Origin of the sequence: Nocardioides sp., assembly GCF_036267815.1 — a bacterium.
Lineage (GTDB): Bacteria > Actinomycetota > Actinomycetes > Propionibacteriales > Nocardioidaceae > Nocardioides.
On sequence record NZ_DATAVI010000089.1, the window covers coordinates 1 to 55,910 of the forward strand.

Consider the following 55,910-nt stretch of genomic DNA (forward strand, 5'->3'; position numbering starts at 1 on the left):
CTGCACCGGTCCGTCGTCTGGCACTGCACCTCCGACGCCGAGGTGGACGACGTGCGCACGATCATGGGTCTCCGATCCGACGTGATCGTGCGGCCCAACGACACCCTGTTCACTCCCGCTGCGGAGGTGTCCGCGGTCTCCGCCCCACCACGACTGCTCTTCTTCGGCCGACTGGCGCCTATCAAGGGTCTGGACCTGCTGCTGGAGGCGCTGCGAGAGGTGCAGAAGCCGCTGACGCTCGACATCTACGGTCCGGAAGAGGACGCGGCGTACACCGAGCGATGCCGCTCGCTGAGCCAAGCGACGTCGCCGGAGGTGGAGGTGCGCTTTCTCGGGCCTCTCCCTCATGAGCGGGTGGCCGCAACGGTCCGCGGCTATGACCTCATGGTCGCGCCCACGGCCAGCGAGAACTTCGGCCAGTCCATCGCCGAAGGCCTGTCTGTCGGAGTGCCGGTGATGGTCTCCGACGTCACCCCGTGGACGACGGTCGTCCAACCCGGGGCCGGGATCCTGGTGCCGGAGCGGACGGCCGAATCCTGGGCTGCCTCACTCAACGACTACCTGGACCGCTCGACCAACGCGCGGGCTGAGCTGAAGGAAGGAGCACTCGCCGGGTTCCGGGACTGGCTCGGTCACCGAGCGACGGGCGGTGTGCTGTCCGATCTCGAAGCGCGGGTGGAAGCCAGACAACGCTCCTGACGCGAGTCACTCCGGAAGGTCAGAGCCGCTCGACCTTGCCGGCGAGCCGGTTCCTCGTGTCGAGCACGTAGGCATCGGCAGACTCGAGGAGTGAGTAGTCAAAGGCATCGTGGTCGGTGAGGACCAGGATCGCGTCCGCGTCACCCACCTCGGCGGCTGTCAGCTCGACGCGGGTGATCTCCTCGGGAAGACGGTGGTCCTCAACGAAGGGCTCGACGGCGTGCACCTCTGCGCCTTCGGCCAACAGGAGCTGTGCCACCCGCACGGCGGGTGACTCGCGGGGGTCACCGGTGTTCTTCTTGTAGGAGAGACCGAGCACGAGCACTCTGCTCCCGTTCAGTGAGCGCCGACGGGCATTGAGGCCGGCCATGACCCGGCGGACCACGTAGTCGGGCATGTGGTCGTTGATGTCGTTGGCGAGCTCGACGAACCTGAAGTTCTGCCCCAGCGTGCGCCGAACCTGCCACGAGAGGTACGACGGGTCGACCGGGAGACAATGACCCCCCACGCCGGGACCTGGAGTGAACTTCATGAACCCGAACGGCTTGGTGCCCGCGGCGTCGATCGCCTCCCAGATGTCGATCCCCAAAGACTCTGCGAACACGGCAAGCTCGTTGACCAGGGCGATGTTGACGTGGCGGAAGGTGTTCTCGATCAGCTTCGTGAGCTCCGCCTCCTTGGGGGTGCTCACGCGAACGGTGCGATCCACGAGACTGTCGTAGAGGTCCTGAACCGCGGCAGAAGATGCCTGGTCTATCCCAGCCACCACCTTCGGGGTCGTGACGAACGTGTAGGTCTGGTTGCCCGGGTCGATGCGTTCGGGGGAATACCCCACGTAGAAGTCTCTACCCGCGACCAGCCCACTGCCCGCCTCGAGCAGAGGGACGAGCAGCTCCTCGGTCGTCCCTGGATACGTGGTCGACTCCAGGACCACCGTCGCGCCAGGGCGCAGTCGCTGGGAGAGCGTCTCTGCTGCCTGCTCGATGTAGGAGAGGTCCGGGACCGTCTCCTTCAGCGGAGTCGGCACGGTGATGATCGCGAAGTCGAAGTCACGCAGCTGGCCCGGATCCGTCGTTGGCAGATAGCGTCCGCTCGCCAGAGCGTGTGCGACGGCTTCCCCGGAGACGTCTTCGACGAACGAGGTGGCATCGGCCAACGCGCGGATGCGTACGTCGTCCACGTCCAGGCCGACCACGTCGTAGCCCTGCTCAACCGCCCGCATGGCGATCGGCAGGCCGACGTAGCCCTGACCGACAACGGCCAGCTTTGGTGACGGCAACGATCCTCCCGATGCGATTGCGAAGATGGTCGCCGAGACCCGACTGATGCCTCAGGCGCCCGTGTTGATCATCCCGGCGCCGACGGTGACGCCGGTGGCCTCGTCGATCAGGATGAAGGAGCCCGTGGTGCGGTTCTGCGAGTAGGGGTCGCACAGCAGCGGCACGGTGGTGCGCAGCTGGACGCGGCCGATCTCGTTGAGCCCGAGCTCCTTGGTGTCCTGGTCGCGGTGCAGGGTGTTGACGTCGAGGCGGTACTGGATGTCCTTGACCAGCGCGCGGCCCATCCGGGTCGTGTGCTTGATCGCCAGCTTCTGGCGGGGGCGCAACGGCTCGTTGGTCATCCAGCAGACCATCGCGTCGATGTCCTGGCTGGGCTTGGGCGCGTTCTTCACCCGGGCGATCATGTCGCCGCGGCTCACGTCGACGTCGTCGGTGAGGCGCACCGTGACCGACATCGGCGGGAAGGCCTCGGGGATCTCCTGGTCGAAGAGGTCGATGCCCTCGATGGTCGACGTCATCCCGCTGGGCAGCACGACGACCTCGTCACCGGGCTTCAGCACGCCGCCGGCGACCTGTCCGGCGTACCCGCGATAGTCGTGGTACTCGTCGCTCTTGGGGCGTACGACGTACTGCACCGGGAAGCGGGTGTCGACCAGGTCGCGGTCGGAGGCGACGTGGACGTGCTCGAGGTGGTGCATCAGCGTCGGTCCGTCGTACCACGGCGTGTTGTCGGAGCGGATGACGACGTTGTCGCCCTGGAGGGCGGAGATCGGCACGACCGCGAGGTCGGGGATCGACAGCTTGGTGGCGAACTGCGTGAACTCGTCGTGGATGCGCTCGTAGATCTCCCGCGACCAGTCGACGAGGTCCATCTTGTTGATCGCGAGGACCAGGTGCGGGACCCGCAGCAGCGACAGGAGTACGGCGTGCCGGCGGCTCTGCTCGGTCAGGCCCTGCCGGGCGTCGACGAGCACCAGGCCGAGGTCGGCGGTCGAGGCGCCGGTGACCATGTTCCGGGTGTACTGGATGTGCCCCGGGGTGTCGGCGATGATGAACTTGCGGGCCGGCGTCGCGAAGTAGCGGTAGGCCACGTCGATGGTGATGCCCTGCTCCCGCTCGGACCGCAGACCGTCGGTCAGCAGGGCGAGGTCGGTGTAGTCGTAGCCGCGCGAGTGGCTGGTCGCCTCGACGGCCTCCAGCTGGTCCTCGAAGATCGACTTGGAGTCGAGCAGGAGCCGCCCGATGAGGGTGGACTTCCCGTCGTCGACCGAGCCGGCGGTGGCGAATCGCAGGAGGTCCATCAGGTCATGTCTCCTTCTCCCAGGCCGTCGCGAGCGACGGCTGGGCGGGTGTCTGGCAAGGCGGAGGAGCGAGGCGATGCGGAGCCATCGTCGAACGACGACAACGCAGCCAGACGCCCGTCCGGGCGTCGCGCAGCAGGTCTGGGAGAAGGAGCCATGGCCTTAGAAGTAGCCCTCTTTCTTGCGGTCCTCCATGGCGGCTTCGGAGAACCGGTCGTCGCCTCGGGTCGCGCCGCGCTCGGTGACGCGGGCGATGGCGATCTCGTCGATGATCTTGTCGAGGGTGTCGGCGTCGGACTCGACGGCACCGGTGAGCGTGAGGTCGCCGACGGTGCGGTAGCGCACCGTCTTCTCGATGACCTCCTCACCCGGCTTGCAGGGGTTGAGCGGGCTCTCCGACATCCACATGCCGTCGCGGTTGAAGACGCGGCGCTGGTGGGCGAAGTAGATCGTCGGCAGCTCGACGCCCTCGTGACGCAGGTAGTGCCAGATGTCGAGCTCGGTCCAGTTCGACAGCGGGAAGACGCGCATGTGCTCGCCGCCGTGGAGCTTGCCGTTGTAGAGGCTCCACAGCTCGGGGCGCTGGTTCTTCGGGTCCCACTGACCGAAGTCGTCGCGGTGGGAGTAGACGCGCTCCTTGGCGCGCGCCTTCTCCTCGTCGCGACGGCCGCCGCCGAACATCGCGGTGAACCCGTTCTCCTCCACGCAGTTCAGCAGGGTCGCGGTCTGCATCCGGTTGCGGCTGGTCTTGCCGTCGTCGACGACCACGCCGCTCGTGATGGCGTCGTCGATGCTGGCGACCACGAGGTGGACACCGAGGCGACTGACCCAGTTGTCACGGCACGACAGCACCTCGGGGAAGTCCAGCCCGGTGTCGATCTGCACCAGCGGGAACGGGATCTTGGCCGGGAAGAACGCCTTCTCGGCCAGCCGGAGCATCACGATGGAGTCCTTGCCGCCGGAGAACATCAGGGCCGGCTTCTCGAACTCGGCCGCCGCCTCACGGAAGATGTGGATCGACTCCGCCTCCAGCTGGTCGAGCTGGCTCAGCTGGTAGTCGGCGTGCGTGGGTGGAGCAGTCATCAGCGTGTGGGCGCCTCTCGAGTCGGACAGACGGACATGGTATCGACGGATGCGGTCACGCCTAAACTCGGCGGGTGGCCGAGACCTCCATCAGCAGCGACGCGGACCAGCCCCGGCCGGCCGTCTGGCGGCGCGCCACCAGCACGGCGTACGTCGCGTCGACGCCGGGCTCGCCGGACCGCGCGGTCGTGCTGGACCTCAGCCACCCCGAGCGGCCGCCGTACGTCTTCGAGGACTCCGCGGCCCGGATCTGGGAGTGCCTCGACGGCGAGCGCACCGAGGCCGAGGTCGCCGACCACCTCGCCGAGGAGTTCGAGGTCGAGGCCGGCGCCCTCGCCGCTGACGTGCGCGGTTTTCTCGGCGAGCTCGAGCGCCTGGGACTCGCGGAGCAAGGTCCCTCCTGACCGGAAGGACCGTCGCGCTCGCGGCCCGACACGACTAACGTCGGCCCATGCCCGTGACCTCATCGCGCCTGCGCTCGCACCGGGCGATCCCGGGCATGGTGCGGGGGCCTGCCACCATCCTGGCCGTGGTGGCACTGGTCCTCACCATGGCCGGGGCAGCCGGCGCCCGGGCGCACTTCGACTACCGGAAGGCACACAGGTACGCCGCCGGTGCCTACCCGTCGGCCGTGGCAGTGGCCGACTTCAACCAGGACGGCATCCCCGACCTGGTCGTCGCACGCGATCTCTCCAGCAGCGTCGCCGTGCTCCTGGGCAAGGGGAACGGCAGGTTCAAGCGCGCCAGGCAGTGGGCGACCCAGCCGAACGGCAACCCGGAGGCGGTCGCGGTGGGCGACCTCAACGGCGACGGAGTGCCCGACATCGTGGCCACCGACAGCGACGGTTCGAGCCTCATGGTCCTGATCGGCAAGGGCAACGGCCGGTTCCGTCCTGCGGTCAAGGAGTATGTCGGCTGGATTCCGCGCGGTGTCGTGGTGGCCGACTTCGACCACGACGGCCATGCGGACATCGCCACCGCCGACGAGCAGGACGACGAGGTGTCGCTCCTCAACGGCACGGGCTGTGGGTGGACGAACAGCCCCGACACCTGCGGCAGCACCCCGGCGTTCGAGCCCGTTGAGAGCTTCCCGTTGCCCAAGCGCGCCGAACCTGGCGCGATCGCGGCCGGCAACCTCAACGGCGACCGGCTTCCGGATCTTGCGGTGGCCGACCAGAAGGGCAACGCGATCAGCCTGCTGCGCAACAACGGTGGCGACGGAGCCCAGGCCTTCGACCCGGCTGTGACGGTCTCGACCGGCCCGCACACCCACCCCTCGCACGTGGCCATCGCCGACCTCAACCGCGACGGCCACCCCGACGTGGTCACCACAGGCGCCACCGACGGGATTCACGTCCTCCTGCATGCCGGCCGCTTCTCGCCGGACATCAGGGTGAAGACGGTGGCGAAGAGCCATCCGACGAACGGACTCGCGGTCGGTCGGCTCGACAAGGACAAGTGGCCCGACGTCGTCATCGGCACGCCCTACAGCCAGCTGTGGATCTACCGCGGCACCGGAACCTCCTCCTTGCTGGCGAAGGCGGCCGAGATCCAGGCCCGGGCAGCTGGCATCACGGCCGCGGCGATCGCGAACGTCGACCATCACGGGCGCCCCGACCTGGTTGGTCTCGAGCCGCGCGCGGGCAATGTGGAGGTCCTCCTGGCCCGGTGAGGGCCGGCGGTCCCGACGGGCTCGACCGACGGGGCCGGCATCAGTGGCGGAGTGCTCGCGGCTCGCCGTCCGGCTCGGGGGTACGCGCCGCCGCCTCGGCCCCAGGTCTGCCGCGCTCGAGCTCGGCCACCGTCGGGGCGCCGTACATCGGCAGCCCCTGGGTCCGGCGCACCAGCCCCCACACGAAGGGCATGACCACGATCATGGCGACGCCGACCATCGCGATCAGCACGGGGTGGGTCTGGTCGTCGCCGGATCCCAGCGGCGCCCAGCCCGCCTTGTCGAGCAGGGCCAGCCCGGACATCGTCAGGACGACGACGATCCCGCGGCGGATGAACGACTGCGGTACCCGGGGTGCGATCCGGCTGCCGAGGATGCTCCCGGGGGTCGACCCGATCACCAGCGGGATCAGGATGTGCCAGTCCAGGCCGTTGAGGGCGATGTTGGAGATGGCGGCCGCGATCACCAGCGGCACCGCCTGCACGAGGTCGGTACCCACCAGCCGCAGGGCCGAGAGTCCGGGGTAGAGCATGACCAGCGCGATCATGATCACCGAGCCGGAGCCGACGCTGGTGATGCCGACGAGCAGCCCGCCGAGGGCGCCGACGGCGACCGTGACGAGGGGTCGGATCGGCGGGTTGGGGTCGGCGGTGTCGCCGCCCGAGGAGACCCGGCGCAGGTTGATCACCAGCCGCAGGGCGTACGTCGCGGCGGCGAGCAGCAGCGCGAAGCCGATGTACTCCTTCAGCTTGGTGTCCAGATCGGCGGAGCTCCCGACCGAGTGGTGCAGGAGCCAGGGTCCGAGCAGCGCGAAGGGGACCGAGCCGAGGATCAGCCACCGGGCCAGCTCCCAGTTGGGCTTTCCGGCCCTGGCGTGCGTGATCGCGCCGCCGCTCTTGTAGATCGCGGCGGCGGTCAGGTCGGCGGTCACGACCGTCGAGGCGCCGCCGACGCCGAGGAAGATCAGGGCCGGCGTCATCAGCGCGCCGCCCCCCATCCCGGTGAGGCCGACGATCGTGCCGACGACGAACGCGGCGGCGACGATCGAGAAGAAGTCAGACGTGAGCCAGCTGCCCATGGGCGCGGTCCTTCCATAGAAGGTTGAGCAAGACCGGTAAGTTTACTGATTGAGATGAGTTTGTCGACTCAGGCCCGCCGCTTTACCCCATCCGGGGTATCCGCGGCGGGTTCGCGCGGCCGGTTCGCTCAGTGCGACGACGACTCGTCGCCCCGCCGGGCTCAGGGGCTCAGGGGTCAGGGGCTCTGGGGCTCGTCCGCGGCCGGCTCGTCGCTCGGCGTACGACGTGGGCCGGGGTCGCCGCCCTCGAGCTGGGCGACGGTCGGCGCGCCGAACATCGGCAGCCCCTCCGTGCGCCGGACCAGCCCCCAGACGAGCGGGCCGAGCACCACCATGGCGATGCCGACGCCCGCCACGAGCACCGGATGGGTCTGGTCCTTGGCCGAGCCCAGGGGAGCCCAGCCGGACTTGTCGAGCAGCGCGACCCCGGACATCGTCAGCACGATCACGATGCCGCGGCGGATGTAGGACTGCGGCACCCGGGGTGCGATCCGGCTGCCCAGGATCGTGCCCGGCGTCGACCCGAGGACCAGCGGGACCAGGATGTGCCAGTCGAGCCCGTTGATCGCGATGTTGGAGGCGGCGGCCGCGAGCACCAGCGGCACGGCCTGCACGAGGTCGGTGCCGACCAGCCGGACCGGCGGGAGTCCGGGGTAGAGGATCAGCAGGGCGATCATGATCACCGAGCCGGCGCCCACGCTGGTGATGCCGACCAGGAGACCGCCGAGGGCTCCGACGCCCAGGGTGACCAGCGGACGGATCGGCGGGTCGGGGTCGGCCGGCGTCGGATCGCCGTGGGAGCGTCGCAGGTTGAGGTAGATGCGCAGGGCATAGGTGGTGGCGGCGAAGAGCAGCGCGAAGCCGATGCACTCCATCAGCAGGCGGTCGACGGTGGCCTTCGAGCCGCCGGCGAAGCCGTGGACCACCCATGGTCCGACCAGTGCCGCGGGCACCGAGCCGATGATCAGCCACTTCGCGAGCACGAGGTTGGGCGAGCCATGACGAGCGTGCGTCAGGGCGCCCGCGCTGCGCGAGATCGCGGCTGCGGTGAGGTCGGCCGTGACGACGGTCGAGGCGCCGCCGACGCCGAGGAAGATCAGGGCCGGCGTCATCAGTGCTCCGCCGCCCATCCCCGTCAACCCGACCACGATGCCGACGAGGAAGCCGGCGATCAGGATCGAGGCGAAGTCAGAGGTGAGCCAGCCACCCATGGGCGCGGTCCTTCCAAGGAAGGTGGGGTAGGTCGCTCGAATCTACCGACTCCGTGGACGAGCCCTCCGACCGAGGCGCGGCTCGGAGCGTCGTGCCGGCCCCGGTCACGCGGTGCGGAGGCGTTGGACCAGCACGTCGAGGAGCTCCTCCATCTGCCTCCCGGCCCGGGCGGCGGCCTCGGGGCCGCGCCGGTAGGGGTCGGCGATGTCGTGCTCCGGGGCGGCCGGCACGCGTCGTGCGAGCACCGCGTCCACCAGCGCCCGACCGCGCAGCTGGGGGTCGGCCGCCTGGGCGCTCTCCACGAACTGGCCGACCGTGAAGGTCCTGCGGAACGCCGCGGGCCGGTCCTCCAGGAGCCGCGTGCGGTGCTCGGCCTCGGCGGTCAGCACGAGGTCGGCCTGGTCGATGAGCTCCCCGGTGAGCGGCCGGCTGCGGAAGCCCGCGATGTCGGTGCCGTGTCGCGCGAACTCGGCGGCCATGGTGTCGCTGACCGGCTCGTCGGTGAACCCCTGAGTGCCCGCGCTGGTCACCTCGACGCCGGCGCCGGGTCCGAACAGCTGGCGGGCGCGCAGCTCGAGGTACGGCGAGCGGCAGATGTTCGCCGTACACACGAAGAGGACCCGCAGGGGCCCCTCACTGGTCCCCTCACCCTGGTCGTCCCCCTCAGGCCGGGCCTGGGCCCCGCCCGGGGCGGACGACCCGCGTGGGCGAGCGAGGTAGCCCTGGTCGGCGAGGGCGCTGAGGACCTCGTCGCGGCAGTCCTCGACCGTCCGGCCGGTCGTGTCGACGCGCAGATCGGCGTCCGCCGGCTCCTCGTACGGCGAGGAGATGCCGGTGAAGTCCGGGATCTCCCCGCGCCGCGCCTTGGCGTAGAGACCCTTGCGGTCCCGGCGCTCGCACTCCTCCAGTGGCGTCGCGACATGGACCAGGAAGAAGGCGCCCCCGGCGTCGCGGGTCATGGCCCGCACGTCCTGGCGGGTCGCGTCGAACGGCGCGATCGGGCTGCACACGGCCACGCCGCCGTGCCGGGAGATCTCGGCCGCGACCCAGCCGATCCGGCGGATGTTGGTCTCGCGGTCCTCCCGGCTGAAGGTGAGGCCCGCCGACAGGTTCCGCCGTACGACGTCGCCGTCGAGGCTGGTGACCGTGCGCTCCCCGGACTCGAGCAGGGAGTCGATGACGGCCTGGGCCACCGTCGACTTGCCGCTGCCCGACAGGCCGGTGAAGAACAGCACGAGCCCGCGGCGGTCGGGGGACGGCTGGTCGGCGTCGACGATCTCGGCGATGTCGTCGGGGTACTCGTCGTCGGAGTCGCCGGGATCGGGCAGTGCCAGGACCGGGTCGGGCCCGGCGTAGACCGCGCACACGTGGGCGCCGAGCTCGTGGTCGACCTGGGCGTCGCCGTGCGAGGCCAGCGGGACCGCGACGACGGCAGTGCTCGGCAGGTGGGCAGCCGCGGCGAGGGAGGCGCGCAGCAGCGCGACCGGAGACAGCTCGGCAGCCCCGGGCCCGGTCATCGCCAGCAGCACCAGAGGGGTGCCGACCTCGCGCAGGCTGGCCAGCTCGTCCTCGGACAGCGCGTCGACGACCGGGACGAACGTCGCTCCGGCGTACCGCTCGCGCACGGCCGCCGGCGTCAGGTGCAGCCGGCGGAAGGGACCGTGCTGGGCCACGCTCAGGGTCTCGAAGGAGCCGTCCGGATGGAGCAGCGCGAGCGGGAGCCCCTCGGGGTCGACCAGCTCGACGTCCTCGCCGACGAGCGCCTCCGGGAGCTCGATGGTCACCGGCGAGCCGGGCTCGTCGAACGCCGTGACGGGAGCGAGCGCCCCTCCGGCGAGGAGCTCCAGGTCGGCCAGCTCGCGCGGCGACGGACAGTGTTGGGGCCGGGGCACGGGGACATCCTGCCAGCCCGTTGAGTGGCGCCTTCCGACCCGTTGAGTGGCGCCGCCGACCCGTTGAGTGGCGCCTCCCGACCCGTTGAGTGGCGCCTCCCGACCCGTTGAGATGCGGATTCGAGTCATGCATCACGCTCCGGATCGACACGGCGTGATCGGAACCCGCCACTCAACGGGTCGGAAGGCGCAACTCAACGGGTCGGAAGGCGCAACTCAACGGGTCGGGAGGCGCAACTCAACGGGTCGCTAGGGTGGCCGGGTGAACGCCGTCCCGGTCGCCGAGATCGTCCGCAACGGCTTCGTCGAGGGACATCACTACGGATCGCTCGTGGCGCTCGACGTGTCCGGCAGCCCCGTGTGGTCGGTGGGAGACGCCGACGTCCCGGTGCTGCCGCGATCGAGCAACAAGCCGCTTCAGGCGCTCGGCATGGTGCGGGTCGGGCTCGACCTGCCTCCCGACCTGCTGGCCCTGGCCTGTGCGTCGCACTCGGGGGAGCCCTTCCACATCGAGGGCGTACGCCGGATCCTCGCCGGTGCCGGCTTGTCGGAGGCCGACCTGCGCACGCCCCCCGACTATCCGCTGGACGACGACGCCCGCGAGGCCGTGATCCGCGAGGGGGGGTCGCGGGCGCCGGTGCTGATGAACTGCTCCGGCAAGCACGCCGCGATGCTCGCCACCTGCGTCGCCAACGGCTGGCCCACCGACACCTATCGCGACCCCGAGCACCCGCTCCAGCAGGCACTCGCGACGACCTTCGCCGACGTGACCGGTGAGCCGATCGCGGTGACCGCGGTGGACGGCTGCGGCGCGCCGCTGTTCTCCGCGTCGCTGATCGGTCTCGCGCGCGGCTTCCGCAGGCTCGCGCTGGGCGTCGACGCATCCGGGGCGCCCGACCCGGACGCCGCCCGGGTCGCCGAGGCCATCCGCGCCCACCCGGCGTACGTCTCGGGGACGACGCGCGACGAGCTCGCCCTGCTGAGGGCGATCCCGGGGGCGATCGGCAAGGCCGGGGCCGAGGGATGCTACGCCGTGGCGCTGCCCGACGGGCGCGCGTTCGCGTTGAAGACCGACGATGGCGCCGCCCGGGTGCGGCCAGTCCTGATGGCGCAGGCCCTGCGCCGGGCCGGCGTTCTCGAGGAGGACGGCGTCGACGCCGAAGCCGTCGCCCGCACCGGTGTGGTCCCCCTGCTCGGAGGCGGGGAACCCGTGGGCGAGATCCGAGCCATCTTCACGTGATCGCCGGGCTGGTGCTGGTGGCGCTGGTCCTGACCGTGCGGCTCACCCACGCGCGCAGACCGCGCGCGGGCTACGTGCTGGTGCTGGTGTCGGTGCTCTGGCTCGTCGTCGACAAGGCCATGGAGGGGCCGACCGTCCTGTACGTCACGGCGCGCCACGGCCTCACCGCGGCAGATCTCGCCGGCCTGGTCGGCATCCTCCTCGGGCTCCACCAGGCCTGGCCCGACGTCCGGCAGCGGTGGCATCGGGTGCGTGACCGCTAGCAACGTGTGCTGTCGAGAAGCCCAGTGTTCACTGGGAATTTCTGGGCTGTGAGCCCACTCACGTCCGCGTGAGCTTGCAAATCGCTAGCAGCGGCAAGCACGATGGAGGAGTGGCCAGGAGCAAGGTCGGCAAGACCGTCGAGACGCTCGGTGAGTACCTCCGCGACCAGCGGGAGTCCTCCCGGCTGTCGCTGCGGCAGCTCGCGGAGCAGGCGGGCGTGTCCAACCCCTACCTGAGCCAGATCGAGCGCGGGCTACGCCGGCCGTCGGCCGAGGTGCTCCAGCAGCTGGCCAAGGCGCTGCGCATCTCCGCCGAGCAGCTCTACCTGCGCGCCGGCATCGTCTCCCCCGACGAGGGTGTCGGGGGCTCCGTGGAGCTCGCGGTGCTCGGTGACCCGCTGCTCAGCGAGCGGCAGAAGCAGACCCTGCTCGACGTCTACGCGTCGTTCCTGGCGCTGAACGCGAGCGAGACCGCCTGAAGACCACCCACCCGGCTCGCGCCGTGACCACCACCACCCACGGGGGCCGCCCTGCCGCGGTCCGCGTACCAGAAGGAGAGACACCATGGCCAAGGCCAGGTTCGACATCCCCGCCCAGCTCCCCTCCGGAGTCACCCGCCCGCTGTACGCCGGCCTCGGCGCGACCGACCGCATGGTCGCCGTCGTCCGTGACGCCGTCGCCGACTTCTCGAAGCGCGCGTCCTCGGTGCGCGACGAGGTCGTCGCCTTCGACTACGAGCCGCAGGCGCTGCGTCGCCAGGCCACGCAGGCCGTGACCGCCGGCGTCGCCGGCCTCCAGAGCGAGGCCAAGGACATCCCGGTCCGGCTCACGAAGCTGGTCGACGACCAGGTCGCCGTGGCCGGTGACGCCTTCGGCGAGCTCGTCAAGCGCGGCGAGACGCTCGTGGGCCGCATCCGCCGTCAGTCCTCGACCACCGAGACGGTCTCGGCGGCCAAGACCACCACGGCCAAGGCGCGCACCACGCGCACCCAGGCCACCAAGACCGCTCGCAGCACGGCCACGAAGACCGCCTCGACCGCCAAGCGGACCGCTCGCAAGAGCCCGGCCGCCAGCAGCGCCAAGGCGACCTCGACGTCGGCCAAGAAGACCGCGAGCAGCGCCGCCCGCGCGACCAAGGACGCCGCCAAGAAGATCGGCGACTGACCGAAGCCTCGTTGAGTTGGCCCCCCGGGTCCCTTGAGTTGGCCCGTGCGGTTTCGATCTGAGCCCGGGGGGGCCAACTCAACGAGTCGGTTTGCCGGTGCGCGATGACGGTGCGTGAGACCCTGGTGGCATGGAGTCCGACGAGCGCCCCTGGGGGTCCTGGCACGTGCTCGACGAGGGGCCGGGGTACAAGGTCAAGCGGATCGAGGTGCGCCCCGGCGCGCGCCTGTCCTACCAGACCCACCAGCACCGCGCCGAGCACTGGACGGTCGTGCGAGGTACGGCGACCTGCACGCTGGACGGCGAGACGATCGAGGTCAAGACCGGCGGCGACGTCGAGGTGCCCATCGGGACGCCGCACCGGATCGCCAACCTCCACGACGACGACCTGATGCTGATCGAGGTGCAGGTCGGCGACTACACCGGTGAGGACGACATCGTCCGGCTCGACGACGACTACGGCCGCGCCCAGTAGGCGCGGAGAGCGTCGCGCTGGTCCTCCGGCTCGAAGCCCGTAGCCCGCAGCTTCGCCAGGTCCAGCACGCTGGACGGCGGCCGGGGCGCCGAGGGCCGCGTCGCGGCGTACTGCTCGGTCGAGACCCGCACGACGTCTGATCGCCGGCGTCCGGCCAGCTCGAAGACCTCGGCGGCGACGTCCGCCCACGACCAGGGCTCGCCGGCGTTGGTGACGTTGTAGGTGCCGTACGGCGCGCCGGAGTCCACGAGGTGGCGCGTCCCGCGGGCGATCTCGGAGGCGAAGGTGAGCCGGCCGATCTGGTCGCCCACCACGCTCGGACTCGCGCCCTGCTCGGCCGACCGGCGCATGGTGCGCACGAAGTTGCTGCCGTCGCCGACCACCCAGCTGCTGCGCACCACGTAGTGCCGCGGGGTCACGGCGACGCCGAGGTCGCCCGCGGCCTTGCTCTGCCCGTAGACCCCCAGCGGGCTTGGTGCCTCGTCCTCCCGATGCTCGGCCCGGCGGCCGTCGAAGACGTAGTCGGTGGAGTAGTGCACGAGGGTCAGGCGATGCTCGGTGGCCAGCCTCGACAGGACCGCCGGCGCCGCGGCGTTGACCGCCCAGGCAGCGGCACGTCCCTCGGGATCCTCGGCGCCGTCGACGTCGGTGTACGCGGCGGCGTTGAGGACCACGTCGTAGTCGTGCCACGGCCAGGCGGCGAGCGCCTCGGTGTCGGTCACGTCGAGCTCGCGTCGGCTCACGGCGTCCGCCCCGGGGAACGCCTCGGCGAGGGCGCGGCCCACCTGTCCGCCGGCGCCCAGCACCAGCGCGCGCCGCTCGCGGATGGGCTCGAGCTCGGCGAGCGGGGGGTTCGACAGGTCCTTCTCGGAGACCCGGGCCTGAGCGAGCGGGATCGGCCAGGCGATGCCGACTGCCGGGTCGTCGAGCCGCACCGACGGGTAGCGCTCGTCGGCCTGCCAGTGCCGGTTGATCAGGTAGCTGTACGCCGTGCCGTCCTCGAGCGTCTGGAAGCTGTTGCCGACGCCGCGAGGCACGAACACCGCCACCCCCGGCGCGAGCTCCCGGGTGACGACCTGCCCGAACGTCGCACCCTCGCGGAGGTCGACCCACGCGCCGTACGCGCGTCCCGTGGCGACGGTGACGTACTTGTCCCACGGCTCGGCATGGATGCCGCGGGTCGCGCCCCGTGAGGTGTTCCACGACAGGTTCGCCTGGACGGGGCCGAAGTCGGGCAGGCCCAAGGCGGTCATCGTCGCCCGGTGCCAGATCTCCTCGAACCAGCCCCTGCCGTCCTCGTGGAGGTCGAGGTGGACGACGAGCAGGCCGGGGATCGTCGTCCGCTCGACCGACGGGCGCGCCACCTACTGCCCCGTCGCGGCGTACGCCGCCTCGGTCGCGGCCTTGTCCGAGGCCCACCAGTCGCGATGGGCGCTGTACCAGGCGATCGTCTCGACCAGGCCGGCCTCGAAGTCCTTCAGGCGCGGCTGCCAGCCCAGCTCGGAGCGGAGCAGGCCGGACTCGATGGCGTAGCGCCGGTCGTGTCCGGCGCGGTCCTCGACGTGCACGAGCTGGTCCTCGTCGCGGCCCATCAGCCGCAGGATGGTCCGGGCGACCTCGAGGTTGCTGTGCTCGCCGTCGGCGCCGACCAGGTAGGTCTCCCCGACGCGGCCGCGCTCCAGGATGGCGAGCACGGCGCTGCTGTGGTCGTCGGCGTGGATCCAGTCGCGGACGTGCTCGCCCGAGCCGTAGATGCGCGCCGGGCGACCCTCGAGGATCTCGGTGATCTGGCGGGGGATGAACTTCTCGACGTGCTGCCAGGGGCCGTAGTTGTTGGAGCAGTGCGAGATCGTCGCGCGCACCCCGAAGCTGCGAACCCAGGCGCTGACAAGGTGGTCGGCGCCGGCCTTGGTCGCGGAGTACGGGCTGCTGGGACGGAACGGCGTGTCCTCGGTGAACCGCTTCGGATCCTCCAGGGCCAGGTCGCCGTACACCTCGTCGGTCGAGACCTGGTGGAACCGCACGTCGTAGCGGCGCACCGCCTCCAAGAGCAGGAAGGTGCCGACCAGGTTGGTCTGCACGAACGGCGTCGGGTCGCTCAGGGAGTTGTCGTTGTGCGACTCCGCGGCGACGTGCACGACGGCGTCGCTGTCGGCGACCAGCGAGTCGACCAGGGCGGCATCGGCGACGTCGCCCACCACCAGCCGCACACGGTCCGGCGGAAGGTCGTCGAGGGACTCGGGGCTGGCTGCATAGGTGAGCTTGTCGAGCACGTCGACCGACGCGTCGGTCTCGCTCACGAGACGGTGCACCAGGCTGGAGCCGACGAACCCGGCACCGCCGGTGACCAGCACGCGCCTCATGCGCACGACCCTAGGCCACGGGCCGTCGCCAGCACGCCGGCCCCCGCGCCTCCCTAGGCTGTCCTCATGCGCGGCATCATCCTGGCCGGGGGCACCGGCTCGCGGCTCTACCCGGTGACGCTCGCGGTCAGCAAGCAGCTGGTGCCGGTCTACGACAAGCCGATGATCTACTACCCGCTCAGCACGCTGATGCTGGCGGGCATTCGCGAGGTCCTGGTCATCACCACGCCGCACGAGCAGGACGCGTTCCGGCGGCTGCTCGGCGACGGCTCGGCGTTCGGCATCCAGATCACCTACGCCGTGCAGGCGAGCCCGGACGGCCTGGCCCAGGCCCTGCTGATCGGCGAGGAGCACATCGGCTCCGAGCGGGTCGCGCTGGTGCTGGGAGACAACATCTTCTACGGGCCCGGGCTCGGCCATCAGCTGCGCAGGTTCGAGTCCCTCGACGGCGCCGCGATCTTCGGTCACCGCGTCGCCGACCCCTCGGCGTACGGCGTCGTCGAGTTCGACGCCGACGGCCGCCCGGTGTCCTTGGAGGAGAAGCCGGAGCACCCGCGCGGCCACTACGCCGTCCCGGGTCTGTACTTCTACGGGCCCGATGTCGCCGAGCACGCGCGCACGTTGCGTCCCTCGGCGCGGGGCGAGCTGGAGATCACCGACCTGAACCGGATCTACCTCGAGGCCGGACGGCTCCACGTCGAGCTGATGCCGCGCGGCACTGCCTGGTTGGACACCGGGACCGCGGAGTCGCTGATGGCGGCCGGGGACTTCGTGCGGGCCATCGAGCGCCGGCAAGGGCTCAAGATCGGCTGTCCGGAGGAGGTCGCGTGGCGGATGGGCTTCCTCACCGACGACGACCTCCTCGCGCGCGCCCAGCCCCTGCTTGCCAGCGGCTACGGCGAGTACCTGCGCTCCCTGCTCCTGACCAGCTGAGTTGAGTTGAGTTGAGTTGAGTTGAGTTGAGTTGGGTTGGCCCTCCAGGACAGGCCGTCCCCAGCCCGTTGAGATGCGCGTTCCGAACCGTTGAGATGCGTGTTCCGACCCGTTGAGATACGTGTTCCGACCCGTTGAGATGCGCAATTCCGGACACCACCCGCCGACGGGTGGGTTCAGAACGCGCATCTCAACGGGTCGGAACACGCATCTCAACGGGTCGGAACACGCATCTCAACGGGAAAGCCCGAGGCCTCGACGAACTCGACCGGCGGATGGGGCCGGCGGTCGAGCCGGTCGAGGCCTCGGTGGTGCTGTGGGAGTGCGGGTGGGATCAGTAGGCGCCGCGGGAGCTCAGGACGGCGCCGGCGGTGCGGCCGAGGATCAGCAGGTCCTGGATCATCGACCAGTTGTCGACGTAGTAGAGGTCGAGGCGGACCGACTCGTCCCACGAGAGATCGGAGCGACCCGAGACCTGCCACAGGCCGGTCATCCCCGGACGCACGCGCAGGCGGCGCGACTGCGTCAGGGTGTAGCGGTCGACCTCGGTGGGCAGCGGCGGGCGCGGGCCCACCAGGCTCATGTCGCCGCGCAGGACGTTCATCAGCTGGGGCAGCTCGTCGAGGGAGAACCGGCGGATCCACTGGCCGGGCTTGGTGATGCGCGGGTCCTGCCGCATCTTGAACAGGCCCTCGGTGTACCCGACCTCGTCGTGCAGGTTGGCCAGGACGCGCTCGGCGTCGACGACCATGCTGCGGAACTTCAGGCAGGTGAAGAAGCTGCCGTCGGCACCGACGCGGGTCTGCCGGAACAGCACCGGGCCGCCGTCGTGGCGCTTGATCTTCCAGGCGGTCCACAGCATCAGCGGTGCCGCCAGGGCGAGGATGAAGGCGGAGCCCGCGATGTCGAAGGTGCGCTTGGCCCAGCGCAGGGCCTCCTGGTGGCGGGGCCGGTCGACGTGCAGCAGTGGGAGCCCGCCGACGGGGCGCACCCGGATGCGCTCGCTGGACACGTCGGTCACGCCGGGGGCCATGATCACCTGGACGTCGTCGGCCTCGAGGTCCCAGACCAGACCACGCATGTCCTGGGGGTTGTCGAACCCGCCGCCGGCGACGAGGACGACGTCCGCCTCGTAGGCGCGGATCAGGTCGGCGGCCTCGCGCACCTCGCCGAGGACCGGGACGCCGCCGTCGGTGGCGACCGTGGAGTCCGTGGCCGGCGTCAGCGCGCCCAGCACGTCGTAGCCGAGCCAGGTCTCGCGCTCGAAGACCGAGGCCACCGCGTCGACGTGGTCGGCGCTGCCGACGATGACGGTGCGCAGGGCGAGGGCGCCGTTACGGCGGGCGATGTGCAGCCACCGACGCAGGAGGTAGCGGCCGGAGGCCAGGAGCCCGGGGCCGATCAGGAACGTGAAGAGGTAGAAGCCGCGGGACAGGTCGAACTGGGTGAGGTAGCAGCCGATGCCCAAGATGGCGGCGGCGAAGAGGCTCGAGCCGACCACGGTCTTGTACTCGTCGGCGCCGGCGCCGAACACGCCGCGGTCGTAGCCGCCGCGGAGCGCGATCACGGCGATCCAGGCGACCGCGAGCGGCAGACCGACCAGCGCGGCGGAGCGCGACACCTCCGCGCCACCGAAGAACGGCACGTGGTTGCGGCCGTACGCCGCGAAGATCACGGTCACCGCGACCAGCACCGCGTCCAGCGCGAGCGCCGTCAGCGGCAGCACGCGCAGCGGACTGCGGAGCCGCGGGACGACCGCGGTCGTCAGCGCGCGTTCATACGCAATAGCCATGACAAGGCCTACGACTTTCCCCCAAGAAGAAGCAGCTCACGGAGCGCCCCCTAGCGCTCCTCCCCCGAGTTGCTGATGGCAAGCATAGGGGGGCGCGCGAGACCTCCGTGATGGGTATCCGGTTCCTTTACCTACTTCGGATACCGTTGTGTCGATCTGAGCGGGCAACTGATCCGGTCATATGTTTGCCATGATCTTGACATAGGGCTTGCTTGATGGTTTAGGTCGCCGCGACGCCCCCCGAGGACGGCGCGGATCCGCCTTGGGGATGCCGTCTGGTTACCCTGACGGGGTGAAGATCCTGGTCACCGGCGGCGCGGGCTACATCGGCTCGATCACCGCCAAGGCGCTCGAGGCGGCCGGGCACGTCCCGGTGGTCCTGGACTCCCTGCTGACCGGGCCCGCGGCGTTCGTGCGCGACCGGATCTTCTACGAGGGCGACATCGCCGACCGCGACCTGCTGCGCCGGATCGTGGCCGAGCACCCCGACCTGGACGCCACGATCCACATGGCCGCGCGGATCGTCGTCCCGGAGTCGGTGGTGCAGCCCTACGAGTACTACCGCGACAACGTCGCCAAGTCGCTGGAGCTGTTCGACCAGCTCGTCGCGCTGGGCAAGCCCCGGGTGGTGTTCTCGTCGTCGGGGTCGCTGTACGCCGTCAAGACCGCGCCGGGCATCCCGCCGGAGGTCGGGGAGGCGGCCGACACGTTCGAGGTGTGGGAGGACGACCCGCTCGCCCCCACCTCGCCGTACGCCGCCACCAAGTGGATGATCGAGCGGATCCTCGACGACCTGGCCGCCGCCACCGACCTGCGGGCGGTGATCCTGCGCTACTTCAACCCGATCGGCTCCGACCCCGATCTGGAGTCGGGCATCTACGCCAAGGAGCCGAGCCACGTGCTCGGCCAGCTGGTGATGGTCGCGACCGGCCAGCGCGACCACTTCACCGTGACCGGCACCGACCATCCCACCCGAGACGGCACCGGCCTGCGCGACTACCTCCACGTGTGGGACCTCGCGCGTGCCCACGTCCGCGCGGTCGAGCGGTTCGACCGGATCCTCGACGAGGCCGGCAGCCCGAGCGTCGTGATCAACGTCGGGCGCGGAGACGGGGTCACCGTGCGGGAGCTGGTCGCGGCGTTCGAGCGCGTCACCGGTCGTCGCGTCCCGATCGCGCTGGCGCCCCCGAGGCCCGGAGACGCGGTCGGTGCCTATGCGAACGCCGACCGGGCTCGGACCCTCCTCGACTGGCAGACCGAGCTCTCGCTCGACGAGGCCATCGCGTCCTCGCTGGCCTGGGCCGACCGGCGCCAGGACGTCCTGGGGTACGCATGAGAGCCGTGACGTCGCTGCGCCCACGGTCGAGCTCGCGGTCGAGCTCACGGTCGGGACCGAGGAGGGGCTCGAGGTGGGTCGCGGTGCCCGTGGCCGGAGTCCTCGCCGCGGCCACGCTCGCGCTCGCGGCGCCGGCCGACGCCACCCATGACTTCCGCTCCACCACCGGCGAGGGCGGCGGGGGCGTGGCCCAGCTGCCGCTGGCGGGCAGGCTGGTCGTGATCGACCCGGGTCACCAGCTCGGCAACCACAACTTCCTGCGCCAGATCGACCGGCTCGTGCCGGCGGGTGGCTTCGAGAAGCCCTGCAACACCACGGGCACCTCCACCAACGGCGGCTACCCCGAGGCGACGTTCACCTGGCAGGTGGCCCGGCTCCTCCGGCACCGGCTCCAGCAGCTCGGCGCGCGGGTGATGCTGACCCGCCACTCCAACAGCGAGCGTCGCTGGGGCCCCTGCGTCGACGTCCGCGGCCGCGACGGCAACAAGCAGCACGCCGACCTGAAGATCAGCATCCACGGCGACGGGTCCTACGCCGCCGGCGCGCGCGGCTTCCACGTGATCGCCCCCACCGACCGCCGGCCCTGGACCCACGACATCTACGCGCCGTCGCGCCGGCTCGCCCTGGTGACCCGGGCCAGCCTGAGGTCGGTGGGTCTGCGGGTCGCCAACTACATCGCCGGCGGCGACGGGCTCGACTTCCGCTCCGACCTCGGCACGATCAACCTGTCGAACGTGCCCACCGTGATGGTGGAGCTGGGCAACATGCGCAACCCCGTCGACGCCCGACGGATGACGTCGCGCTCCGGCCGGGCGACGTACGCCCACGGGCTCGCGCGCGCGGTCCGCCGCTACCTCCACTGATCCGCGTGCCTCGTCTCCCCGACAGCCTCGGCGCGCTGCGGCACGACAACTTCCGGTGGTACTGGACGGCGACGACCGTCAACCTCGCCGGCACGACGATGTCCGGAGTCGCGCTCGCGTTCGCCGTGCTCTCGATCACCGACTCGGCCAGCGCGCTCGGCATCGTGCTGGCCGCCGAGACCATCCCCACTGCCGCGCTGATGCTGCTGGGCGGTGTCATCGCCGACCGACTGCCGCTGACGGCGGTCCTGCGGGTCGGCATGGTGGTCCTCGGTGCGAGCCAGGGCGCGGTGGCGACGCTCGTGCTCACCCACACCGCGCGGATCTGGATGATCGTGGTGCTCGCCGTCGTCAACGGCGTGGCGAACGCCCTCACGTTCCCGGCCCTTCAGTCGATCCTGCCGCGACTGGTCCCCGCCGAGCTGCTCCAGCAGGCCAACGCCCTTCAGTCCTTCGCCCGCGGCTCACTTCGCGTCGTCGGCCCCACGGTCAGCGCGCTCCTCGTCGTCGGCGTCGGGGCGGGCTGGGCGCTGGCCTTCGACGCGGCGACCTGGCTCGCCGCCGCGGCGATCCTGGTGAAGGTGCGGCTGCCACCCCGGCCGTCGCGCGAGGACCGGCCCTCGACGTTCGTCGAGCTCCGCGAGGGCTGGACGTACTTCCGCTCGACCCAGTGGCTCTGGGTCGTCGTACTGGCGTTCTCGATGCTCAACCTCGTGCAGGTCGGTGCCCTGAGCACCCTGGGGCCGCCTCGCGCCAAGGAGACGTTCGGGATCGCCGGCTGGGGACTCTTCCTGTCCGTCGAGTCGGTCGGGCTGATCGCGACGACGCTGGTCATGCTGCGGCGCCCGCTGCGGCGCCCGCTGCTCAGCGGGATGCTCGGGATCGGCCTGATCTCGCTGCCCATGCTGGTCCTCGGCCTTCGCCCCGACCTGCCCCTGCTCGTCGTCTGCGGGTTCGCGGCCGGCGCCGGCACCGAGGTGTTCTCGATGGGGTGGAACCTCGCGATGCAGGAGCAGGTGCCCGAGGCGATGCTCTCGCGCGCGATCTCCTACGACGTGCTGGGCTCGATCATCGCCGTACCCGTCGGGGAGCTGCTGTACGGGCCTCTGGGCGAGTCGTTCGGCTACCGCGACGTCCTGGTCGTCAGTGGCGTCGTCTATGCCGCGATCTGCCTGGTCACGCTCTCGTCGCGGTCGGTGCGCGGCCTACGCCGCGTGCCCGCCGATCCGCTCGCCGTACCTCAGACCTGAGACTGCCTCGGCGAACTAAGGTCGGGGACATGGACCTGACGCTCACCGACGAGGAACGAGAGATCCGGGACTGGGTACGGACGTTCGTCACCAAGGAGCTCGTGCCGCTGGAGTCCCAGGTGCTCGAGCGCGAGCGCAGGGGCGAGCGCGGGATCACCCTCGACGAGGTCAAGACGCTCCAGGACAAGGCCCGCGAGTCGGGCTTCTTCGGCATCCAGACCCCCGAGGAGCACGGCGGGATGGGCCTCGGTGCGGTGATGAACGCGTTGCTCGAGGCCGAGCTGGGCCGCACGTTCGTGCCGTTCAAGTTCGGCGGCGAGGCCGACAACATCCTCTTCGACGCCAACGCTGAGCAGCAGGAGACCTACCTGCGGCCCACCATCGAGGGCACCCGGCACAGCTGCTTCGCGATCACCGAGCCGGGCGCCGGCTCGGACGCCCGCAACATCCGCACCACCGCCGTCCGCGACGGCGACGAGTGGGTCATCAACGGCGAGAAGACGTTCATCACCGGCGGCGACATCGCCGACTTCACCATGGTCTTCGCCGTCACCGACAAGGAGAGGGGCGCCGACGGCGGCGTCACCTGCTTCCTGGCCGACCGCGAGTCCGGCTGGACCTCGACGCCGATCCCGACGATGGGGGAGTGGGGGCCCGCGTCGCTGTCGTTCGCGGACGTCCGGGTGCCGCACTCGGCGATCCTCGGCGAGGAGGGCCGCGGCTTCGAGCTGGCGATGCGGTGGATCGGGAAGGGCCGCTACCTGCTGCCCGCGCGCGCCCTCGGCGCCTGCGAGCGCCTCGTCGAGATGGCCATGGAGCACGCGAGGAACCGCGTCACGTTCGGGGAGCCGATCGCCAACCGGCAGGCGATCCAGTGGATGATCGCCGACTCCGCGGTCGAGATCGAGGCGCTGCGCTGGCTGGTGCTGACCGCGGCGTGGCAGGTCGACCACGCCGTCGACAGCAGGCAGGCCCAGTCGATGGCCAAGCTGTACGGCGGCGTCCACGCCAACGAGATCGTCGACCGCGTCCTCCAGATCCACGGCGGGATGGGCTACACCCGCGAGCTTCCCGTCGAGCGGTGGTACCGCGAGCTGCGGCTCCTGCGGATCTACGAGGGCACCGACGAGATCCAACGGCGCACCATCGCGCGCAACCTGCTCTCAGGGCACGCGTCGGTGCGCGGTCACCTGGGCTGAGCCGACGGGCTGCCGAGCGTCCCGACGTCCAGGAAGGTCATGGCCGCGAGGACGGCCCGCACGTGCGCGACCTCATGGGTGCGGAAGAGGTCGGTGCCGCCGAGCCGAGCGAGCACCGCGAAGAACCCCTCGGCCTTGCGGAACTCGTCCTCGAAGAGGTCGAAGGCGTGGGGCAGCGCGTTGCACACCGGGACGCCGAGCGCCCGGAGCCGGAAGCACTGCGACAGCACGGCGGTCTGGTGGCGGACCCGGACCTTGGGGTCGACCAGGTTGCCGTAGTAGAACCCGAGGCCGGGGTCGACCACGATCCGGCGCACGCCCAGGCTGCGGGCATGCTCGACGCGCGGGCCGAAGTGGTCGAGCAGGGGCGGCAGGGCGTCGCCGCCCATCGGGTGGTCGTGGTCCGCGCGGACGTCGCCGGGCTCGCAGAAGCACAGCACCACGGCCGCGTCGTACGACGCCGCGCAGGCGAGCATCTCGTCCTCGCCGTCGCGTCCGGTCAGGTTGAGCATGCGGGCGCCGGCGGCAAGCGCGGCCCCGACCACGTCGGGCTGGTAGGTCTCCACCGAGACGACGCACTCCTGGGCGAGCGCCTCGACGACCGGCACCAGCGCCGTGCGCTGCTGCGACCCGTCGACACGGGCGGCACGGGCGGTGCTCGACTCGGCCCCGAGGTCGACCACCTCGGCACCCTGGGCGACCTGGGTGCGCGCCTTGCGGATGGCCGACTCCGTCGAGACCGCGACGCTCTCGCGGTAGGTGGAGTCGCGGGAGAGGTTGACCGTCCCCATGAGGACGGGCGCCGGGCCACCGATGGTGACGCCGCCGACGGTCACCGGCTCGACGGGGCGGGCGAGGTCGTCGGCGTACTCGCTGTGCAGGGCTGCCAGCTCCGACAGCGAGATCATCCGCGCAGTCTAGACAGTGCGGAGGCAGCCGCCGGCGTGGCCGGCGCGCGGCCGTGTGACGATGGCTCTCGATGACCTCGACCAGGGAGACCACGGATGCGAGTCCTTCTCGGAGAGACCGGCGCACTGAGCGAGCCGCCCGAGCTGCCCGACCTGTACGCCGTACCGGACCACCCCTGGCTCCGGGTCACCATGGTCTCGACCGTGGACGGCGCGGCGACCGGCGACGACGGCACCTCGCGCTCGATCAACAACGGGGCGGACAAGCGCGTCTTCGACCTGCTGCGTGACCTGGCCGACGCCATCGTGGTGGGCGCCGGGACGGTCCGCGTCGAGGGCTACGCCGTCGGACGCAAGCCGCTGGTGGTGGTCTCGCGGACGGCGTCGGTCCCGGTGACGCAGCGGCCGGCAGAGCGCGGCCAGGTGCTGATGGCGACGGTGTCGACCGCGCCGTACCTCCGTGAGGCGCGCGCGCTGCTGGGCGAGGAGAACGTGCTCGTCCTCGGCTCCCATCGCGTCGACCTGGCCCGCCTCAAGGACGAGCTGGTGCTGCGCGGCTACCGTCACCTGCTGTCCGAGGGTGGCCCGCACCTGTTGCGCGACCTCCTCGACCAGGGCGTGGTCGACGAGCTCGACGCGACGATCGTGCCGCGGCTCGTCGGTGGCGCGCACCGGCGGATCACCGACGGCCCGCCCGTCGACGTACCCCTGCGCCTGCACACGCTCGTCGAGGAGGAGGGCACCCTGCTCGCGCGCTGGCTCGTCGAGCGCTGACCCTCCGGATATCCCGGGTAGTCCCTGACAGTTGAGGCGAAACTTTCGGCGCTTCGCGTACCGAATGTCAGGGACTACCGCGACGTGGCAGGCTGGCGGGGTGAGCATCGAGGGGATCGACACGTCGGTGGAGCCCTCCGGGACGGGGTGCGTGGAGTGCCTGGCGGGAAAGGGGTGGTGGTTCCACCTGCGCCGGTGTGCCCAGTGCGGTCACATCGGGTGCTGCGACACCTCGCCCGGCCAGCACGCGACGTCCCACTGGCGCGAGTCCGGGCACCCGCTGATGACCAGCTTCGAGCCGGGCGAGGACTGGTTCTGGGACTTCCGCGACGACCAGGCCTACGAGGGCCCGATCCTCGCCGGCGCCCAGAGCCACCCCGCCAGCCAGCCGACGCCGGGCCCGGAGGGCGTCGTCCCCGACGACTGGACCACCCACCTCCACCGCTGACCCGCTGACCCGGGTGGTGGAGGCGGTGGTCAAATCCCCCGCTTCAGCGGGGAATTTGGCACTTCCTGGCCGCTGCAACCCCCAATAAGTGACAACTCCCCCGCGTAAGCGGGGGATTTGACACCCGCCTCAGCGCGAGCCCTTGCGGGCGCGGGCGGCGGTCTTGGCGCGGGCGTTCTGGTCGAGCGAGACCTTGCGGATGCGCACGGTGTGGGGTGTGACCTCGACGCACTCGTCCTCGCGGCAGAACTCCAGGCACTGCTCCAGCGACAGCCGCCGCGGGGGGACGAGCTTCTCGAAGTTGTCCGAGGTGGAGGAGCGGATGTTGGTCTGCTGCTTCTCCTTGGTGATGTTGACGTCCATGTCGTCGGCCCGTGAGTTCTCCCCGACGATCATGCCCTCGTAGACCTCGGTGGTCGGCTCGACGAAGAGGACGCCGCGCTCCTGGAGGTTCGTCATGGCGTACGCCGTGGCGGCGCCAGCCCGGTCGGCCACCAGCGAGCCGGAGGCGCGGGAGCGGATCTCCCCGGCCCAGGGCTCGTACCGGTCGAAGACGTGGTGGGCGATCCCCGTGCCGCGGGTCTCGGTGAGGAACTCGGTGCGGAAGCCGATCAGCCCCCGCGCAGGGACCAGGAACTCCATCCGCACCCAGCCAGTGCCGTGGTTGGTCATCTGCTCCATCCGGCCGCGCCTCGTGGCCATCAGCTCGGTGATCGTGCCGAGGTACTCCTCCGGCGCGTCGATCGTCAGCCGCTCGACCGGCTCGTGGACCTTGCCGTTGATCTCGCGGGTGACGACCTGCGGCTTGCCCACCGTCAGCTCGAAGCCCTCGCGGCGCATCTGCTCGACCAGGATCGCCAGCGCCAGCTCCCCACGGCCCTGCACCTCCCAGGAGTCGGGGCGGTCAGTGGTCAGGACGCGCAGCGAGACGTTGCCGACGAGCTCGCGGTCGAGCCGGTCCTTGACCAGCCGCGCGGTCACCTTCGCACCCTTCACCTTGCCCACCAGCGGGGAGGTGTTGGTGCCGATGGTCATCGAGATCGCCGGCTCGTCCACGGTGATCAGCGGCAGCGGGCGCGGGTCGTCGGGATCGGCGAGGGTCTCCCCGATCATGATGTCGGGGATGCCGGCGATCGCGGCGATGTCTCCCGGGCCCGCCGACTCCGCCGCCACCCGCTCGAGCGCGTCGGTCATCAGCAGCTCGGTGACCCGGACGTTGCGGGAGGAGCCGTCGCGCTGGAGCCAGGCGACGTTCTGTCCCTTGCGCAGGGTGCCCTGGTGGACGCGCACGAGCGCGATCCGGCCGAGGAACGGCGAGGCGTCGAGGTTGGTGACGTGCGCCTGGAGCGGCGCCCCCTCGTCGTACGTCGGGGCGGGGATCGTCTCGAGGATGGTGCGGAAGAGCGGCTCGAGGTCCGCCGCGTCGGGCAGCGACCCGTTCGCCGGCGCGACGAGGGAGGCGCGGCCGGCCTTGGCGGAGGCGTAGATGACCGGGAAGTCGAGCGCGTCCTGGCTGTGGCTCTCGTCGAGGAGGTCGAGGAACAGCTCGTAGGTCTCGTCGACCACCTCGGAGATCCGCGCGTCGGAGCGGTCGACCTTGTTCACCACCAGGACGACGGGCAGGTCGGCGTTGAGCGCCTTGCGCAGCACGAACCGGGTCTGCGGCAGCGGCCCCTCGGAAGCGTCGACGAGGAGCACGATGCCGTCGACCATCGACAGGCCGCGCTCGACCTCGCCACCGAAGTCGGCGTGGCCCGGGGTGTCGATGATGTTGATCGTCATCCCGCCCTCGGGCGCCGACGGTCCGGTGTAGTGGATCGCGGTGTTCTTGGCCAGGATCGTGATCCCCTTCTCACGCTCCAGGTCGCCGGAGTCCATGATCCGCTCGGCGACGCCGGCCTCCTCCTGGTGGGCGGTGAAGGCGCCGGCCTGGTGCAGCATCGCGTCGACCAGGGTCGTCTTGCCGTGGTCGACGTGCGCGACGATGGCGACGTTGCGGAGGTCCGAGCGGGTGGCAGGCATGGGTGAACGACGTCGCTTTCGGTGGCGGGGTTTTCGGGCCCTCGATCTTAGCGGCGCAACAGCCCCCGGCCCCATTCGTCGTCGTCTCCGAGTCGGGTGCCCGAGCCCGCGCCAGGGCGCGGGCTCGGGCGCACGACCTCCACCGGCGACCGGCGGCTCTCCAGGCTGGCCGGGCATGACGAAGGCCCGGCCGCACGTGGCCGGGCCCTGCGTCGAGAAGGCTTACGCCGTCAGCGCGATGTTGCGACGGACCATGCCGTCGACCGCGAGTCGAACGCGGTACCTGCGCTGCCGTGCCCACAGGGGGGTGAGGGTACGGCTGAGGTTGTTGGCCTGCTCAGCCATCAGGCTGATCCGAGTTCCCAGGCAGTCCTCACACGGACAACCGTGGGCACCATGGGGGGTGTTGGTGCTCATCGTGTTTGCCTCCTTTTGACTTAAGAAACGGTCAAGACGGGGATCGGTGACGGTGGTGACAGGCAAAGTCCCGGGGGCGCTGGCATCACGCCCCGGCAGCGGTGCGGGCGCGCCCACGGATCGATGAGCCGACCCCTGTCGATACGACGGATCTCGTCGTCGCGCGGTGGCCCCGCGAGCGAATCCGTACCGAGGGCCGGCAGAAGGTTTTACCCTCAGCAGTCGCGGTCACCGCGTCATGAGGCGGAGACGAGCTCGAAGGCCCGCCACATCGCGGCGTACTTGCCGTCTCCGGCCAGCAGGTCGTCGTGCGTCCCCTGCTCGAGCACGCGCCCCTGGCCGACCACGACGATCCGGTCGGCGGAGCGCGCCGTCTGGAGCCGGTGGGCGATCAGGATCGTCGTACGCCGGCCCGCCACCGCCGCCATCGCGGCCGAGACCCTCGCCTCGGTCGCCAGGTCGAGGTTGGCGGTCGCCTCGTCCAGGAGCAGCACGGCAGGGTCCACCAGCTCGGCGCGGGCCAGGGCGATCAGCTGGCGCTGTCCGGCCGACAGCGACGCACCGCGCTCCGAGATCTGGTGGAGGTAGCCGCCCGGCAGGCCGGCGACGAGGTCGTGGGCTCCGACGGCGCGGGCGGCGGCCTCGACCTCCGCGTCGTCCGCGTCGGGTCGCCCGTAGGCGATGTTGTCGCGGATCGTGCCGGTGAACAGGAACGACTCCTGAGGCACGTAGCCGAGCCGGCTGCGGAAGCCGGCCAGCGACAGCGTGCGCAGGTCGTGTCCGTCGAGGGTCACCGAGCCGGAGTCGGGGTCGTAGAAGCGGGCGATCAGCTTCAGGACCGTGGACTTGCCCGCTCCGGTCTCGCCGACGAGGGCGACCGTCTCGTGCGCCGCGACGTGCAGGTCGAGGCCGCGCAGCGCCTCGGGCGGTCGGCGGCGTACGGCGGCCGGCCCGGTGGGCACCTGGTCGGCCGGGCCGCGCTCGTCGTCCGCGACCTCGGCCGACGGGTAGGAGAAGTGGACGTCGCGCAGCGCCAGCTCGCCCCGCACCGGCCCCAGAGCGACGGGGTCCGTGGCGTCCGGGGTGATCGTCGTGAGCCGCATGAGCTCGGAGATGCGGCCGATCGAGACGCGAGTCTGCTGCCAGGAGTCGAAGACCTGGGAGAGCTGCTGGATCGGGGAGAAGAACATCGTGAGGTAGAGCAGGAAGGCGATCAGCACCCCGGTGCTGAGCCGACCCTGCTCGATCAGGTGTGCGCCGACGCCGAGCACGATGACGTCGGCGATCGACGACAGGAACAGCACGAAGGGGAAGTACGTCGCGATCGTGCGCTGGGCCTTGGCCCGGCCGTCGTAGTAGACGCGGCCGAGCCCGTGGAACCGCTGGCTGGTGAGGCCCTCGTGTACGAACGCCTGAGCCTCGCGGATCCCCGACAGCGACTCCTGGAAGTCGGCGTTGACGACCGCGAGGGCCTCCCGCACGACGTCGTAGAGGTGGTTGGTGAACCGTCGGAAGACCACCGTCGCGGCCGCGAGCGGCACCACGACGGTCAGGGTCCACAGCGCCAGCTCGGTGTCCATCAGCAGCAGGGCGACGCCGACGCCGACGAAGGTGACCAGCGAGACCAGGGCCTGGAGGAGGCCGTTCTCGATCAGGGTCTCGAACTGGTCGACGTCGGTGGTCATCCGGGTCATGATCCGGCCGGCCATCTCGCGCTCGTAGTAGTCGAGCGACAGCCGCTGGAGCTGGGCCCAGATCCGGATGCGGAGTCCGGCCATGACCCGCTCGCTGGTGCGGCCGGTGACGAAGGTCGCGGCGACCTGGTCGAGCAGGTCGGCCAGGGCGACCAGCAGGAACGCCGCCGAGGCCCACCACAGGACGTGGCCGGTGCCCGCGGCCACTCCGTGGTCGACCCCGATCCGCACCAGGTAGGGGCCGGCCAGGCCCGCGAGCGCATCGAGGACGACGAGCGCGAGACCCGCCCCGAACCACCACCGGAACTCCTTGACGAGCCGCCACATCGAGAAGTGCGGGTCGGGCCGCGTCTCGATCGTCAGGTCGGCCTCGAAGTGGTCGCGAACCGGCGGCAGCGCGGCGACACGCGCGAGCAGGTCGGGGGTCGGGGCGAGGTTGAGCCGCCAGCTCCCGCCGCCGCCCAGGCCGGCGCCGAGGTTGGGGCGGCTCGCCATCCTGGCCGTCGCGCGCTCGCCGGCGTCGCGCACCGCCTCGGCGCGGTCGCCGGTGCTGCCCTGCCAAGCCGAGGGCGTGACGTCGAGCTGGCTCAAGGTCTCGATGGAGTCGCCGACGGCCGACGCTGCGTCGTCGTCCAGCCCGGTGAGCAGCTCGCGGTAGAGAGGACTGCGCGACATCAGCTCGTTGTGAGTGCCGTGGTCGCTGACGCGTCCGTCGGCGAGGAGCACGACCCGGTCGGCCAGGCTGAGGGTGGAGAGCCGGTGCGCGACGATCAGGGCCGTGCGTCCGGCCAGGACCTGACGCAGGCGCGCGAAGATCTGCTCCTCGGTGGAGGCGTCGACGGCGCTCGTCGCGTCGTCGAGGACCAGGATCCGCGGGTCGGACAGGATCGCCCGCGCCAGCGCGACCCGCTGCCGCTGGCCGCCGCTGAGGCTCAGGCCGCGCTCACCGACCCGGGTGTCATACCCGTCGGCGAGCTCGAGGACGAACTGGTGCGCGCCGGCGACCCGGGCGGCCTCCTCGACCTCCTCGCGGCTGGCGTCGGGGCGGCCGAAGGCGATGTTCGCGGCGATGCTGTCGGAGAACAGGAAGCTCTCCTCGAACGCCGCGCCCACCTGGCCGCGCAACGAGTGGAGCGTCACCGTGCGTACGTCGACGCCGTCGACGAGCACCTGGCCCTCGTCGGGGTCGAGCAGCCTGTTCACGAGCCGGGTGACCGTGGACTTCCCGCTCCCGCTCGCGCCGACGAGGGCGACCCGCTCGCCGGCCGCGACCCGGAGGTCCAGTCCGTCGAGGACCAGATGCCGCCCCTCCTCGTCGCCGTAGCCGAAGCGGACGCCGCGCAGCTCGACCTCTCCCCGGAGCTCCGGCAGGTCGACGGCGTCCGGTGCGTCGGCGATAGCCGGCGTCAGGTCGAGCAGCTGGAAGATCCGCTCGACGCCGGCGCGCGCCTGCTGGCCGACCGTCAGCACGCCGGCCAGCTGGCGGGCCGGCGCGACGAACTGGCCGACGTACGTCGAGAACGCCAGGAACGTGCCGATCGAGATCCGGCCGTGCAGCGCCATCCAGCCGCCGAGCGCCAGGACCGCGACCTGGGCGAGGACCGGGATCGACTCCAGAAGCGGCTGGTAGCGCGCCTGGAGTCGGGTCGCGCGCATCCGCACGCCGTACAGCGTGGAGACGATGCCGACCATGCGGTGCAGCTCGCGCTCCTCCTGGCCGAACGCCTTGACCACGCGGACGCCGTTCACGTCCTCGTCGACGACCTCGGCGACCTCGCCCTCGCGCTGCTGGCCGTCCCAGGTGGCGGGAAAGACCTTGAGTCGCATCCGGTAGGAGACGACGAACAGCGCGGGCGCGATCACGAGCCCGACCAGGGCCAGCAGAGGCGAGAGCACGAGCATGATGGCCAGCGAGACCACCATCATCAGCAGGTTGCCGGTCATCAGCGGCAGGAAGTTCAACAGACCCTGCACCAGCGCGGTGTCGCTGTTGGCGCGCGCCACGATCTGGCCCGTGCTGAGGTGGGAGATGCTCTGCTCGTCCAGCGTGACGAGGTGGTCGTGCATCCGGTTGCGCAGGTCGTACTGCACGCCGATGCCCACGAGGCCGCCGCGGTAGCGCCGTAGGTAGGCGAAGGCGAACGTCGCCACCGCGATGCCGACGAGCAGCAGGAGCCACGGCCACAGCGGCGCGCCGTCGTGGCCGATGACGTCGTCGACGATCTTGCGCGCGACCAGCGGGACCACGGCCTGGCTGGTGCTGCCCAGGACGGCGGCGGCGAAGGAGATCAGGACGTTCCTGCGATGCACCCACACCTGCGCACCCAGCCTGCGGATCCACCCCGGGGTCTCGTCGTCGACCGCGGCGGTGTCCTGACTGGCTGGCATGTGGCGGTGATGTCCCTCTCGCTGGCGGTACGGCGGCCCGAGGGCCGTCGGAAGTCTAGTGGCGCACTGGTAAGGACCACGCGGGCGCCTGCTCCCGACGTATCGATCGTGGTCGGCACCCGGAGCATGCGACGCCGCCGAGCGCTGACTCGGCGGAAATGTGCACCGAAAACCCGCTGACCCGGCGCAAAATGTCAGCAACGCCGAGTCGGCATATGCCGACTCGGCGTCATTTCGGTGTCTCTTTGTGCCGGGTGAGTGGGTTTTCGGTGCACATTTCCGCCGAGTCAGCGCTCGGCGAGGGCGCGGTCCAGGGCGGCGTTCACGTGCAAGGTGGTGCCGGGGTAGACCGGGAGGTCGGCGTCGGCCTGCTTGACGAGCAGCTCCAGCTCCGTGCAGCCGAGCAGCACGCCCCCGGCTCCTGCGTCCCAGAGCTCCTCCAGCACGCCGAGCACCCGGCGCCGGGTGGCGTCAACGACCCGGCCGTGCACGAGCTCGTCGTAGATGGCGCTGTTGAGCAGGTCGTGGTGCCGCGGGTCGGGCAGCACCGTCTCGAGACCGTGCCGAGCCAGTCGCTCGGCGAAGAAGCCGTCCGACATGGCGACCGTCGTCCCGATGAAGCCGACCCGCGTCACGCCGTGCGCCCGCACCTCGTCGGCCACGACGTCCCCGAGGTGGAGCAGCGGGATGCCGACGGCGTCCTCGATCTGGTCCGCGACCTTGTGGAACGTCGTGGTGCACAGCAGCAGGAAGTCCGCGCCGGCACGCTCCACGCCGCGAGCGGCCTCGGCCAGGAGGTCACCGATCTGCGGCCACCGCTCGGCGTCCTCCAGCGCGGTCAGCTCGGCGAAGTCGACCGTACTGAGCACCAGGGTGGGCGAGGACAGACCACCGAGCCGCTCGCGCACTCCGAGGTTGAGGTCGCGGTAGTAGACCGCGGTGCTCTCCCAGCTCATCCCGCCGACGAGGCCGATCGTCTTCATGCAGGGCAGTCTGGTCGCCCGGTGCGCTCGGCGACACCCGGGTCCCACGGGTCAGGACCGCGGCCGACCCTCAGCGGCCCCCAGGGGCCCTCGTCACGCGTCGCGGGCGACCTTGTGGGGAGCGGCCTGGGCGCGCGGCTTGATCACCAGCTCGTCGATGTTGACGTGCGCGGGCCGGGTGGCGATCCACGCGACCGCGTCCGCGACGTCCTCGGCCACCAGCGGCTCGGACACGCCGTTGTAGACCGCGTCGGCCCGGGCCTGGTCGCCCTCGAAGCGCACCAGGGAGAACTCCTCGGTGTGCACCATCCCGGGCGAGACCTCGCTGACCCGGATCGGCTCGCCCACGAGCTCGAGGCGCAGGGTCTCGGTGACGACCTGCGTGCCGTGCTTGGCCGCCGTGTAGCCGGCACCTCCTTCGTAGGCGACGTGGCCGGCGATGGAGCCGATGTTCACGATCAGACCGTCGCCGCTGGCCCGCAACGACGGCAGCAGGGCCTGGGTGACGTGGAGGAGGCCGAGGACGTTGACGTCGAACATCCGGCGCCAGTCCTCGGGATCGGCCTCGGCGACCGGGGCCAGTCCGAAGGCGCCGCCGGCGTTGTTGACCAGCACGTTCAGCCGGCCGCCCACGGCCTGGGCCAGCCGGCGTACCGACTCGGGGTCGGTGACGTCGCACGAGACCGCGGTGCCGCCGATCTCCTCGGCCAGCGCCTCGATCCGCTCGGTACGACGCGCGGCGCACCACACGTCGTACCCCTGGGCGGCCAGGGCCCGCGCGGTGGCCGCCCCGATCCCGCTGCTCGCTCCGGTGACGACGGCGGTGCGGCCGGCTGATGAAGTAGGCACCCGCCGATTGTCCACCGCCTCCGGGTCGCGTGCGGACTCAGACCACCACGCCACCCGTCGGCGTCGGAGTGCAGGGCAGGGCGGGGCCGGTGAAGCATAGGAAGTCGCCCGAGAGGCTGGGAACGGCGGTGTAGACGCCGAGCGGGTAGCCGGTGGTGACGTCCAGCCAGCTCACGGCGACCCTGACGCGGTACTCGCCTCGCCCGGGGCCCGCGTCGGGCCTCCGAAGCTGCACGGATGGGAAGGAGCGCTCCGCCTCGTCGGCCCCGAGCGTCGAGGACGCCCTCTGCGACAACCCGGAGACCCAACGGCCGTCCGAGGTCCGGGTCTCGACGTCGTACGTCACGTCGATGATCTGGTCACCGTCGGCGTCGGCGCGAGCCACCGTCATCCCCACTACTGCGATCGTGGTCGAGCTGTGGGTCGTGCCGAACACGGCCTCCATGACCGGGCTGGCGTAGCTGACCGGGCCTCCCCAGCCGCCGTTCTGCTCGACGGTGACCGCAGAGGCCGGTGCCGACTGGAGCAGGGTTGCGGGGAAGGCGAGCGCGAGAGCCGCGACTGCGGCTCCGAGGGCTCGCCGGGTGGTCCGGCGGTATCGAGTCGTCATGGCTCTGCCCCTTGTCGGTTGGCGTGCTGAGGGGAGCAGCCAACCGCGACGGGTCGGGTCCGCTCCGTGCCCGACGCGACAGTTCCTCGGAAGGCCGAGCCGGCCACGCGGTCGCGCCGTGATCGGATCGTGTCCCGGCGCCGGGAATCAGGGACGGGCGTCCGCGGTTGGGGGCGTTCGGGCCCGTGGTGCGGTCCGCGAGGAGGGTGACGTGACTGTGACCGAGGCGGACGCCGTACGTCGGGTGGCGATGGTCAGCGTGCACACCTCGCCCCTGGACCAGCCGGGCACCGGCGATGCGGGCGGCATGAACGTCTACGTCGTCCAGCTCGCGCGCCGGCTCGCGGCCGCGGGGATCGAGGTCGACATCTTCACCCGGGCGACGTCGTCCCGCGTGGACCCGGTCGTGGAGTCCGCGCCCGGGATCACGGTCCGCAACATCCACGCCGGCCCGTTCGAGGGGCTCGGCAAGAGCGAGCTGCCGGGCCAGCTGTGCACCTTCGCCCGCGAGGTGCTGCGCACCGAGGCCGCACTGCCGCTCGGCCACTACGACATGGTGCACTCGCACTACTGGCTCTCCGGCCAGGTCGGTGCGCTGGCACGCGACCGTTGGGGCGTCCCGCTGGTCCACACGATGCACACGATGGCCAAGGTCAAGAACGACGCGATGGCCGCCGGCGACACCCCCGAGCCCGCAGCGCGCATCATCGGCGAGGAGCAGGTCGTCGAGGCGGCGGACATGCTCATCGCCAGCACCGACCTCGAGGCCACGCAGCTGGTCGAGCTGTACGACGCCGACCCCGACCGCGTCGAGGTCGTCCACCCCGGGGTCGACCTCAGCGTGTTCCGGCCTCGCGACAGCGTGGCCGCCCGCGAGCAGCTGGGTCTGCCGGCCGACTCGCTGGTGGTGCTCTTCGCGGGACGGCTCCAGCCGCTCAAGGCGCCGGACGTCCTGCTCCGGGCGGTGGAGGTGTTGCTGGGCGAGCGCCCCGAGCTGCGCCCACGGCTGGTCGTCCCGATCGTGGGAGGCCCGTCGGGCACGGGGCTGGAGCACCCCGAGGCGCTGGCAGACCTGGCGGACGAGCTCGGCATCGGCGACGTCGTACGGTTCGTGCCGCCCGTCCCCCCTGCGGAGCTCGCGATCTGGGACGCCGCCTCGACACTGGTCGCCGTCCCCTCCTACAACGAGTCGTTCGGTCTGGTCGCGGCCGAGGCCCAGGCCACCGGCACGCCGGTGGTGGCTGCCGCGGTGGGCGGTCTGACGACCGTCGTCGCGGACGGCGAGAGCGGCCTGCTGCTCGACACGCACGAGCCGCGTGAGTGGGCGCACGCCATCGGCCGGGTGCTGCTCGACGACGCGCTCCGGGCTCGGCTGGCCGAGGGCGCCCGCGCGCGAGCCGGCGCGTTCTCCTGGGAGGACACTGCCGAGCGCACCCTCGACGTCTACGAACGAGCCCGAGCGTCGCTCCGCGCGTCGGTCTGAGTCTCGCGGGCGTGAGCCCCGGCACAAACGCCGAGTCGTCATATGACGACTCGGCGCCGGACCGACTCGTCGACTTGCGTCCGCTGCCCCGTTGAGTTGCGGGTTGGAACCCGCATCTCGACGGGTCGTGGCAGGGTCGTGGCCATGAGCGACCCGGCCCAGGTGCTGCGCGACTACCTCGACGACAACGAGCTCGAGTACGACGAGCGCGGGGGGTCGTTCAGCTTCGCGCTGCCGGGGGAGCGCAAGCTCCAGACGCCGGTGCGGGTCGACATCGGCCCACACGCGCTCGGCGTCCATGCCTTCGTCTGCCGCAACCCCGACGAGAACCACGAGCGGGTCTACCGCTGGCTGCTCGAGCGCAACCTGCGGACCTACGCCGTCTCCTTCGGCGTCGACCACGTGGGCGACATCTACCTCGACGCCCGGCTGCCCCTGGCGCTGGTCACGCCCGACGAGCTCGACCGGCTCCTGGGGTCGGTCCTCACCTACGCCGACGGGTCGTTCAACACCATCCTCGAGCTCGGCTTCGCCTCCTCCATCCGCAAGGAGTGGGAGTGGCGCACCTTGCGGGGAGAGTCGACGCGCAACCTGGAGGCGTTCCGCGGCTGGCTCGACCCGGGCGGCGCGGACGAACCTGAGCCGCGTCCGGCCGGGGAGCGCCCAGGCCCCGCACAGCCCTAGGTTGCAGTCATGCTCTGGCCCTTCTTCGACCTGCGGATCTCGTCCGGCGAGGTGCTCCTGCGGGGCGTGACCGATGCGGACCTCGTCGTCCTGGCCGGCGTACTCCCGAGCGACCTGGAGATGGACCCGGGCAACGAGCGCTTCGGCGCGCTCGAGCCCGAGGCCGACCGGATGCGGCAGCTGGCCGCCGAGGTGTGGAAGCACCGCGGCACCTGGTCGCCCAACTCGTGGTGCCTCGACCTCGCGGTCGAGGTCGACGGGCGGGTGGTCGGTGTCCAGGCATTGGAGGGCGAGCGGTTCCCGGAGCTGCGCACGGTGGACTCGTTCTCCTGGCTCGCCAGCGACGTGCGCGGGCGTGGTCTGGCACACCTGATGCGCGCCGGAGTCCTGGCGCTCGCCTTCGAGCACCTCGGCGCCGAGGTCGCCGTGTCGTCGGCGCGCACGGACAACGTCGCGTCGCTGGCGGTGTCGTACCGGCAGGGCTACACCGACAACGGCCTCAGCCGCACCGTCACGCCGACCGGCCCCTTCGAGCTCCAGCACGTCCGGCTCAGCCGCGAGGCCTGGCGGGCCACCGGCCGCGGCGCCGAGGTCACCGGCGTCGACGCCTGCCGGCCGTGGTTCGGGGCCGGTACGCCGCTCAGCTGAGCGCCAGGGCCACCAGGGCCAGCGCCGCGGGCAGGGCCTGCACCAGCAGGATGCGCCGGTTGACCGTGGCGGCCCCGTAGCCGCCGGCCACGACGACGCAGGCGCAGAAGAAGACCTTCACGTCGGTGCTGTCGGCGACCAGACCCCAGACCAGCCCCGCCGCGAGGAACCCGTTGTAGAGACCCTGGTTGGCCGCGAGGGTGCGCGAGCTCTCGGCGAAGTCGGCCTCGAGGCCGAACACTCGACGCCCGGTGGGGGTGGTCCACAAGAACATCTCCAGCACGAGGAAGTACCCGTGCAGCAGGGCCACCAGGCCGACCAGGACATCCGCGACGACGCTCACCCGAGGCAGCATGCACCCTCACACGGGCTGTGGCACCACCTCGGGCGCGCGTGGCTTGCGCCGGGCCACCGCCACGCCGACCAGGGCCAGCGCGCCGCCGACGTACGCCATGCCGGGCGGAGCCTCCCCGAGGAACAGCCAGCTCATCGCGATCGTCAGGGGCGGGACGAGGTAGGTCGTGATCCCCAGGCTGCTCGCGGTCATGTGTCGCAGCGCGAAGGCGTACGTCGTGAAGGCGACCGCGGTCGGGAACAGCCCGAGGTAGACCACCCACCAGAGGTCGGAGGCGGACGCGGCGCGAGCGGAGGTGACCAGCTGCCCGGCGAACGGCAGGCAGGCGACCGCGCCGACGGTGCACGCGAGCCACGTGACATTGAGCGGGGACAGGCGCGAGACCAGGGGCTTCTGCACCACCAGCGCCACGGAGTAGACCAGGGCCGCGAGCAGGCAGAGCAGGATGCCGACCACGTCGTTGTGCCCACCGGGCTGGGAGAGGCCGATCAGCACGACGCCGGCGAAGGCCAGGGCCAGGCCGACCCCGAGCCAGCTCGTGAACCTCTCACCGAGGAAGAGCGTCGCCAGGACGGCGATCAGCACCGGCGAGATCTGGATCAGCATCGCGGACGTGCCGGCGTCGACGTGGTGCTCGCCCTGGTTGAGCGCGACGTTGTAGACCCCGAACCACAGCACGCCGATCGCGACCAGGCCGAGCCAGTCGCGGCCGCTGGGTCGTGGCAGCCCGCGGGAGGCCGCGACCGCGCCGAGCGCGAGCGATCCCACGACCAGCCGGCCGAGCGACAGGGCACCGGCCGGGAAGTCGTGACCCAGATGGCGGATCGCCACGAAGGCGGAGGCCCACAGGAGCAGCGTGGTGGCGATGGCAGCCACTGGCAGCCAGGGACGATCGGACGACGGCACCCCGCCAGCCTAGGGAGCGCCACCGACAGTCTCACGCGGGTCTCGGACGCCGCGTGATGGGGCCGTCCGGATCGGAGGATGATGGGCCGCGTGCGCGTCGCCCTCCTGGTCACCTGCGTGAACGACGCGATGTTCCCGGGCACCGGCAAGGCCGTCGTCGAGCTGCTCACGCGGCTCGGCCTCGACGTCGAGTTCCCCCAGACGCAGACGTGCTGCGGACAGCCGATGGTCAACACCGGCTACCTCGACGAGGCCGTCCCCGTCGTGCGCACCTTCGTCGCGGCGTTCGAGGGCTACGACGCGATCGTGACGCCGTCGGGGTCATGTGCCGGCTCGGCGCGCCACCAGCACCGGATCGTCGCCGAGCGGTCGGGTGACCGGGGCCTGGCCGAAGCCGTCGCGCGCACGTCGCCGAGGGTCTACGAGCTCAGCGAGTTCCTCGTCGACGTCCTGGGAGTCACCGACGTGGGCGCCTCCTTCCCACACGCGGTGACCTACCACCCGACCTGCCACTCCCTGCGGATGCTCGGCGTCGGCGACCGGCCGCGACGCCTTCTGGAGGGCGTCCGCGGGCTCACGCTGCTCGACCTGCCCGCCGCGGAGGAGTGCTGCGGCTTCGGTGGCACGTTCGCGATGAAGAACGCCGAGGTGTCGGTGGCGATGGGAGCCGACAAGGCCAGGCACGTCGGCGAGACCGGCGCCGAGGTGCTGGTGGCCGGCGACAGCTCGTGCCTGATGCACATCGGCGGGCTGCTCGCCCGCGAGCGGTCCGGCGTACGCGTGATGCACCTGGCCGAGGTCCTGGCATCGACGCAGGCCCCGACGTGACTGCGACGTTCGTCGGGATGCCGGCGTTCCCGGACGCCGCCCGGGAGGCGCTGGCCGACTCCCAGCTCCGGCACAACCTCACCCATGCCACGCACACGATCCGTGACAAGCGGGCCCGGGTCGTCGCGGAGGTGCCGGAGTGGGAGGAGCTGCGGCAAGCGGGCGCCGACCTCAAGGACGCCACGCTGGGCAGGCTCGACGAGCACCTCGAACGCCTCGAGCAGACCCTCACTGCACGAGGAGCCGTCGTCCACTGGGCGCGCGACGCGGCAGAGGCCTGTCGGATCGTCGCCGAGGTAGCGAAGGCCCACGACGCCGACGAGGTCGTCAAGGTGAAGTCGATGGCGACCCAGGAGATCGGCCTCAACGAGGCACTGGCCGCCGAGGGCATCGCGGCGTGGGAGACCGACCTGGCCGAGCTGATCGTCCAGCTCGGCGACGACCTGCCGTCGCACATCCTGGTGCCGGCGATCCATCGGAACCGCGCCGAGATCCGCGAGATCTTCCGCACCCGGATGGCGGCCTCGGGACTCGCGGCTCCCGAGGACCTGTCCGACGACCCCGGGGAGCTCGCGAACGCCGCCCGGCTGCACCTGCGCGAGAAGTTCCTGCGCGCCAAGATCGGCGTCTCGGGGGCCAACTTCGCGGTCGCAGAGACGGGGACCCTGGTCGTCGTCGAGTCGGAGGGCAACGGCCGGATGTGCCTGACCCTGCCCGACGTGCTGGTGTCGGTGGTCGGCATCGAGAAGGTCGTGCCGACGTGGGCGGAGCTCGATGTCTTCCTCCGCCTGCTGCCGCGGTCGTCGACGGGCGAGCGGATGAACCCCTACACCTCGATGTGGCACGGCGTGACTCCCGGCGACGGACCCCAGGAGGTGCACGTCGTCCTGCTCGACAACGGACGGACGCGCGCCCTCGCCGACCGGGTGGGACGTCAGGCGCTGCGCTGCATCCGCTGCTCCGCGTGCCTCAACGTGTGCCCGGTCTACGAACGGGTGGGCGGCCACGCCTACGGCTCGGTCTACCCCGGCCCGATCGGCGCGATCCTCAACCCTCTGCTGCGGGGAGTCGGCGACGACGCGCAGCTCGACTCGCTGCCGTACGCCTCCACCCTGTGCGGGGCCTGCTACGAGGTGTGCCCGGTCAAGATCGACATCCCGTCGGTGCTGGTGGACCTGCGTGCCCAGGTGGTCGACGCGCATCGCGGCGCCCGCCCGCCGAAGGCCGAGGCGGTGGCGATGCGAACGGCGTCCTGGACGTTGTCCTCCGCGTCTCGACTCGCTCGCGCCGAGCGCCTCGTGGGCCGGGCTCGACGGCTGATCCCTTGGCTGGCAAGGCTCCCCGGGCCCGGCCGGCGCTGGACGGCGGCCCGTGAGGCGCCCGCAGCACCGCGCGAGTCGTTCCGCGCCTGGTGGCACAGGACCCGCCGGTGAGTGCCCGCGACGAGATCCTGGGCCGGGTCAGGTCCGCACTGGCGGATGCGCCCGAGCTGCCGACGGCGCGAGTGCCGCTGAGGCGGCCCGATCGGTTGACCGACCTGGTGGAGCTGTTCTGCGACCGCGTCGCCGACTACCGCGCCGAGGTCGAGCGCTGCCCGCCCGAGGAGCTCGACGCCCGGCTGCGGGCAGTGATTCCCGACGGTGCGCGCGTCGTCGTACCCGAGGGGCTCGGGCTCGATGTCGCGGGGTCCGCCGTGGTCGACCGGGCCCTCTCGGCAGCCGCGCTCGACCGGCTCGATGCGGTCGTCACCCGCGCTCGCCTGGGGATCGCCGAGACCGGCACGATCGTGCTCGACCACGGCCCCGGACAGGGTCGACGCGCGATCACGCTGGTGCCCGATCACCACGTCTGCATCGTCGAGGCGTCGCAGGTGGTCGCCGACGTGCCGGACGCGTTCGCCGTCCTCGACACCACCCGGCCCCTGACCTGGGTCAGCGGGCCCTCGGCCACCAGCGACATCGAGCTGGACCGCGTCGAGGGCGTCCACGGCCCTCGTCACCTCCACGTCATCGTGGTGACGTGAGCTCACAGGTCGAGCTTGTACCCGAGTCCGCGCACGGTCACCAGCATCGCCGGGTGGGAGGGGTCGGCCTCGAGCTTGGCCCGCAGACGCTTGACGTGGACGTCGAGGGTCTTGGTGTCGCCGACGTAGTCGGAGCCCCACACCCGGTCGATCAGCTGGCCGCGGGTGAGCACGCGACCGGGGTTGCGCAGGAAGAGCTCGAGCAGTTCGAACTCCTTCAGCGGCAGCCGTTGCGGCTTGCCGTCGACCGTGACGACGTGCCGCTCGACGTCCATGCGGACGGGCCCGGCCTCGAGAGTCATCGGCGCCACGTCGGGCTCGATGCCGCGTCGCAGGACGGCCCGGATGCGGGCGACCAGCTCGCGGGGCGAGTAGGGCTTGGTGATGTAGTCGTCGGCGCCGAGCTCGAGGCCGACGATCTTGTCCACCTCGTCGTCCTTCGCGCTGACCATGATCACCGGCACGTTGGAGACCGCGCGGATCTGCCGGCAGACCTCGGTACCGGGCAGGCCCGGCAGCATCAGGTCCAGCAGGACGATGTCGGCGCCGTTGCGGTCGAACTCGGTGAGCGCGTCGGGGCCGGTCGCGGCCAGCGACACGTCGTACCCCTCCTTGCGCAGCATGTACGACAGCGCGTCGGCGTAGCTCTCCTCGTCCTCGACGACCAGGACTCGTGTCATGAGGCGTACTCCTTCTGGGATCGGGGGAGGGAGAGGGTGAACGTCGAGCCCTGCCCCTCCAGGGACCACACGCGGACGTCGCCGCCGTGGGTGGCCGCGACGTGCTTGACGATCGAGAGCCCGAGCCCGGTCCCGCCGGTGGATCGGTGCCGGGCCGGGTCGATCCGGTAGAACCGCTCGAAGATCCGGTCCAGCTCGTCGTGGGGGATGCCGATGCCCTGGTCGACGACGGAGATCTCCACCATCTCGCCGTTCGGCTTGGTCGAGACCAGGACCGTCGAGTCGCGGCCGGAGTAGGCGACGGCGTTGGCGACGAGGTTGGTGACCGCCGCCGAGACCTGCTCCTCGCTGCCGAAGATGGTCAGGCCGGGCGTTCCCCCGGTGACCACCGAGATGTGCTTGTTGGAGGCGTCCATGACGGTGATGTCGACCGAGCTCTTGATGACCTCGTCGATGTCGACGGTCGCGGGCGCCTCCAGGGGCTCGTCGCCCTGGAGCCGCGAGAGCTCGATGACCTGCTGCACGAGGCGTGACAGTCGGTCGCTCTCGGTCAGCATCCGGGTGGCGAAGCGCTCCACGGCCTCCGGGTCGTCGGATGCGTCGGCCACGGCCTCCGCGAGCAGCTTGATGGCGCCCACCGGGGTCTTGAGCTCATGGGAGACGTTGGCCACGAAGTCGCGGCGGACCGCCTCGACCCGGCGTTCGCGGGTGCGGTCCTCCACCAGGACCAGGACGTAGCGAGAGCTCAGCGGCGCCACCCGGGCCGTGACGGTGCGGGGCGGTCCGCTGGCTCGCGGCATCGACAGCTCCGTCTCGCGGATCTGTCCGTCGCGACGCACCTGCTGCACCAGGTCGGCCAGCTCCTGGGACACCAGCCGCTGGCCCCGGACCAGGCCGAACGCGAGGGCCGGTGCCGATGCCTTGACCACCTCGTCCTCGTGGTCGACCACGAGGGCACTGGAGCGCAGGACGGACAGCACAGTGGCGACTCCGGCCGGGAGCGCAGGCTCGTCGTGAGGGGGCACGCTCTCGCGCTGCCGCTCGCTGACGTGCCACGCCAGCACGGCGCCTCCGGCGACGACTGCCCCGATGAGCGCGGCCAGAAAAGCCTGCGTCGTGGGGCTCACACACAGATCGTACGCATCATGACACTTGGCGTTCGCCAACCAGTGGCCTGCTCACGGAGAGTTCACGACGCGTTCACCGGCCGACCCCGTCCGGACACCATTCGCGCATAGCGTGGGGGCCATGCGCGAAGCGTTCCACGACCAGCTCGACTCGATCTTCTCCGACCTGTCCGAGATCTGCCAGGCGGTCGAGACCGCCGTTAGGCACGCCACGCAGGCGCTCCTCAACGGTGACGCGGAGGTCGCCGAGCAGGTGATCGCCGCCGACGCGAAGATCGACCTCAACCGAGAGCGCGTCGAGGACACGGCGTTCTCCCTGCTGTCGCTCCAGCAGCCCGTGGCCGGTGACCTGCGCGTCGTCGTCTCGGCGCTGCGCATGGTCAGCGAGCTGGAGCGGATGGGCGACCTCTCGGTGCACGTCGCCAAGATCGCCCGGCTCCGCGTGCCCGAGATCGCCGTCCCCGAGGAGGCCCGGCCGACGATCGCCCGGATGGGCGAGGTGGCCGAGGACATGGTGCGCCGGGTCGCGGCGGTGATCAGCGACAAGGACGTCGACGCCGCGATCGCGCTCGGCCGCGACGACGAGGAGATGGACCGGCTCCGCCGCGACAGCTTCGCGCAGCTGCTCGGCGACTCGTGGGACCACGGCGTGGAGGCGGCCGTCGACATCGCGCTGCTCGGGCGCTACTACGAGCGCATCGCCGACCATGCGGTCTCCGTGGCGAACCGGGTGGTCTTCGTGGTCACCGGTCAGATGCCCGCGCCCTCCGACGCCTAGCGTGTGTCTCCCTTCTGACCCGTTGAGTGGCGAGTTCCAACCACACGAGATGCGCCTTCCGACCACCTGGCCCCGCGGGCTCGGTGGCTCCGCGGCGGACTCGGCCTTCGACGACGTCCCGGCCGCAAGGATGCCCACCACTGCGCACACGCCCCGCGGGGTCAGGTGGTCGGAAGGCGCATCTCGTGTGGTCGGAACTCGCCACTCAACGGGCGGTGGATGGGGTCAGCGGCCCTGGTTGGCGACGGCTGCGGCGGCTTCGGCGGCGGCGCCCGGGTCGAGGTAGCGCCCGCCCGTGACAGTGGGCCGCAGGTCGTCGTCGAGCTCGTAGACCAGGGGCATCCCGGTGGGGATGTTCAGGCCCGCGATGTCGTCGTCGGAGATGCCGTCGAGGTGCTTGACGATCGCTCGCAGGCTGTTGCCGTGGGCCGCCACGAGCACCGTCAGCCCCGACCTCAGGTCGTCGCCGAGCGGGCCGTCCCAGTGCGGGAGCAGCCGGGCGATGACGTCCTTGAGGCACTCGGAGCGGGGCAGCTCGTCGCCGAGGCCGGCGTACCGCACGTCGTGGGCCTGGGAGAACTCGTCGTCGTCGGCGAGTGCCGGAGGGGGGACGTCGAACGAGCGGCGCCAGAGCATGAACTGCTCCTCGCCGTACTCGTCGAGGGTCTGCTTCTTGTTCTTCCCCTGGAGGGCGCCGTAGTGGCGCTCGTTGAGTCGCCAGCTGCGGCGCACCGGGATCCAGTGGCGTCCGGCGACGTCGAGCCCGATGGCGGCGGTGGTGATGGCCCGGCGCAGCAGCGAGGTGTGGACGACGTCCGGCAGGATCCCGGCCTCGCGCAGCTGCTCACCCCCGCGGCGGGCCTCGGCCCGGCCGCGGTCGGACAGGTCGACGTCGACCCAGCCGGTGAAGAGGTTCTCGGCGTTCCACAGGCTCTCGCCGTGCCGGAGCAGGACCAGGGTGTGCGTCATCTCAGCTGCACGAGAGCGCGCTCGGGGACTCGCTGGGCGTATCGCTGGGAGCCGCCGACGTCGACGGCGATGCCGAGTCGGACGACGTGGCACCCGGCGATGGTGTCGCGACGTCGAGCCCCGCCCACTGCCCGCAGTCGGCGACCACGGGGACGCTGATGGTGGCGGTCTCGCCGTTGTCGAACTGGAAGGAGAGGTTGACGAACTGGCCCATCGCGAAGGTGCCGCTGACCGGGAAGCCCTTGTCGGCGGCGAGGTTGAGCATCGAGCCCGGCTTCAGCGTGAACGACGGAGCGTCCACGGTCGAGATCGAGGTGTTGTCACCCGATGCGGTCTGCATGCTGACCGCCTTGCCCGGACTGTTGTTCACGAACGTCGCGACGAAGGTGCCGGTGTCGGCTCCCTTGGCCACCACCACGGCGTTGAGGATGTCGACCGGGCCGTTGCGGTAGTCGACGCCGGCGACGAGGTTGTTGATGCGGTCGGTGGGGTAGTTGAGGCCACACGCCGACAGCGCGGCCGTGACGGCGAGGCCGGCGGCTCCGAGCGCGAGGCTGCGTCGCAGGTTCACGGGCGACACACTAGCGGGCACGCCCGGGCTCCCCGGAGCCGACTCCGGGCCGGGCCGGGCCCTACTGCGAGAGGCCGACCGTCGCCCCGATGAGGGCCATCGCAGCCAGCAGGACGACGCCGTAGCCGCAGGCGAGCACCAGCAGCCGCGGCGCGCCGACGCGCAGCGCCAGCCGCAGCGGGAGGTGCCGGCGTCCGTCCCGGTTGTCGTCGACCAGCCCGGACAGCGACGTCAGGACGTGGACGCCGATGCCCAGGAGAGCGGAGGCGGCGGTCATGGCGATGGTCGGTGGATGGCCTCGCGCGGCGCCGCCCCACCCGCCGTAGGAGAGGTACGCCGGGTAGAGCGCGAACGCGGCCGCCCACGGCAGCCACGACCAGGCGCTGCCTCGCAGCACACGGTTGCCGGCAGCACCGATGGCGATCGAGAGCAGGTAGGCCAGCCCGGCGTCGATCCCGCCCGACAGCGCCAGGGGCACCACCAGCAGCACCGCGCAGGCCAGGGCGAAGCCCAGCCCGCCGCGGTCGAGCGGGCCGGCGACGAGCGGCTTGGCCTGACGCTCGTCCGCGCGGTCGGTGCGCTCGTCGGTGAGGTCGTTGTCCCAGCCGAGTACGGCCTGCCCGACGAGCACGGTCGCGGCGACCAGGCCCACCTCGCGCGCCGGGCGTCCCGAGAGAGCCGCGGCCGCAGCCAGGGCGAGGGCGGTCAGGACGGCCTGCTGGGGATGCGCCGCCCGGAGCAGGAGCACCGGCGTCAGCCGCGCGAGGCCGCCCTTGCGCGCCGCGGGCCCGGCCTCCGGCTCAGGCTCGGCGGAGGGGGCGGGCATGCCCCGCAGTATCCGCCATCGGCGTCGTGCAGAACGACGGAACGCCGCCGCGCCGGACCGGCGCGAGGCACATCGACCGGCGATCTGTCAAGCCAGGAAACCGCCTCTGACCTGCGACGACGCGGAATAGCGAGCCGCTGGGACGTGTTAGAATGGTCACCTAAGAAGGGTGGTACAGAAGAACATGTCTTTCACCGTGGGCGAAACGGTTGTGTATCCCAATCACGGGGCCGCCGTCATCGAGGACATCGAGATGCGGCAGATCAAGGGTGAGGACAAAGAGTATCTAGTCCTGCGGATCGTGGCCCAGCAAGACCTCGTGGTCCGGGTGCCGTCCTGCAACCTCGACCTCGTCGGCGTGCGCGACGTGGTCGACAAGGAAGGACTCGACCGCGTCTTCGACATCCTGCGTGCGGCGCACGTCGAGGAGCCGACCAACTGGTCGCGCCGCTACAAGGCCAACCTCGAGAAGCTGCACAGCGGCGACGTGATGAAGGTGTCCGAGGTCGTCCGCGACCTGTGGCGCCGCGAGCGCGACCGCGGCCTCTCAGCCGGCGAGAAGCGCATGCTCGCCAAGGCCCGTCAGATCCTGGTCTCGGAGCTGGCGCTGGCCGAGAACACCAACGAGGACAAGGCCGAGGCCATCCTCGACGAGGTCCTCGCCTCCTAGAGCTCGGTTCGAGAGCCGAACGTCGAAGGCCCCGCACCACCTCGGTGGGCGGGGCCTTCGCCATGTCCCGTCCGCGCAGCCGGCGCCCGCATCCCTAGGATCGCGGGCATGGAGGACGACGACCTGCTCGCACTCGGTGTGGTCGTCGAGCGCGACCGGGGGTCGCTTCCGTTCACCCTGATCCACGGCGAGTCGCTGGTGGCCTGCGCTGCCTGGGCCATGGGTGAGGCGGGGATCCGGCTGCTCGACCTCTCCACCCCGTGGGAGGCCGTGCGCGAGGCCGGCCTGAGCCTGGTCTGGCACGACGCCCTCTGCCCGATGACCCCGCCGGACTTCCTGGCGGCGTGTGCACGCCGGGCGCTGACCGACGGCGTCGTGACCGCCGGTGTGCACCCCGTCACCGACACGGTCAAGGAGGTCATCGAGACGCTGGGCGGCCCGATGGTCGGAGCCACCCACGACCGCGACGAGCTGCGCCACCTCGCCTCGCCCCTGGTCCTGCCGCCGGCGGTTGTGGCGGCGCTGGAGGACTGGCCGTCCTCGGATCTCCGGGAGGCCCTGGCCTCGGTCGCGAGCAAGCACCGCGTCGTCTGGGTCGATGCGCCGCCGTCCGCGCGCCGGGTTCGCGATGCTGACGACGTGCTGGCCCTGGCGGCGATCACCCGCCGATGAGCGCCTCGGCCACGACGAAGTCGTCGGCCACGGTCAGCTTGAGGTTGCGGGCCGACGACGTCACCGCGGCGACCCCCAGGTCGGCGTAGGCGGTCAGGATGCCGGCAGTGTCGGTCGCCTCGGCCCCGTCCGCGGCAGCGGCGACGTGGGCGGCCAGCAGCTCGCGCGCACGGAAGGCCTGCGGTGTCTGGACCCCGACCAGCGGCCGGGGCAGCGGCCGGCCGTCGACCGCCACGAGGTGTGGCAGCGGCGCCACCGGGATCGCTCCGCCGACCCGCTCGGCGGCGGTGAGCACCTCGTCGTACAGGCGGACTCCGGCCATCGGTCGCGCCGCGTCGTGCATCGCCACGACGTCGACCTCTCCGGCCTCGATAGCCGGCCTCAGCAGGGCCAGCGCGGCCCACTCCGACCGGTGACGCGTGGCCCCGCCCACGACCATCGCCACCTCGGGCCAGCCGTCGCGCAGGTGCGGCTCCACCGCCTCCCGCACGGCCGCCTCCTCTCCGTCGCGCACGACCACGACGACCCGCTCGACCTGGGCCACCTGGCACGCGGTGACGACCGACCGGGTGACGACGGGGACACCCGCGAGAGGCAGGAGCACCTTGTTCGACTCGGCACCGACCCGGGTGCCCGACCCAGCAGCCAGGACGACGACGGCCGCTCTCATCGGTGCAGCAGTGCGGTCGCGATGGCGGCGATGCCCTCGCCACGGCCGGTCAGACCCAGGCCGTCGGTCGTGGTGGCAGAGACGGACACGGGGGCGCCGACCGCAGCCGAGAGCACGGCGCCCGCCTCGTCGCGCCGTGGTCCGAGGCGGGGGCGGTTCCCGATCACCTGCACGGCGACGTTGCCGATCTCGAAGCCGGCCGCGCGCACGCGGGCCGCGGTCTCGGTGAGCAGGGCGACTCCCGAGGCGCCGGCCCACGCGGGCTCGGCCGTGCCGTAGCTGCCGCCGAGGTCGCCGAGGCCCGCGGCAGAGAGCAGGGCGTCGCACATCGCGTGTGCGCAGACGTCGCCGTCGGAGTGTCCGACCAGGCCCTGCGGCTCGTCGGGCCAGTGGAGTCCGGCGAGGTGCATCGGCACGCCGTCGGCAAGACGGTGCACGTCGGTGCCGACACCCGTTCGCAGTTCGTAAGAGCCTTCGGCCACGCACCGATCATGCCCGAGCAACAATCGACACGTGCGGATGCGAGGGCAGTGGGCGCTGACGGGCCTTCTCGCAGGCCTGGCGGGTCTCGCCACGGCGTACCTCGCCGCCGCGTGGCTGGGGCTGCGCGGCAACCCGGTCACCGACGTGGCCCAGCTCGTCATCCGGCTGACCCCGGGGTCCGTCGCCGAGCACCTCATCCAGCTGGTCGGCCGCCACGACAAGCCGCTGCTGGTAACCGGCGTGACCGTCGTCGTCCTGCTGCTCTTCGCCCTCTTCGGCCTGCTGTCCCGACAGCGAGCCGGAGCGGGGATCGCCGGCTTCGTCGTGCTCGGCGTGATCGGGCTGGTCGCCAACCAGTCGCAGTACGGCGCGCCCGCCACGGGCATCGTGCCGAGCCTGGTCGGTGTGCTGACGTGGCTGTCGGTGCTGAGCCTCCTGACCGCGCAGCTGCGGCCCCAGCCCTTCCGCGACGAGTCGAAGATGGAGCTCGGGCGGCGCTTCGTGCTGGTGGCGTCGGGTGTCGGGGTCGCCAGCGCCGTGGTCGGCCTGCTCGGACGGAAGGTCGGTGGCCACCGGCGCGCGGTCGACGCGGCACGCGACGCCCTGAACCTGCCCGGCGTCACCGATCCCGGACCGCCCAGCGGGGTCGAGGTGGGACTCGACGGGATCACGGCCTGGCAGACCCCCAGCTCGCGCTTCTACCGGATCGACACCGCTCTGGTGCCTCCGGCGATCTCGCCCGAGGACTGGTCGGTGCGCATCCACGGCATGGTCGACCGCGAGATCACCCTGACCTACGACGACCTGATCAAGCGCCCGCGCCACGAGATCTGGATGACGCTGAACTGCGTGTCCAACACGGTCGGCGGCCCGCTGATCAGCAACGCCTGGTGGAGCGGCACGCACCTGAAGGACCTGCTCACGGAGGCCGGCGTCCAGAACGGCGCCGACGCGGTCAAGCAGACCTCCGACGACGGCTGGACCTGCGGGACCCCGCTCTCGGCGATGCTCGACGACCGCGGCGCCATGCTCGTCTATGCGATGAACGGCGAGCCGCTGCCGATCGAGCACGGCTTCCCCGTGCGGACCCTGGTCCCCGGGATGTACGGCTACGTGTCGGCCTGCAAGTGGGTGCGCCAGATCGAGGTCACGACGTTCGACTCGTTCTCGGCGTACTGGACCGAGCGGGGCTGGTCGCCGCTCGGTCCGGTCAAGCTCGCCTCACGCATCGACGTGCCCGGCAACGGCGACCACGTCAAGTCCGGGCAGGTGCGGGTCGGCGGGCTCGCCTGGCAGCAGAACACCGGGATCTCCGCGGTGCAGGTCCAGCTCGACGGCAGCGGCTGGCGGTCGGCCGAGCTCGCCCGCGAGAACATCACCGACTCGTGGGTGCAGTGGGTCGCCAGCCTGGACGTGCCGCCCGGCCGCCACCAGCTCGCCGTACGAGCGGTCAACAAGGAGGGTCAGGTACAGACCGCCGTGCGTGCCGACCCGGTGCCCAACGGGGCATCCGGGTGGCACACCATCGGCTTCACCGCGGACTGACGCCGAGCCAGGGCAGCCGGCTTACAGGTCGTCGTAGAAGCGGTACGGCGCGGCGGGCGTCGCGTCCTCGTTCTTCGTGCGCGGCGCGACGGCGCGATAGATGGTCCCGTTGCCCTTGGTCGCCTTGACCCGCGCGCGCCAGTGGCTGTGGGCATTGGTCCGGACCACCTCGTAGCGCTTCCAGGTGGTGCCACGCATGGCCTGGATGACGACCTTCTGGTGCTTCGCGTTCGGGCTGAGCCGTCCGGAGAGCACGCAGTCGGGCAGGCAGCTCGGCTTCTCGTGGAGGTTCCACAGGGTGTGCACGGTGACGACGTCGGAGTAGCCCGCGGCAAAGGTCGTCGTGCCGTCGGTGCCGCCGAGATAGTGCATCCGGTACTGCATGTTGCCGAGCGCGTGGTTGCCGTACTTGCCGAATCCCAGCGTCGCGAGGCTCTTGTCGGTCCTGACGTTCTTCCAGTGCTTGCCGGGCAGCTTGCGCTGGAGCACCGCCTTGCCGGCGGTGACCGGCGCGGTGGTCTCTCCGTCCGGCGAGTAGACGATCTGGGCCTCGAAGGTCCCCACGTTCTGCTTGTAGGTCGCGATGAGCGACGACCTGGCTCCGAGGTACAGCTGCATGGAGACCGGCGTGCGCGAGCCGGCCTGCGCCGGGCTGGAGGCGAGCAGGGCTGCGCTGCCGGCGGTGATGGCGAGCGATGCCAGGACGGCGCCGATCCGTGTCGTGTGATTCATGTGACGTCTCCCGAGTCGTGCTGGTCAGGGGTGGTTGATGCCGAGTGCGGACCGGCCGACGATGGTGAAGCGGCCGACCGCGTAGCTCTTGATGAGCTGCTTGGTCTTGGCGACGACAGCGCGGTAGTAGGTGCCGTTGCCGCGCGACGGCTTGACGACGACGTTCCAGTGGCTGTGGGCGTTGGTGTGCAGGACCTTGTAGCGCTTCCAGCCGTGGTGCTTGACCTGGATCAGGACCTTGCGGTGCTTGGCCTTCGGGCTGAGCTTGCCGTAGAACCTGCACTTCGTCGTGCAGAGGGCGTGCGGGCTGAGGTTCCAGGCGGTCTTGACGATGACCGTGTTCGAGTACGACGCGGCGTAGGTCGTCGCGGTGTCGGTGTCGGTGCCTCCGAGGTAGTGGAGGCGGTACTTCACGTTGCCCCTGGCCTTGCTCCCGAAGGAGCCGAAGCTGATCCCGTCGGACACGTCTGCGTCAGACTTGACGACCTTCCATGTCTTGCCCGGCAGCTGTTGCTGGAGGTCGGCGGCGCCGACGGTCACCGGGTTGGTGCCGTCGCTGACTGCCGCGTCGAACGTGCCCAGGTAGTCGCCGTAGGCGACGGCCGTCCCGGTGCGGCCGCCCAGGACGAGCCCGGCCTGGGTGCCGGTGTCGGTGTCGGCCATGGCGGGGCCGGCCATCAGAAGGGTGGCCGTGCCGGCCGTGATCGTGAGCGATGCCAGGGCGGCACCGAGCCTTGTCGAGCGCATGCGAGAACTCCCCGGTTGCAGTGCGGATGAGAAGCCGCCCCGAGATGACTGCGCGAGCCGGCCCAGTAGATGTATCACCTCGGCGGCCGCTGTATCCGGGAAACGGCCGAACTCCTCAGGCGATGCCTGTCCGGGGTGGCCTCGTCGAGGCGGGTGCGGGGACGTCGCGCCCCTACGATGGCCCGGTGACTCTCCGGCTCCACGACACCGCGACCCGCGACGTCCGCGACTTCGTCCCGCTGGAGGCGGGCAGGGCGGGGATCTACGTGTGCGGGCTGACGGTCCAGAGCGAGCCGCACGTCGGCCACGTCCGCTCGGCGGTCAACTTCGACGTGCTGCGGCGCTGGCTGACGGCATCGGGCTACGACGTCACGTTCATCCGCAACGTCACCGACATCGACGACAAGATCCTCGCCAAGGGCGAGGCGCAGGGCCGGCCGTGGTTCGAGATCGCCTACCTGATGGGTCGCGAGCTCGACCGGGCGCTCGACGCGATCAACGTGCTGCCGCCGACCTACGAGCCGGCGGCGACCGGGCACGTGCCCGAGATCCTGGAGCTGATCGGTCAGCTGGTGACGCGCGGCCACGCCTACCCGGCCGCGGACGGCTCCGGTGACGTGTACTTCGACGTGCGCTCCTGGCCGGCGTACGGCGAGCTGACCCGGCAGAAGGTCGACGACATGGAGCCCGCGGAGGACGCCGACCCCCGCGGCAAGCGCGACCCGCGCGACTTCGCGCTCTGGAAGGGCTGGAAGAAGGCGCTCGAGCCGGAGACCGCCGCCTGGCCGTCGCCGTACGGTCCGGGCCGGCCGGGCTGGCACATCGAGTGCTCGGCGATGGCCGCGAGATACCTCGGGCCGGCGTTCGACATCCATGGCGGCGGAGTCGACCTGAGGTTCCCCCATCACGAGAACGAGCTCGCGCAGTCGCGTGCGGCGGGGCAGCAGTTCGCGTCGTACTGGCTGCACAACGCGTGGATCACCACCGCCGGCGAGAAGATGTCGAAGTCGCTGGGCAACTCCCTGCTCATCCCCCAGGTGCTCAAGCGGGTGCGCGGCATCGAGCTGCGCTACTACGTCGTGGCCGCTCACTACCGCTCGCACGTGGAGTTCTCCTTCGAGGCCCTCGACGACGCGGCCGCGGCGTTCCGTCGGATCGAGTCGTTCCTGGACCGGGCCGGGCGGCCGGTGGTGGGGCAGGCCGAAGCGTCCGGCCTCCCCGAGGCCTTCGCCGACGCGATGAACGACGACCTCGGCACGCCTGCCGCCGTCGCGGTGATCCACGACCAGGTGCGCGACGGCAACCGGCGGCTCGCGGCGGGCGAGTCGGCCGAGGCGACGGCGGCTTCGGTGCTGGCGATGCTCGACGTCCTCGGACTGGACCCGGCGGACCCCGCTTGGGCGGTCGGCGGCGCGTCGGGTGACGCCAAGCTGTCCGCCGCCGTGGACGCGCTGGTGGCCGGCCTGCTCGAGGAGCGTTCCGCGGCGCGCGCCGACAAGGACTGGGCCCGCGCCGATGCGATCCGCGACCGGATCGCCGCCGCGGGCATCCTCGTGGAGGACACTCCCGAAGGGCCGTCGTGGTCGCTCGCCGAGGGAGGCGCCTGATGCCGGGCAACAGCCAGCGCAGGGGCGCGATCCGCAAGACCTCCAAGCGGCCGACCGCGGGCTCCGGTGGCCGCGTCCGGCGTGGGCTGGAGGGCAAGGGGCCGACGCCGAAGGCTGCCGACCGGCCCAACCACAAGGCGCACAAGATGAAGACCAAGGCCGAGCGCGACTCCTCGCGGCGCGGGGGCGGCCCGAGGAAGCGCGCTACCGACGGCGACGAGTGGATCGCCGGCCGCAACTCGGTCGTGGAGGCGCTGCGGGCCGGCGTACCTGTCACCGGGGTCTACGTCGCGGAGGGTGCCGAGCGCGACGCCCGGCTGCGTGAGTCGTTCAAGATCGCGTCGGAGCGGGGGATCTCGCTGCTCGAGGTGACGCGCGTCGAGCTCGACCGGCGTACCGACGGGGCGGTGCACCAGGGACTCGCCGCGCGCGTGCCCGCCTACTCCTACGCCCACCCCGCAGACCTGCTGCGGGCGGCCGACGAGCGCGGCGAGGCGCCGCTGATCGTCGCGCTGGACTCCGTCACGGACCCGCGCAACCTCGGTGCGGTGGTGCGCTCGGCGTCCGGGTTCGGGGCGCACGGCGTGCTGATCCCCGAGCGCCGGGCGGCGCGGATGACCGCCGCGGCGTGGAAGACCTCGGCCGGCGCGGCCGCCCGCATCCCGGTGGCGCAGGCGACCAACCTCGTGCGCGCGCTCAAGGATCTCCAGGACGCCGGGTGCCAGGTGGTCGGCCTCGACGCCCACGGGGACCTCTCGCTTCCCGAGCTGCTCGCCGACCCCGACCTCGCCGCCGGCCCGCTCGTGGTCGTGGTCGGGTCGGAGGGCGACGGGCTCGGGCGGCTCGTGGGCGAGACCTGCGACCGCCTGATGTCGATCCCGATGGCGTCGTCGCTGGAGTCGCTCAACGCCGGCGTCGCCGCGTCGATCACCCTCTACGCGCTCTCCCAGCATCGCTGACCCCCCGTTGAGATGCGCCTTCCGACCCGTTGAGATGCGCCTTCCGACCCCTTGAGATGCGCCTTCCGACCGGTGCCTGGGTGTTACCCGGATCTCAACGGGTCAGGACCCGCATCTCAACGGGTCGGAAGGCGCATCTCAACGGGTCGGAAGGCGCATCTCAACGGGGGGGGGGGCGTGTGACGGTTTGGTGCCGGGTGGGGGGAAACCGTCATGGGGATGGCATCATCGAGGCCGTGGGTACGACGGTCGATCGCTTGCTGCCGCCGGACGACGACGGGGTCTCGGAGGCACTGTTCGAGCTGACCCGCGAGATCGCGACGCAGAAGCTCGCGCCGCTGGTCGCAGAGGCGGAGGAGAAGGGCGAGTTCCCGGAGGCGGCGTACCGGCTGCTGGGCATGTCAGGGCTGCTGAGCCTCCCGTTCCCCGAGGAGCACGGCGGCGGCGCCCAGCCCTACCAGACCTATCTCCAGGTGGTGGAGGAGATCGCGACCGCGTGGCCGAGCGTCGGGGTGGGCGTGAGCGTGCACACGCTGACCGCCAACGTCGTGGAGGCCAACGGAGGCGACGAGCTGAAGGCTCGGTGGCTGCCCGGCATCCTCGGGGGCGACTGGCTGGGGGCGTACTGCCTGTCGGAGCCGCAGGCCGGCTCGGACGTCAGCGGCATCGCGACCCGGGCGGTCCGCGACGGCGACGGGTACGTCGTGAACGGCACCAAGCAGTGGATCAGCAACGGCTCCTGCGCCGACTACTACATTCTCTTCGCGCGTACGTCGGAGGACCCGACGCGCGGCCTGTCGGTGTTCGTCGTGCCGGCCGACGCCGACGGGCTGGGGTTCGGTGCGCCGGAGCGCAAGATGGGGCTGGCCTGCGACGTCACGACCCAGGTGCTGTTCGACGCCGTGCGGCTCCCGGCGGCCCAGCGGGTCGGCGACGAGGGCGAGGGGATGCACATCGCACTCGCGGCGCTGGACGCCGGACGGCTCGGCATCGCCGCGGTCGCGACCGGCATCGCCCAGGCGGCGCTGGCCCATGCGGTGGCGTACGCCGGTGAGCGGGAGCAGTTCGGCGCGACGATCGGGACGCAGCAGGGGATGCAGTTCCTGCTCGCCGACATGGCGGCGGACGTCGAGCGCGCCCGTGCGACGTACCTCCACGCGGCGCGGCTGAAGGACGCCGGCCGACCGTTCAGCCGTCAGGCGAGCATCGCCAAGCTGACCGCGACCGACGCCGCGATGCGGGTCACCACCGACGCGGTGCAGGTGCTCGGCGGCAACGGCTACACCCGGGAGTACCCGGTGGAGCGGCTGTTCCGCGACGCGAAGGTGACCCAGATCTTCGAGGGCACCAACCAGATCCAGCGGATGGTGATCGGCCGCGACCTGCTGCGCTAGTCAGAGCACGCCGGCGTCGGGGTCGTCCTCGGGGAGGGCATCGTCGTCGCCGGCGACGAGCTCGTCGGGCTTGGCGGTCAGCACGGTGTCGATGTAGTCACGTGCCGTCTCGAAGATCCCGACCTCGTGCCCGGCCCTCTCGGAGAGATACCAGCGGTGCACCAGGATCTCGTGGAAGATCTCGGCCGGCTCCAGCTTGCCGCGCGCCTCCGGCGGCACCATCGCCATGATGGGCTCGTAGATCTCGGTGAACCAGCGGTTCGCGGCGATCCCGCGGTCTTCGCGGCCGAGGTCGAAGTGCGCGATGAACGCCGTCAGGTCGTTGAGCAGCCGCCGAGCCTGGGCGTCCTCGACGTCGAGCCCGG

The 55,910-nt window shown here is 71.3% G+C and carries 56 protein-coding genes (1 of these 56 running past the window's edge); 28 read left to right on the forward strand and 28 right to left on the reverse strand.

Annotated elements, in window-relative coordinates; all coding sequences use genetic code 11:
* Positions 1-42: 42 nt before the first annotated feature.
* Positions 43-699 carry a glycosyltransferase gene (locus VHW64_RS18450; protein ID WP_329652043.1) on the forward strand — a complete coding sequence of 219 codons (657 nt, stop codon included), beginning with the start codon at positions 43-45 and terminating at the stop codon, positions 697-699.
* A gap of 19 nt (positions 700-718) precedes the next feature.
* Here the strand turns inward: VHW64_RS18450 and VHW64_RS18455 are convergent, their stop codons facing one another.
* From VHW64_RS18455 to cysD, 3 genes are all read right to left on the reverse strand, one after another.
* Complete coding sequence (locus tag VHW64_RS18455; protein WP_329652044.1) at positions 719-1,978, reverse strand: nucleotide sugar dehydrogenase; 1,260 nt, start codon at positions 1,976-1,978, stop codon at positions 719-721.
* A 51-nt stretch (positions 1,979-2,029) separates the two neighbouring features.
* The gene (locus tag VHW64_RS18460; protein ID WP_329652045.1) at positions 2,030-3,280 is read right to left on the reverse strand and encodes a sulfate adenylyltransferase subunit 1; all 1,251 of its coding nucleotides are present in this window, start codon (positions 3,278-3,280) and stop codon (positions 2,030-2,032) included.
* Between the two features lie 162 nt (positions 3,281-3,442).
* Positions 3,443-4,363 carry a sulfate adenylyltransferase subunit CysD gene (cysD, locus tag VHW64_RS18465; protein WP_329652046.1) on the reverse strand — a complete coding sequence of 307 codons (921 nt, stop codon included), beginning with the start codon at positions 4,361-4,363 and terminating at the stop codon, positions 3,443-3,445.
* A gap of 74 nt (positions 4,364-4,437) precedes the next feature.
* On the opposite strand from cysD, the gene VHW64_RS18470 reads away from it, so the two are divergent.
* Together VHW64_RS18470 and VHW64_RS18475 are read left to right on the forward strand one after the other, a co-directional pair.
* On the forward strand, positions 4,438-4,767 hold the full coding sequence (locus tag VHW64_RS18470) for a PqqD family protein (RefSeq protein ID WP_329652047.1): 330 nt from the start codon (positions 4,438-4,440) through the stop codon (positions 4,765-4,767).
* Between the two features lie 47 nt (positions 4,768-4,814).
* Entirely contained in the window at positions 4,815-6,035 is a 1,221-nt protein-coding gene (locus tag VHW64_RS18475; protein ID WP_329652048.1) for a VCBS repeat-containing protein, read from the forward strand.
* A gap of 40 nt (positions 6,036-6,075) precedes the next feature.
* On the opposite strand, the gene VHW64_RS18480 is transcribed toward VHW64_RS18475, so the two are convergent.
* The 3 genes from VHW64_RS18480 to cysC form a co-directional block, all read right to left on the reverse strand.
* On the reverse strand, positions 6,076-7,113 hold the full coding sequence (locus VHW64_RS18480; RefSeq protein WP_329652049.1) for a sulfite exporter TauE/SafE family protein: 1,038 nt from the start codon (positions 7,111-7,113) through the stop codon (positions 6,076-6,078).
* Positions 7,114-7,289: 176 nt separating this feature from the next.
* On the reverse strand, positions 7,290-8,324 hold the full coding sequence (locus VHW64_RS18485) for a sulfite exporter TauE/SafE family protein (protein ID WP_329652050.1): 1,035 nt from the start codon (positions 8,322-8,324) through the stop codon (positions 7,290-7,292).
* Positions 8,325-8,429: 105 nt separating this feature from the next.
* Positions 8,430-10,217, reverse strand: a complete 1,788-nt coding sequence (cysC, locus tag VHW64_RS18490; protein WP_329652051.1) for an adenylyl-sulfate kinase — start codon at positions 10,215-10,217, stop codon at positions 8,430-8,432.
* Positions 10,218-10,479: 262 nt separating this feature from the next.
* On the opposite strand from cysC, the gene VHW64_RS18495 reads away from it, so the two are divergent.
* The 5 genes from VHW64_RS18495 (at position 10,480) to VHW64_RS18515 (ending at position 13,359) form a co-directional block, all read left to right on the forward strand.
* The gene (locus VHW64_RS18495) at positions 10,480-11,457 is read left to right on the forward strand and encodes an asparaginase (protein ID WP_329652052.1); all 978 of its coding nucleotides are present in this window, start codon (positions 10,480-10,482) and stop codon (positions 11,455-11,457) included.
* Positions 11,454-11,720 (forward strand): hypothetical protein, encoded by a 267-nt coding sequence (locus VHW64_RS18500; RefSeq protein WP_329652053.1) that lies wholly within the window; start codon positions 11,454-11,456, stop codon positions 11,718-11,720. The genes VHW64_RS18495 and VHW64_RS18500 overlap by 4 nt, the downstream gene beginning before the upstream one ends.
* Before the next feature lie 110 nt (positions 11,721-11,830).
* Positions 11,831-12,199 carry a helix-turn-helix transcriptional regulator gene (locus VHW64_RS18505; protein ID WP_329652054.1) on the forward strand — a complete coding sequence of 123 codons (369 nt, stop codon included), beginning with the start codon at positions 11,831-11,833 and terminating at the stop codon, positions 12,197-12,199.
* Positions 12,200-12,284: 85 nt separating this feature from the next.
* Entirely contained in the window at positions 12,285-12,884 is a 600-nt protein-coding gene (locus tag VHW64_RS18510) for a hypothetical protein (RefSeq protein ID WP_329652055.1), read from the forward strand.
* Between the two features lie 130 nt (positions 12,885-13,014).
* Complete coding sequence (locus VHW64_RS18515) at positions 13,015-13,359, forward strand: phosphomannose isomerase type II C-terminal cupin domain (RefSeq protein ID WP_329652056.1); 345 nt, start codon at positions 13,015-13,017, stop codon at positions 13,357-13,359.
* Here VHW64_RS18515 and VHW64_RS18520 read toward each other — a convergent pair.
* Both VHW64_RS18520 and rfbB read right to left on the reverse strand, forming a co-directional pair.
* Positions 13,341-14,723: a bifunctional dTDP-4-dehydrorhamnose 3,5-epimerase family protein/NAD(P)-dependent oxidoreductase gene (locus tag VHW64_RS18520; protein WP_329652057.1), complete on the reverse strand. Its 1,383-nt coding sequence runs from the start codon at positions 14,721-14,723 to the stop codon at positions 13,341-13,343. The genes VHW64_RS18515 and VHW64_RS18520 overlap by 19 nt on opposite strands.
* The gene (rfbB, locus tag VHW64_RS18525) at positions 14,724-15,722 is read right to left on the reverse strand and encodes a dTDP-glucose 4,6-dehydratase (RefSeq protein WP_329652058.1); all 999 of its coding nucleotides are present in this window, start codon (positions 15,720-15,722) and stop codon (positions 14,724-14,726) included.
* Positions 15,723-15,788: 66 nt separating this feature from the next.
* Between rfbB and rfbA the strand changes: the two genes are divergently transcribed.
* On the forward strand, positions 15,789-16,655 hold the full coding sequence (rfbA, locus tag VHW64_RS18530) for a glucose-1-phosphate thymidylyltransferase RfbA (RefSeq protein WP_329652059.1): 867 nt from the start codon (positions 15,789-15,791) through the stop codon (positions 16,653-16,655).
* Positions 16,656-16,989: 334 nt separating this feature from the next.
* Here rfbA and VHW64_RS18535 read toward each other — a convergent pair whose 3' ends face one another.
* Positions 16,990-18,447, reverse strand: coding sequence for a sugar transferase (locus tag VHW64_RS18535; RefSeq protein ID WP_329652060.1), 1,458 nt, complete (start codon positions 18,445-18,447; stop codon positions 16,990-16,992).
* 292 nt (positions 18,448-18,739) lie between these two features.
* On the opposite strand from VHW64_RS18535, the gene galE reads away from it, so the two are divergent.
* The 4 genes from galE (at position 18,740) to VHW64_RS18555 (ending at position 23,095) form a co-directional block, all read left to right on the forward strand.
* Positions 18,740-19,783, forward strand: a complete 1,044-nt coding sequence (gene galE / locus VHW64_RS18540; protein WP_329652061.1) for a UDP-glucose 4-epimerase GalE — start codon at positions 18,740-18,742, stop codon at positions 19,781-19,783.
* 83 nt (positions 19,784-19,866) lie between these two features.
* The gene (locus VHW64_RS18545) at positions 19,867-20,646 is read left to right on the forward strand and encodes an N-acetylmuramoyl-L-alanine amidase (protein ID WP_329652062.1); all 780 of its coding nucleotides are present in this window, start codon (positions 19,867-19,869) and stop codon (positions 20,644-20,646) included.
* Between the two features lie 5 nt (positions 20,647-20,651).
* Positions 20,652-21,896, forward strand: coding sequence for an MFS transporter (locus VHW64_RS18550; RefSeq protein WP_329652063.1), 1,245 nt, complete (start codon positions 20,652-20,654; stop codon positions 21,894-21,896).
* 29 nt (positions 21,897-21,925) lie between these two features.
* On the forward strand, positions 21,926-23,095 hold the full coding sequence (locus tag VHW64_RS18555; RefSeq protein WP_329652064.1) for an acyl-CoA dehydrogenase family protein: 1,170 nt from the start codon (positions 21,926-21,928) through the stop codon (positions 23,093-23,095).
* Here the strand turns inward: VHW64_RS18555 and VHW64_RS18560 are convergent.
* A complete protein-coding gene (locus VHW64_RS18560) occupies positions 23,083-24,003 on the reverse strand; it encodes a dihydropteroate synthase (RefSeq protein ID WP_329652065.1) in 921 nt (306 codons plus the stop codon). The genes VHW64_RS18555 and VHW64_RS18560 overlap by 13 nt on opposite strands.
* Positions 24,004-24,099: 96 nt before the next feature.
* Between VHW64_RS18560 and VHW64_RS18565 the strand changes: the two genes are divergently transcribed.
* On the forward strand, positions 24,100-24,777 hold the full coding sequence (locus VHW64_RS18565; protein WP_329652066.1) for a dihydrofolate reductase family protein: 678 nt from the start codon (positions 24,100-24,102) through the stop codon (positions 24,775-24,777).
* 100 nt (positions 24,778-24,877) lie between these two features.
* The gene (locus VHW64_RS18570; RefSeq protein ID WP_329652067.1) at positions 24,878-25,225 is read left to right on the forward strand and encodes a UBP-type zinc finger domain-containing protein; all 348 of its coding nucleotides are present in this window, start codon (positions 24,878-24,880) and stop codon (positions 25,223-25,225) included.
* A gap of 129 nt (positions 25,226-25,354) precedes the next feature.
* On the opposite strand, the gene typA is transcribed toward VHW64_RS18570, so the two are convergent.
* The 6 genes from typA to VHW64_RS18600 form a co-directional block, all read right to left on the reverse strand.
* The gene (typA, locus tag VHW64_RS18575) at positions 25,355-27,247 is read right to left on the reverse strand and encodes a translational GTPase TypA (RefSeq protein WP_329652068.1); all 1,893 of its coding nucleotides are present in this window, start codon (positions 27,245-27,247) and stop codon (positions 25,355-25,357) included.
* 222 nt (positions 27,248-27,469) lie between these two features.
* Positions 27,470-27,592 (reverse strand): hypothetical protein, encoded by a 123-nt coding sequence (locus VHW64_RS18580; protein ID WP_329652069.1) that lies wholly within the window; start codon positions 27,590-27,592, stop codon positions 27,470-27,472.
* 308 nt (positions 27,593-27,900) lie between these two features.
* Complete coding sequence (locus VHW64_RS18585) at positions 27,901-31,746, reverse strand: ABC transporter ATP-binding protein (RefSeq protein ID WP_329652070.1); 3,846 nt, start codon at positions 31,744-31,746, stop codon at positions 27,901-27,903.
* A gap of 287 nt (positions 31,747-32,033) precedes the next feature.
* Entirely contained in the window at positions 32,034-32,729 is a 696-nt protein-coding gene (locus VHW64_RS18590; RefSeq protein ID WP_329652071.1) for an aspartate/glutamate racemase family protein, read from the reverse strand.
* Positions 32,730-32,822: 93 nt separating this feature from the next.
* The gene (locus VHW64_RS18595) at positions 32,823-33,578 is read right to left on the reverse strand and encodes an SDR family NAD(P)-dependent oxidoreductase (protein ID WP_329652072.1); all 756 of its coding nucleotides are present in this window, start codon (positions 33,576-33,578) and stop codon (positions 32,823-32,825) included.
* Between the two features lie 37 nt (positions 33,579-33,615).
* On the reverse strand, positions 33,616-34,188 hold the full coding sequence (locus VHW64_RS18600; RefSeq protein ID WP_329652073.1) for a hypothetical protein: 573 nt from the start codon (positions 34,186-34,188) through the stop codon (positions 33,616-33,618).
* A 217-nt stretch (positions 34,189-34,405) separates the two neighbouring features.
* On the opposite strand from VHW64_RS18600, the gene mshA reads away from it, so the two are divergent.
* From mshA to VHW64_RS18615, 3 genes are all read left to right on the forward strand, one after another.
* Positions 34,406-35,671: a D-inositol-3-phosphate glycosyltransferase gene (gene mshA / locus VHW64_RS18605; RefSeq protein WP_414690536.1), complete on the forward strand. Its 1,266-nt coding sequence runs from the start codon at positions 34,406-34,408 to the stop codon at positions 35,669-35,671.
* Between the two features lie 144 nt (positions 35,672-35,815).
* On the forward strand, positions 35,816-36,355 hold the full coding sequence (locus tag VHW64_RS18610; RefSeq protein WP_329652074.1) for a YbjN domain-containing protein: 540 nt from the start codon (positions 35,816-35,818) through the stop codon (positions 36,353-36,355).
* Positions 36,356-36,364: 9 nt separating this feature from the next.
* Positions 36,365-37,003, forward strand: a complete 639-nt coding sequence (locus VHW64_RS18615) for a GNAT family protein (RefSeq protein ID WP_329652075.1) — start codon at positions 36,365-36,367, stop codon at positions 37,001-37,003.
* On the opposite strand, the gene VHW64_RS18620 is transcribed toward VHW64_RS18615, so the two are convergent.
* Positions 36,996-37,346, reverse strand: coding sequence for a DUF1304 domain-containing protein (locus VHW64_RS18620; RefSeq protein WP_329652076.1), 351 nt, complete (start codon positions 37,344-37,346; stop codon positions 36,996-36,998). The genes VHW64_RS18615 and VHW64_RS18620 overlap by 8 nt on opposite strands.
* Before the next feature lie 18 nt (positions 37,347-37,364).
* On the reverse strand, positions 37,365-38,264 hold the full coding sequence (locus VHW64_RS18625; protein ID WP_329652077.1) for a DMT family transporter: 900 nt from the start codon (positions 38,262-38,264) through the stop codon (positions 37,365-37,367).
* A gap of 81 nt (positions 38,265-38,345) precedes the next feature.
* Here VHW64_RS18625 and VHW64_RS18630 point away from each other — a divergent pair, with 81 nt between their 5' ends.
* From VHW64_RS18630 to VHW64_RS18640, 3 genes are read left to right on the forward strand one after another with little or no spacing between them, the layout of a single operon-like run.
* Entirely contained in the window at positions 38,346-39,092 is a 747-nt protein-coding gene (locus tag VHW64_RS18630) for a (Fe-S)-binding protein (RefSeq protein ID WP_414690537.1), read from the forward strand.
* On the forward strand, positions 39,089-40,525 hold the full coding sequence (locus VHW64_RS18635; protein WP_414690535.1) for a LutB/LldF family L-lactate oxidation iron-sulfur protein: 1,437 nt from the start codon (positions 39,089-39,091) through the stop codon (positions 40,523-40,525). Before VHW64_RS18630 ends, VHW64_RS18635 begins: the two co-directional genes overlap by 4 nt.
* Entirely contained in the window at positions 40,522-41,115 is a 594-nt protein-coding gene (locus VHW64_RS18640; protein ID WP_329652079.1) for a lactate utilization protein C, read from the forward strand. The genes VHW64_RS18635 and VHW64_RS18640 overlap by 4 nt, the downstream gene beginning before the upstream one ends.
* Positions 41,116-41,117: 2 nt before the next feature.
* Here the strand turns inward: VHW64_RS18640 and VHW64_RS18645 are convergent, their stop codons facing one another.
* Positions 41,118-41,795 carry a response regulator transcription factor gene (locus VHW64_RS18645; RefSeq protein WP_329652080.1) on the reverse strand — a complete coding sequence of 226 codons (678 nt, stop codon included), beginning with the start codon at positions 41,793-41,795 and terminating at the stop codon, positions 41,118-41,120.
* Positions 41,792-42,922, reverse strand: a complete 1,131-nt coding sequence (locus VHW64_RS18650) for a sensor histidine kinase (protein ID WP_329652081.1) — start codon at positions 42,920-42,922, stop codon at positions 41,792-41,794. The genes VHW64_RS18645 and VHW64_RS18650 overlap by 4 nt, the downstream gene beginning before the upstream one ends.
* Before the next feature lie 121 nt (positions 42,923-43,043).
* Between VHW64_RS18650 and phoU the strand changes: the two genes are divergently transcribed.
* Positions 43,044-43,700, forward strand: coding sequence for a phosphate signaling complex protein PhoU (phoU, locus tag VHW64_RS18655; protein ID WP_329652082.1), 657 nt, complete (start codon positions 43,044-43,046; stop codon positions 43,698-43,700).
* A gap of 225 nt (positions 43,701-43,925) precedes the next feature.
* Here the strand turns inward: phoU and VHW64_RS18660 are convergent, their stop codons facing one another.
* The 3 genes from VHW64_RS18660 to VHW64_RS18670 all read right to left on the reverse strand — a co-directional run bounded on the left by VHW64_RS18660 (position 43,926) and on the right by VHW64_RS18670 (position 46,066).
* Complete coding sequence (locus VHW64_RS18660; protein WP_329652083.1) at positions 43,926-44,669, reverse strand: phosphoglyceromutase; 744 nt, start codon at positions 44,667-44,669, stop codon at positions 43,926-43,928.
* 1 nt (position 44,670) lies between these two features.
* Positions 44,671-45,240 carry a hypothetical protein gene (locus VHW64_RS18665; protein ID WP_329652084.1) on the reverse strand — a complete coding sequence of 190 codons (570 nt, stop codon included), beginning with the start codon at positions 45,238-45,240 and terminating at the stop codon, positions 44,671-44,673.
* A 61-nt stretch (positions 45,241-45,301) separates the two neighbouring features.
* Positions 45,302-46,066, reverse strand: a complete 765-nt coding sequence (locus VHW64_RS18670; protein WP_329652085.1) for a UbiA family prenyltransferase — start codon at positions 46,064-46,066, stop codon at positions 45,302-45,304.
* Between the two features lie 184 nt (positions 46,067-46,250).
* Between VHW64_RS18670 and VHW64_RS18675 the strand changes: the two genes are divergently transcribed.
* Together VHW64_RS18675 and VHW64_RS18680 are read left to right on the forward strand one after the other, a co-directional pair.
* Positions 46,251-46,736 (forward strand): CarD family transcriptional regulator, encoded by a 486-nt coding sequence (locus VHW64_RS18675; protein WP_329652086.1) that lies wholly within the window; start codon positions 46,251-46,253, stop codon positions 46,734-46,736.
* 108 nt (positions 46,737-46,844) lie between these two features.
* A complete protein-coding gene (locus VHW64_RS18680; RefSeq protein WP_329652087.1) occupies positions 46,845-47,408 on the forward strand; it encodes a hypothetical protein in 564 nt (187 codons plus the stop codon).
* On the opposite strand, the gene VHW64_RS18685 is transcribed toward VHW64_RS18680, so the two are convergent.
* Entirely contained in the window at positions 47,395-48,078 is a 684-nt protein-coding gene (locus VHW64_RS18685) for an IspD/TarI family cytidylyltransferase (RefSeq protein ID WP_329652088.1), read from the reverse strand. The genes VHW64_RS18680 and VHW64_RS18685 overlap by 14 nt on opposite strands.
* Positions 48,075-48,560 (reverse strand): 2-C-methyl-D-erythritol 2,4-cyclodiphosphate synthase, encoded by a 486-nt coding sequence (ispF, locus tag VHW64_RS18690; protein ID WP_329652089.1) that lies wholly within the window; start codon positions 48,558-48,560, stop codon positions 48,075-48,077. Before ispF ends, VHW64_RS18685 begins: the two co-directional genes overlap by 4 nt.
* A 37-nt stretch (positions 48,561-48,597) precedes the next feature.
* On the opposite strand from ispF, the gene VHW64_RS18695 reads away from it, so the two are divergent.
* On the forward strand, positions 48,598-50,106 hold the full coding sequence (locus tag VHW64_RS18695; RefSeq protein WP_329652116.1) for a molybdopterin-dependent oxidoreductase: 1,509 nt from the start codon (positions 48,598-48,600) through the stop codon (positions 50,104-50,106).
* A 21-nt stretch (positions 50,107-50,127) separates the two neighbouring features.
* Here VHW64_RS18695 and VHW64_RS18700 read toward each other — a convergent pair whose 3' ends face one another.
* Both VHW64_RS18700 and VHW64_RS18705 read right to left on the reverse strand, forming a co-directional pair.
* A complete protein-coding gene (locus VHW64_RS18700; protein ID WP_329652090.1) occupies positions 50,128-50,838 on the reverse strand; it encodes a hypothetical protein in 711 nt (236 codons plus the stop codon).
* Between the two features lie 24 nt (positions 50,839-50,862).
* Complete coding sequence (locus VHW64_RS18705; RefSeq protein WP_329652091.1) at positions 50,863-51,585, reverse strand: hypothetical protein; 723 nt, start codon at positions 51,583-51,585, stop codon at positions 50,863-50,865.
* A 185-nt stretch (positions 51,586-51,770) separates the two neighbouring features.
* Between VHW64_RS18705 and cysS the strand changes: the two genes are divergently transcribed.
* The 3 genes from cysS to VHW64_RS18720 all read left to right on the forward strand — a co-directional run bounded on the left by cysS (position 51,771) and on the right by VHW64_RS18720 (position 55,545).
* Positions 51,771-53,192 (forward strand): cysteine--tRNA ligase, encoded by a 1,422-nt coding sequence (gene cysS, locus VHW64_RS18710; RefSeq protein ID WP_329652092.1) that lies wholly within the window; start codon positions 51,771-51,773, stop codon positions 53,190-53,192.
* Positions 53,192-54,151, forward strand: a complete 960-nt coding sequence (gene rlmB, locus VHW64_RS18715; protein WP_329652093.1) for a 23S rRNA (guanosine(2251)-2'-O)-methyltransferase RlmB — start codon at positions 53,192-53,194, stop codon at positions 54,149-54,151. Before cysS ends, rlmB begins: the two co-directional genes overlap by 1 nt.
* Positions 54,152-54,387: 236 nt before the next feature.
* Positions 54,388-55,545 (forward strand): acyl-CoA dehydrogenase family protein, encoded by a 1,158-nt coding sequence (locus VHW64_RS18720; RefSeq protein WP_329652094.1) that lies wholly within the window; start codon positions 54,388-54,390, stop codon positions 55,543-55,545.
* Here the strand turns inward: VHW64_RS18720 and VHW64_RS18725 are convergent, their stop codons facing one another.
* A protein-coding gene (locus VHW64_RS18725; protein ID WP_329652095.1) for a DUF4032 domain-containing protein crosses the window boundary here: on the reverse strand, positions 55,546-55,910 show its final stretch. It continues 883 nt past the right edge of the window; the window shows 365 of its 1,248 coding nt (coding positions 884-1,248); its start codon lies beyond the right edge, outside the window; its stop codon occupies positions 55,546-55,548.

Excerpts from the sequence above, each read along its gene's own strand:
- VHW64_RS18675 (WP_329652086.1), top strand. The coding sequence starts at position 46,251 with ATGTCTTTCACCGTGGGCGAAACGGTTGTGTATCCCAATCACGGGGCC.
- rfbB (WP_329652058.1), bottom strand. The coding sequence starts at position 15,722 with ATGAGGCGCGTGCTGGTCACCGGCGGTGCCGGGTTCGTCGGCTCCAGC.
- VHW64_RS18510 (WP_329652055.1), top strand. The coding sequence starts at position 12,285 with ATGGCCAAGGCCAGGTTCGACATCCCCGCCCAGCTCCCCTCCGGAGTC.
- VHW64_RS18580 (WP_329652069.1), bottom strand. The coding sequence starts at position 27,592 with ATGGCTGAGCAGGCCAACAACCTCAGCCGTACCCTCACCCCCCTGTGG.
- VHW64_RS18565 (WP_329652066.1), top strand. The coding sequence starts at position 24,100 with ATGCGAGTCCTTCTCGGAGAGACCGGCGCACTGAGCGAGCCGCCCGAG.
- VHW64_RS18645 (WP_329652080.1), bottom strand. The coding sequence starts at position 41,795 with ATGACACGAGTCCTGGTCGTCGAGGACGAGGAGAGCTACGCCGACGCG.
- VHW64_RS18475 (WP_329652048.1), top strand. The coding sequence starts at position 4,815 with ATGCCCGTGACCTCATCGCGCCTGCGCTCGCACCGGGCGATCCCGGGC.
- VHW64_RS18560 (WP_329652065.1), bottom strand. The coding sequence starts at position 24,003 with ATGATCTCGCTGTCGGAGCTGGCAGCCCTGCACAGCGAGTACGCCGAC.
- VHW64_RS18535 (WP_329652060.1), bottom strand. The coding sequence starts at position 18,447 with ATGGCTATTGCGTATGAACGCGCGCTGACGACCGCGGTCGTCCCGCGG.
- VHW64_RS18600 (WP_329652073.1), bottom strand. The coding sequence starts at position 34,188 with ATGACGACTCGATACCGCCGGACCACCCGGCGAGCCCTCGGAGCCGCA.
- VHW64_RS18680 (WP_329652087.1), top strand. The coding sequence starts at position 46,845 with ATGGAGGACGACGACCTGCTCGCACTCGGTGTGGTCGTCGAGCGCGAC.
- rfbA (WP_329652059.1), top strand. The coding sequence starts at position 15,789 with ATGCGCGGCATCATCCTGGCCGGGGGCACCGGCTCGCGGCTCTACCCG.
- VHW64_RS18670 (WP_329652085.1), bottom strand. The coding sequence starts at position 46,066 with ATGCCCGCCCCCTCCGCCGAGCCTGAGCCGGAGGCCGGGCCCGCGGCG.
- VHW64_RS18630 (WP_414690537.1), top strand. The coding sequence starts at position 38,346 with ATGGGCCGCGTGCGCGTCGCCCTCCTGGTCACCTGCGTGAACGACGCG.
- VHW64_RS18585 (WP_329652070.1), bottom strand. The coding sequence starts at position 31,746 with ATGCCAGCCAGTCAGGACACCGCCGCGGTCGACGACGAGACCCCGGGG.
- VHW64_RS18485 (WP_329652050.1), bottom strand. The coding sequence starts at position 8,324 with ATGGGTGGCTGGCTCACCTCTGACTTCGCCTCGATCCTGATCGCCGGC.
- VHW64_RS18515 (WP_329652056.1), top strand. The coding sequence starts at position 13,015 with ATGGAGTCCGACGAGCGCCCCTGGGGGTCCTGGCACGTGCTCGACGAG.
- VHW64_RS18705 (WP_329652091.1), bottom strand. The coding sequence starts at position 51,585 with ATGCGCTCGACAAGGCTCGGTGCCGCCCTGGCATCGCTCACGATCACG.
- rlmB (WP_329652093.1), top strand. The coding sequence starts at position 53,192 with ATGCCGGGCAACAGCCAGCGCAGGGGCGCGATCCGCAAGACCTCCAAG.
- cysD (WP_329652046.1), bottom strand. The coding sequence starts at position 4,363 with ATGACTGCTCCACCCACGCACGCCGACTACCAGCTGAGCCAGCTCGAC.
- VHW64_RS18480 (WP_329652049.1), bottom strand. The coding sequence starts at position 7,113 with ATGGGCAGCTGGCTCACGTCTGACTTCTTCTCGATCGTCGCCGCCGCG.
- VHW64_RS18615 (WP_329652075.1), top strand. The coding sequence starts at position 36,365 with ATGCTCTGGCCCTTCTTCGACCTGCGGATCTCGTCCGGCGAGGTGCTC.
- VHW64_RS18460 (WP_329652045.1), bottom strand. The coding sequence starts at position 3,280 with ATGGACCTCCTGCGATTCGCCACCGCCGGCTCGGTCGACGACGGGAAG.
- VHW64_RS18700 (WP_329652090.1), bottom strand. The coding sequence starts at position 50,838 with ATGAATCACACGACACGGATCGGCGCCGTCCTGGCATCGCTCGCCATC.
- VHW64_RS18610 (WP_329652074.1), top strand. The coding sequence starts at position 35,816 with ATGAGCGACCCGGCCCAGGTGCTGCGCGACTACCTCGACGACAACGAG.
- VHW64_RS18695 (WP_329652116.1), top strand. The coding sequence starts at position 48,598 with ATGCGAGGGCAGTGGGCGCTGACGGGCCTTCTCGCAGGCCTGGCGGGT.
- phoU (WP_329652082.1), top strand. The coding sequence starts at position 43,044 with ATGCGCGAAGCGTTCCACGACCAGCTCGACTCGATCTTCTCCGACCTG.
- VHW64_RS18685 (WP_329652088.1), bottom strand. The coding sequence starts at position 48,078 with ATGAGAGCGGCCGTCGTCGTCCTGGCTGCTGGGTCGGGCACCCGGGTC.
- typA (WP_329652068.1), bottom strand. The coding sequence starts at position 27,247 with ATGCCTGCCACCCGCTCGGACCTCCGCAACGTCGCCATCGTCGCGCAC.
- VHW64_RS18660 (WP_329652083.1), bottom strand. The coding sequence starts at position 44,669 with ATGACGCACACCCTGGTCCTGCTCCGGCACGGCGAGAGCCTGTGGAAC.
- VHW64_RS18590 (WP_329652071.1), bottom strand. The coding sequence starts at position 32,729 with ATGAAGACGATCGGCCTCGTCGGCGGGATGAGCTGGGAGAGCACCGCG.
- VHW64_RS18555 (WP_329652064.1), top strand. The coding sequence starts at position 21,926 with ATGGACCTGACGCTCACCGACGAGGAACGAGAGATCCGGGACTGGGTA.